Source organism: Amycolatopsis sp. WAC 01376 (assembly GCF_003947415.1).
In the GTDB taxonomy this organism is placed as follows: Bacteria; Actinomycetota; Actinomycetes; order Mycobacteriales; family Pseudonocardiaceae; genus Amycolatopsis.
The window spans coordinates 682,400-740,070 of record NZ_QHKL01000006.1 but is presented as its reverse complement, the minus strand read 5'-3'; the positions used below and the strand labels follow the sequence as shown (position 1 = coordinate 740,070).

53 protein-coding genes and 1 pseudogene (1 of these 54 cut by a window edge) are annotated in these 57,671 nt (G+C 67.5%); 34 read left to right on the top strand and 20 right to left on the bottom strand.

What is annotated here, in order from left to right:
• Nucleotides 1–34 precede the first annotated feature (34 nt).
• Both DMH03_RS30410 and DMH03_RS30405 read left to right on the top strand, forming a co-directional pair.
• On the top strand, nt 35–1,357 hold the full coding sequence (locus DMH03_RS30410) for a cation:dicarboxylate symporter family transporter (protein WP_125795493.1): 1,323 nt from the start codon (nt 35–37) through the stop codon (nt 1,355–1,357).
• A gap of 79 nt (nt 1,358–1,436) precedes the next feature.
• Nucleotides 1,437–2,018 carry a DUF6000 family protein gene (locus tag DMH03_RS30405; RefSeq protein ID WP_125795378.1) on the top strand — a complete coding sequence of 194 codons (582 nt, stop codon included), beginning with the start codon at nt 1,437–1,439 and terminating at the stop codon, nt 2,016–2,018.
• Here the strand turns inward: DMH03_RS30405 and DMH03_RS30400 are convergent.
• A complete protein-coding gene (locus tag DMH03_RS30400) occupies nt 2,008–2,409 on the bottom strand; it encodes a helix-turn-helix domain-containing protein (RefSeq protein WP_007028064.1) in 402 nt (133 codons plus the stop codon). The two genes, DMH03_RS30405 and DMH03_RS30400, sit on opposite strands and share 11 nt — an antisense overlap.
• Before the next feature lie 98 nt (nt 2,410–2,507).
• Here DMH03_RS30400 and DMH03_RS30395 point away from each other — a divergent pair, with 98 nt between their 5' ends.
• Nucleotides 2,508–3,917 (top strand): MFS transporter, encoded by a 1,410-nt coding sequence (locus DMH03_RS30395; RefSeq protein WP_125795377.1) that lies wholly within the window; start codon nt 2,508–2,510, stop codon nt 3,915–3,917.
• Here the strand turns inward: DMH03_RS30395 and DMH03_RS30390 are convergent.
• Genes DMH03_RS30390 through DMH03_RS30375 form a run of 4 tightly spaced genes read right to left on the bottom strand, consistent with a single transcriptional unit; the run spans nt 3,896 to nt 6,338 of the window.
• Nucleotides 3,896–4,600: a carbon-nitrogen hydrolase family protein gene (locus DMH03_RS30390; RefSeq protein WP_233611718.1), complete on the bottom strand. Its 705-nt coding sequence runs from the start codon at nt 4,598–4,600 to the stop codon at nt 3,896–3,898. The genes DMH03_RS30395 and DMH03_RS30390 overlap by 22 nt on opposite strands.
• 9 nt (nt 4,601–4,609) lie before the next feature.
• On the bottom strand, nt 4,610–5,083 hold the full coding sequence (locus DMH03_RS30385; RefSeq protein ID WP_125795376.1) for an SRPBCC family protein: 474 nt from the start codon (nt 5,081–5,083) through the stop codon (nt 4,610–4,612).
• On the bottom strand, nt 5,080–5,790 hold the full coding sequence (locus DMH03_RS30380; protein WP_125795375.1) for an anti-sigma factor: 711 nt from the start codon (nt 5,788–5,790) through the stop codon (nt 5,080–5,082). The genes DMH03_RS30385 and DMH03_RS30380 overlap by 4 nt, the downstream gene beginning before the upstream one ends.
• The gene (locus tag DMH03_RS30375) at nt 5,787–6,338 is read right to left on the bottom strand and encodes a sigma-70 family RNA polymerase sigma factor (protein WP_199749086.1); all 552 of its coding nucleotides are present in this window, start codon (nt 6,336–6,338) and stop codon (nt 5,787–5,789) included. The genes DMH03_RS30380 and DMH03_RS30375 overlap by 4 nt, the downstream gene beginning before the upstream one ends.
• A 261-nt stretch (nt 6,339–6,599) precedes the next feature.
• Here DMH03_RS30375 and DMH03_RS30370 point away from each other — a divergent pair, with 261 nt between their 5' ends.
• Complete coding sequence (locus DMH03_RS30370) at nt 6,600–7,235, top strand: fibronectin type III domain-containing protein (RefSeq protein WP_125795374.1); 636 nt, start codon at nt 6,600–6,602, stop codon at nt 7,233–7,235.
• 76 nt (nt 7,236–7,311) lie between these two features.
• Here the strand turns inward: DMH03_RS30370 and uvrA are convergent, their stop codons facing one another.
• Together uvrA and DMH03_RS30360 are read right to left on the bottom strand one after the other, a co-directional pair.
• Nucleotides 7,312–10,167: an excinuclease ABC subunit UvrA gene (gene uvrA, locus DMH03_RS30365; protein ID WP_125795373.1), complete on the bottom strand. Its 2,856-nt coding sequence runs from the start codon at nt 10,165–10,167 to the stop codon at nt 7,312–7,314.
• A 77-nt stretch (nt 10,168–10,244) separates the two neighbouring features.
• Nucleotides 10,245–11,468 carry an acyltransferase gene (locus DMH03_RS30360; protein ID WP_125795372.1) on the bottom strand — a complete coding sequence of 408 codons (1,224 nt, stop codon included), beginning with the start codon at nt 11,466–11,468 and terminating at the stop codon, nt 10,245–10,247.
• Between the two features lie 107 nt (nt 11,469–11,575).
• Here DMH03_RS30360 and DMH03_RS30355 point away from each other — a divergent pair, with 107 nt between their 5' ends.
• Nucleotides 11,576–12,253, top strand: coding sequence for an MBL fold metallo-hydrolase (locus tag DMH03_RS30355; RefSeq protein ID WP_125795371.1), 678 nt, complete (start codon nt 11,576–11,578; stop codon nt 12,251–12,253).
• A 161-nt stretch (nt 12,254–12,414) separates the two neighbouring features.
• Nucleotides 12,415–13,398 carry a TIGR02391 family protein gene (locus DMH03_RS30350; RefSeq protein ID WP_125795370.1) on the top strand — a complete coding sequence of 328 codons (984 nt, stop codon included), beginning with the start codon at nt 12,415–12,417 and terminating at the stop codon, nt 13,396–13,398.
• Nucleotides 13,399–13,575: 177 nt separating this feature from the next.
• Here DMH03_RS30350 and DMH03_RS30345 read toward each other — a convergent pair whose 3' ends face one another.
• Both DMH03_RS30345 and DMH03_RS30340 read right to left on the bottom strand, forming a co-directional pair.
• Nucleotides 13,576–13,980 carry a type II toxin-antitoxin system VapC family toxin gene (locus DMH03_RS30345; protein ID WP_125795369.1) on the bottom strand — a complete coding sequence of 135 codons (405 nt, stop codon included), beginning with the start codon at nt 13,978–13,980 and terminating at the stop codon, nt 13,576–13,578.
• A complete protein-coding gene (locus DMH03_RS30340) occupies nt 13,973–14,251 on the bottom strand; it encodes a type II toxin-antitoxin system Phd/YefM family antitoxin (RefSeq protein WP_125795368.1) in 279 nt (92 codons plus the stop codon). The genes DMH03_RS30345 and DMH03_RS30340 overlap by 8 nt, the downstream gene beginning before the upstream one ends.
• A gap of 36 nt (nt 14,252–14,287) precedes the next feature.
• Between DMH03_RS30340 and DMH03_RS42675 the strand changes: the two are divergent.
• Together DMH03_RS42675 and DMH03_RS43070 are read left to right on the top strand one after the other, a co-directional pair.
• A pseudogene (locus DMH03_RS42675) lies at nt 14,288–14,505 on the top strand (MBL fold metallo-hydrolase); the annotation flags it as partial.
• 746 nt (nt 14,506–15,251) lie between these two features.
• A complete protein-coding gene (locus DMH03_RS43070) occupies nt 15,252–15,788 on the top strand; it encodes a hypothetical protein (protein WP_370310953.1) in 537 nt (178 codons plus the stop codon).
• Nucleotides 15,789–15,937: 149 nt separating this feature from the next.
• On the opposite strand, the gene DMH03_RS30325 is transcribed toward DMH03_RS43070, so the two are convergent.
• On the bottom strand, nt 15,938–17,149 hold the full coding sequence (locus DMH03_RS30325) for a hypothetical protein (protein ID WP_233611717.1): 1,212 nt from the start codon (nt 17,147–17,149) through the stop codon (nt 15,938–15,940).
• Between the two features lie 443 nt (nt 17,150–17,592).
• Between DMH03_RS30325 and DMH03_RS30320 the strand changes: the two genes are divergently transcribed.
• From DMH03_RS30320 to DMH03_RS30295, 6 genes are all read left to right on the top strand, one after another.
• Entirely contained in the window at nt 17,593–18,078 is a 486-nt protein-coding gene (locus tag DMH03_RS30320) for a hypothetical protein (protein WP_125795367.1), read from the top strand.
• Between the two features lie 181 nt (nt 18,079–18,259).
• Nucleotides 18,260–18,985 (top strand): HEAT repeat domain-containing protein, encoded by a 726-nt coding sequence (locus DMH03_RS30315; RefSeq protein ID WP_125795366.1) that lies wholly within the window; start codon nt 18,260–18,262, stop codon nt 18,983–18,985.
• Nucleotides 18,986–19,022: 37 nt separating this feature from the next.
• Nucleotides 19,023–19,709, top strand: a complete 687-nt coding sequence (locus DMH03_RS30310; RefSeq protein WP_125795365.1) for a hypothetical protein — start codon at nt 19,023–19,025, stop codon at nt 19,707–19,709.
• A gap of 157 nt (nt 19,710–19,866) precedes the next feature.
• Nucleotides 19,867–22,773, top strand: coding sequence for an alpha-L-fucosidase (locus tag DMH03_RS30305; RefSeq protein WP_125795364.1), 2,907 nt, complete (start codon nt 19,867–19,869; stop codon nt 22,771–22,773).
• Between the two features lie 46 nt (nt 22,774–22,819).
• Nucleotides 22,820–23,623: a MerR family transcriptional regulator gene (locus tag DMH03_RS30300; RefSeq protein WP_125795363.1), complete on the top strand. Its 804-nt coding sequence runs from the start codon at nt 22,820–22,822 to the stop codon at nt 23,621–23,623.
• Nucleotides 23,620–24,615 (top strand): BtrH N-terminal domain-containing protein, encoded by a 996-nt coding sequence (locus DMH03_RS30295; protein ID WP_125795362.1) that lies wholly within the window; start codon nt 23,620–23,622, stop codon nt 24,613–24,615. Before DMH03_RS30300 ends, DMH03_RS30295 begins: the two co-directional genes overlap by 4 nt.
• Here the strand turns inward: DMH03_RS30295 and DMH03_RS30290 are convergent.
• Entirely contained in the window at nt 24,597–25,394 is a 798-nt protein-coding gene (locus DMH03_RS30290; RefSeq protein ID WP_199749068.1) for a DUF1684 domain-containing protein, read from the bottom strand. The two genes, DMH03_RS30295 and DMH03_RS30290, sit on opposite strands and share 19 nt — an antisense overlap.
• Nucleotides 25,395–25,475: 81 nt before the next feature.
• Entirely contained in the window at nt 25,476–25,772 is a 297-nt protein-coding gene (locus tag DMH03_RS30285) for an antibiotic biosynthesis monooxygenase (RefSeq protein WP_125795361.1), read from the bottom strand.
• A 204-nt stretch (nt 25,773–25,976) separates the two neighbouring features.
• Between DMH03_RS30285 and DMH03_RS30280 the strand changes: the two genes are divergently transcribed.
• From DMH03_RS30280 to DMH03_RS30235, 10 genes are all read left to right on the top strand, one after another.
• A complete protein-coding gene (locus DMH03_RS30280; RefSeq protein ID WP_125795360.1) occupies nt 25,977–27,230 on the top strand; it encodes an HNH endonuclease signature motif containing protein in 1,254 nt (417 codons plus the stop codon).
• 212 nt (nt 27,231–27,442) lie between these two features.
• Nucleotides 27,443–28,171, top strand: a complete 729-nt coding sequence (locus DMH03_RS42670; RefSeq protein ID WP_233611715.1) for a hypothetical protein — start codon at nt 27,443–27,445, stop codon at nt 28,169–28,171.
• Between the two features lie 59 nt (nt 28,172–28,230).
• Complete coding sequence (locus DMH03_RS30270) at nt 28,231–28,434, top strand: DNA-binding protein (protein WP_125795359.1); 204 nt, start codon at nt 28,231–28,233, stop codon at nt 28,432–28,434.
• A 73-nt stretch (nt 28,435–28,507) separates the two neighbouring features.
• The gene (locus DMH03_RS30265; protein WP_125795358.1) at nt 28,508–28,885 is read left to right on the top strand and encodes a DUF1801 domain-containing protein; all 378 of its coding nucleotides are present in this window, start codon (nt 28,508–28,510) and stop codon (nt 28,883–28,885) included.
• Nucleotides 28,886–28,904: 19 nt separating this feature from the next.
• Nucleotides 28,905–29,291 carry a YchJ family protein gene (locus DMH03_RS30260; RefSeq protein ID WP_125795486.1) on the top strand — a complete coding sequence of 129 codons (387 nt, stop codon included), beginning with the start codon at nt 28,905–28,907 and terminating at the stop codon, nt 29,289–29,291.
• A gap of 135 nt (nt 29,292–29,426) precedes the next feature.
• Complete coding sequence (locus tag DMH03_RS30255; RefSeq protein ID WP_199749067.1) at nt 29,427–32,519, top strand: CBM35 domain-containing protein; 3,093 nt, start codon at nt 29,427–29,429, stop codon at nt 32,517–32,519.
• Nucleotides 32,520–32,636: 117 nt separating this feature from the next.
• Complete coding sequence (locus DMH03_RS30250) at nt 32,637–33,041, top strand: helix-turn-helix transcriptional regulator (protein ID WP_199749084.1); 405 nt, start codon at nt 32,637–32,639, stop codon at nt 33,039–33,041.
• Nucleotides 33,042–33,046: 5 nt separating this feature from the next.
• Nucleotides 33,047–33,442, top strand: a complete 396-nt coding sequence (locus DMH03_RS30245; protein WP_125795357.1) for a VOC family protein — start codon at nt 33,047–33,049, stop codon at nt 33,440–33,442.
• A gap of 40 nt (nt 33,443–33,482) precedes the next feature.
• Nucleotides 33,483–35,351: a Na+/H+ antiporter gene (locus DMH03_RS30240; RefSeq protein ID WP_199749083.1), complete on the top strand. Its 1,869-nt coding sequence runs from the start codon at nt 33,483–33,485 to the stop codon at nt 35,349–35,351.
• Between the two features lie 18 nt (nt 35,352–35,369).
• On the top strand, nt 35,370–36,056 hold the full coding sequence (locus DMH03_RS30235; protein WP_125795356.1) for a histidine phosphatase family protein: 687 nt from the start codon (nt 35,370–35,372) through the stop codon (nt 36,054–36,056).
• On the opposite strand, the gene DMH03_RS30230 is transcribed toward DMH03_RS30235, so the two are convergent.
• From DMH03_RS30230 to DMH03_RS30220, 3 genes are all read right to left on the bottom strand, one after another.
• Nucleotides 36,019–36,786, bottom strand: a complete 768-nt coding sequence (locus DMH03_RS30230; protein ID WP_125795355.1) for an ABC transporter permease — start codon at nt 36,784–36,786, stop codon at nt 36,019–36,021. The genes DMH03_RS30235 and DMH03_RS30230 overlap by 38 nt on opposite strands.
• A gap of 27 nt (nt 36,787–36,813) precedes the next feature.
• Nucleotides 36,814–37,302, bottom strand: coding sequence for an MmpS family transport accessory protein (locus tag DMH03_RS30225; protein WP_125795354.1), 489 nt, complete (start codon nt 37,300–37,302; stop codon nt 36,814–36,816).
• A gap of 201 nt (nt 37,303–37,503) precedes the next feature.
• Complete coding sequence (locus DMH03_RS30220; protein ID WP_125795353.1) at nt 37,504–37,908, bottom strand: NUDIX domain-containing protein; 405 nt, start codon at nt 37,906–37,908, stop codon at nt 37,504–37,506.
• Between the two features lie 30 nt (nt 37,909–37,938).
• Here DMH03_RS30220 and DMH03_RS30215 point away from each other — a divergent pair, with 30 nt between their 5' ends.
• Nucleotides 37,939–38,631 carry a helix-turn-helix domain-containing protein gene (locus DMH03_RS30215; protein ID WP_125795352.1) on the top strand — a complete coding sequence of 231 codons (693 nt, stop codon included), beginning with the start codon at nt 37,939–37,941 and terminating at the stop codon, nt 38,629–38,631.
• On the opposite strand, the gene DMH03_RS30210 is transcribed toward DMH03_RS30215, so the two are convergent.
• A complete protein-coding gene (locus tag DMH03_RS30210) occupies nt 38,562–40,085 on the bottom strand; it encodes an FGGY-family carbohydrate kinase (RefSeq protein ID WP_125795351.1) in 1,524 nt (507 codons plus the stop codon). The genes DMH03_RS30215 and DMH03_RS30210 overlap by 70 nt on opposite strands.
• 114 nt (nt 40,086–40,199) lie before the next feature.
• Between DMH03_RS30210 and DMH03_RS30205 the strand changes: the two genes are divergently transcribed.
• From DMH03_RS30205 to DMH03_RS30195, 3 genes are all read left to right on the top strand, one after another.
• The gene (locus DMH03_RS30205) at nt 40,200–41,180 is read left to right on the top strand and encodes a LacI family DNA-binding transcriptional regulator (RefSeq protein WP_125795350.1); all 981 of its coding nucleotides are present in this window, start codon (nt 40,200–40,202) and stop codon (nt 41,178–41,180) included.
• Between the two features lie 333 nt (nt 41,181–41,513).
• Nucleotides 41,514–42,095 (top strand): DNA-binding protein, encoded by a 582-nt coding sequence (locus tag DMH03_RS30200; RefSeq protein WP_125795349.1) that lies wholly within the window; start codon nt 41,514–41,516, stop codon nt 42,093–42,095.
• A 114-nt stretch (nt 42,096–42,209) separates the two neighbouring features.
• On the top strand, nt 42,210–42,866 hold the full coding sequence (locus DMH03_RS30195) for an RES family NAD+ phosphorylase (RefSeq protein WP_007028108.1): 657 nt from the start codon (nt 42,210–42,212) through the stop codon (nt 42,864–42,866).
• A gap of 77 nt (nt 42,867–42,943) precedes the next feature.
• Here DMH03_RS30195 and DMH03_RS30190 read toward each other — a convergent pair whose 3' ends face one another.
• On the bottom strand, nt 42,944–44,905 hold the full coding sequence (locus tag DMH03_RS30190; RefSeq protein ID WP_125795348.1) for a S9 family peptidase: 1,962 nt from the start codon (nt 44,903–44,905) through the stop codon (nt 42,944–42,946).
• Between the two features lie 30 nt (nt 44,906–44,935).
• Nucleotides 44,936–45,910: a TerC family protein gene (locus tag DMH03_RS30185; protein ID WP_125795347.1), complete on the bottom strand. Its 975-nt coding sequence runs from the start codon at nt 45,908–45,910 to the stop codon at nt 44,936–44,938.
• Between the two features lie 320 nt (nt 45,911–46,230).
• Between DMH03_RS30185 and DMH03_RS30180 the strand changes: the two genes are divergently transcribed.
• The 5 genes from DMH03_RS30180 to DMH03_RS30160 all read left to right on the top strand — a co-directional run bounded on the left by DMH03_RS30180 (nt 46,231) and on the right by DMH03_RS30160 (nt 53,089).
• Nucleotides 46,231–49,140 carry an alpha/beta fold hydrolase gene (locus DMH03_RS30180; protein WP_199749066.1) on the top strand — a complete coding sequence of 970 codons (2,910 nt, stop codon included), beginning with the start codon at nt 46,231–46,233 and terminating at the stop codon, nt 49,138–49,140.
• The gene (locus DMH03_RS30175; RefSeq protein ID WP_199749065.1) at nt 49,133–50,092 is read left to right on the top strand and encodes an ABC transporter permease; all 960 of its coding nucleotides are present in this window, start codon (nt 49,133–49,135) and stop codon (nt 50,090–50,092) included. Before DMH03_RS30180 ends, DMH03_RS30175 begins: the two co-directional genes overlap by 8 nt.
• Before the next feature lie 258 nt (nt 50,093–50,350).
• Entirely contained in the window at nt 50,351–50,773 is a 423-nt protein-coding gene (locus DMH03_RS30170; RefSeq protein WP_125783180.1) for a hypothetical protein, read from the top strand.
• 45 nt (nt 50,774–50,818) lie between these two features.
• Nucleotides 50,819–51,589 carry an enoyl-CoA hydratase/isomerase family protein gene (locus tag DMH03_RS30165; protein ID WP_125795345.1) on the top strand — a complete coding sequence of 257 codons (771 nt, stop codon included), beginning with the start codon at nt 50,819–50,821 and terminating at the stop codon, nt 51,587–51,589.
• A 90-nt stretch (nt 51,590–51,679) separates the two neighbouring features.
• Complete coding sequence (locus tag DMH03_RS30160; RefSeq protein ID WP_125795344.1) at nt 51,680–53,089, top strand: S28 family serine protease; 1,410 nt, start codon at nt 51,680–51,682, stop codon at nt 53,087–53,089.
• A 479-nt stretch (nt 53,090–53,568) separates the two neighbouring features.
• On the opposite strand, the gene uvrB is transcribed toward DMH03_RS30160, so the two are convergent.
• Entirely contained in the window at nt 53,569–55,725 is a 2,157-nt protein-coding gene (gene uvrB / locus DMH03_RS30155; RefSeq protein ID WP_125795343.1) for an excinuclease ABC subunit UvrB, read from the bottom strand.
• A gap of 51 nt (nt 55,726–55,776) precedes the next feature.
• The gene (locus DMH03_RS30150) at nt 55,777–57,066 is read right to left on the bottom strand and encodes a DUF5685 family protein (protein ID WP_125795342.1); all 1,290 of its coding nucleotides are present in this window, start codon (nt 57,064–57,066) and stop codon (nt 55,777–55,779) included.
• 142 nt (nt 57,067–57,208) lie between these two features.
• Between DMH03_RS30150 and DMH03_RS30145 the strand changes: the two genes are divergently transcribed.
• Nucleotides 57,209–57,671, top strand: partial view of a DUF402 domain-containing protein gene (locus DMH03_RS30145; RefSeq protein ID WP_125795341.1) — the 5' portion only. The gene runs 53 nt beyond the window's last position; 463 of the gene's 516 nt are visible here — the first part of the coding sequence; its start codon is at nt 57,209–57,211; its stop codon lies off the right edge, out of view.

Here is a 57,671-nt window from a genome sequence, read left to right as displayed (position 1 = left end):
AACGCCCGAAGCGGCGCCGCGTCGCCGAGACAAGATGCACTACCTGTACCTGGCCGTGATCGCGGCGGTCGTCCTCGGCGTCATCGTCGGGTTCGCCGCGCCGGATCTGGCCAAGGAACTCAAGCCTCTCGGCACCGGTTTCGTCAACCTGATCAAGATGATGATCTCCCCCATCATCTTCTGCACCATCGTGCTCGGCATCGGATCGGTGGCGAAGGCCGCGAAGGTCGGCAAGGTCGGGTTGCTGTCGCTCGGCTACTTCCTGATGATGTCGACGTTCGCGCTCGCGATCGGCCTCGTCGTCGGCAACCTCCTGCACCCGGGCGAGGGCCTGCATCTCGACCCGGCCGCCGCCGCGAAAGCGCACACGCAGGCCGAGGGCGGCGAAGGCTCCGTCGACTTCCTGCTCGGCATCATCCCGACCAGCTTCGGTTCCGCGTTCACCGAAGGCCAGGTGCTGCAGACGCTGCTGGTCGCCCTGCTCGCCGGGTTCGCCGTGCAGAAACTGGGCACGAAGGGTGAGCCGATCCGCCGCGGCATCGAGCACATCCAGCGGCTCGTGTTCCGGATCCTGGCGATGATCATGTGGGCCGCCCCGGTCGGCGCGTTCGGCGCGATCGCCGCCGTGGTCGGAGAGACCGGCTGGGGCGCGCTGCGCAGCCTCGCCGTCATCATGATCGGCTTCTACCTGACCTGCCTGGTGTTCGTGTTCGGCGTGCTCGGTTCGGTGCTGTGGCTCGGCGCGCGAATCAACATCTTCACCCTGCTCCGCTATCTCGGCCGTGAATTCCTGCTGATCCTGTCGACCTCGTCGTCCGAGTCGGCCCTGCCGCGCCTGATCGCGAAGATGGAGCACCTCGGGGTCTCCAAGCCCGTCGTCGGCATCACCGTGCCCACCGGGTACTCGTTCAACCTCGACGGCACGGCCATCTACCTGACCATGGCGACGCTGTTCATCGCGACCGCGCAGGACCAGCCGCTGTCGCTCGGCGAGCAGATCTCCCTGCTGCTGTTCATGATCATCGCGTCGAAGGGCGCCGCGGGCGTCAGTGGCGCCGGGATCGCCACCCTCGCCGGCGGGCTCCAGTCGCACCGGCCGGAACTGGTCGACGGCGTCGGCTTCATCCTCGGCATCGACCGGTTCATGTCCGAGGCTCGCGCGCTGACCAACTTCGCGGGCAACGCCGTCGCGACCGTTCTGGTCGGAACCTGGACCAAGGAGTTCGACCGCGAACGCGCCAACCAGGTCTTCAGCGGGCAGGCACCGTTCGACGAAGCCACCCTGATCGACGATCACGTCTCGGATCCCCACGAGGACAGCGACGGAGACAGGGAGAAAGCCGTGGCGCGCGTGTAGCGCACGGCAAGAACGAAACCGCGGTGCGAGGGTCCCCCGTCCTCGCACCGCGGTTTCTTCGTTCCGGCAAACTGAACGCATGCCGGACGCCATCGACCGCTACGTGCTCACGCGGTACTCGAAGCTGCTGCACGGCAACTTCGCCGGGATGATGAGCGGACCCGAACGCGAGATATTCCTGCGCGACCTCGTCGAGGACGCCGCGCGGATCACCGACGACGAACTCGAAGAGCTGTTCGAGGCGGACTGGCGGCCACGGATCACCGCGGCGTGGCTCATCGGCGTCGACCGCCGCACCGCGTGGCGCGGGCGCATCCGGGAACTGTTCCTGGAAAGCGGTTTGGTGTTCGCCGGGCAGGGCTACTGCTTCGCGCTGGCGAGGTTCGGGACCATCGCCGACGCCGAGATCCTCGTGTCCTATCTGGACCATTACCTCGCCAGGCCGGACCTGCGTTACGACCAGGAGTGGGCGCTCGCGGCCCTGCACAACGTCGACGCCGACCTCACGACCGCGTACACGTCACGCTATCTGCGGCGTGGTGGCCTGTGGGAAAGCTGGTCCGCGAAGAACAGCACGGACCTGCCGTTCCAGAAGATGTACTTCGACCTGCTCTGTTCCCACGTCCAGCGCGCCGTGCACACGGCAGGCGTCAGGCGCTGACCTTCTCGTCGTAGACGACGCGGGACGCGGCGATCGAGTCGCGGTGGCGCTCGGCCCAGCTCAGCAAGCCGCTCAGCGACGCGTACAGCTCCTTCGCCATCGCCGTGGCCTCGTACTCCACCTTCGGCGGCACCGTCGGATACACGGTGCGCACGAGCAGCCCGTCGCGTTCGAGGTTCCGCAACGTCAGCGTGAGCATCCGCCTGCTGATCCCCTCCACCGACCGCTCCAGTTCGGTGAACCGCACCGGACCGCGCGTGGCCTCCAGCAGGATGCCGATCGCCCACTTCCCGCTGATCCGGTTGATCACCTCGAGCACGGTGCACACCTCGAGTTTTTCCGGATCGACGACCCTGGCCTGCGCGGTCACATCGGTGTTCCCCTGGGACATGAAAGTGCCTCCTTCCGGCAAGGAAGAGAGTCACACAAGATGGGCGCTGTTACAAGTGATGCACCAAGGCATCACCTGGGAATTTCAAGGGATTCTTCATGCCACAGCGCGCTCTCGCCCTCGCCGTCCTTTGCGCCGTCTCGCTGATGGTCGTCCTCGACGGCTCGATCGTCGCCGTCGCGCTACCCGCCATCCAGAACGACCTCGGTTTCACGCCGTCCACCCTGGCCTGGGTGGTCAACGCCTACCTGATCGCGTTCGCCGGGCTGCTCCTGTTGTCCGGCAGACTGGGCGACCTGCTCGGCCGGAAACGGGTCTTCCTGGCCGGACTCGGCGTGTTCACCCTCGCTTCGCTGCTCTGCGGAATCGCACAGGACCAAGCTCAGCTCATCGTGTTCCGCTTCCTGCAGGGCGCGGGCGGCGCGCTCGCGTCGGCCGTGGTGCTCGGCATGATCACCACCCTCTACCCGGAACCGCGGGCACGGGCGAAGGCCATCGGCGTCTACAGCTTCACCCAGGCCGCGGGCTCGTCGATCGGGCTCATCGCGGGCGGCACGCTGACCCAGCTGCTCGACTGGCACTGGACGTTCTTCGTCAACCTGCCGATCGGCGCGGTCGCGGTCGTGGTCGCCGTCCGGCTGCTCGCGGACGACCGAGGCCCCGGCCTGCGCGGCGGCACCGACGTCACCGGCGCCGGACTGGTCACCGGCGGACTGATGCTGCTGGTTTACACGATCGTCAAGGCCGAGGAGTACACCTGGGCCGACGCCCGCACGCTCGGGCTGCTCACGGCGTCGCTGCTGCTGCTCGCCGGATTCGTGCTCCGGCAAGCGAAGGCGCGTCAACCGTTGCTGCCGCTGCGGATCTTCCGGCTCCGGGCGGTGTCCGGGGCGAACACGGTGATGGTCCTGATGGTCGCCGGGCTGTTCGGCTTCCAGTTCATCACCGCGCTCTACTTGCAGCGCGTGCTCCGGCTCGACGCGCTGAGCACCGGATTCGCCTTCCTGCCCGCCCCGCTCGCGATCGCGGTGATGTCGCTGGTCTTCGCCGAGCGGTTGAATCACCGCTTCGGGGCGCGAACGGTGCTCGTCACCGGGCTTTCGCTGGTCGCGCTGGCGCTGGGCTTCCTCGCCACCGTCGAGGCGGACGGAAACTACGCGACGGACGTCCTGCCCGCGCTCGTCCTGATGGGCGTCGGCTTCGGCGCGGCGATGCCGGCGCTGATGGGGCAGGCGATGTCCGGCGTCACCGCCGCCGACACCGGGGTCGCTTCGGGGCTGATCAACACCACGCAGCAGATCGGCGCGGCGATCGGGACGGCGGTGCTCGCGACCGCCGCCGCGTCCCGTACCGGATCGCTACTGGCCGAAGGCACCGCGATGGCTGAGGCGCTCACAAGCGGCTACAGGACCGCGTACGCGTTGAGCGCCGGACTGCTCGCCCTCGCTGTCTTCGTCGCGGCCGTGGCTTTACGTGCTCGGAAGACTCAGGAACTGATCGTCGCGTAAGCCCATTCGGAGACCTCGCCGCCGAGCCGCACCTCGGCGGCGCCTCCGGGTTTCCAGACCCCGCTGCCGCCGAACGCGGCCATCCCGCCGGTCTTGCCGGAATACTGGGAAAGCACGACCCACATCCCATACCCGGCCGCGACGCCGACCTGGTCGAGCAGCCGCTGTTCCTGGCCCTCACTGAAGAGCGCGCTGAGCACGTAGACCTCGGCGCCGGCTTCGGCGAGTTCCCTGGCATGGTCCGGATTCGCGGCATCGAGACAGATCGCGAGACCGAGGCGCCTGCCGCCGACGTCGATGATCACCCGGCGATCGCCCGGTTCGAACAGCTCTTCCTCGCTGTTGTGCAGATTGCGTTTCGCATAGGTGGCAACGGTTTCCCCGGTCGGTCCGAGGACGAGCGAACCGATGTACCGCCGCCCGTCCTCCACGAGCGGGAGCCCGATGACGGCGTGGACACCACTGGCCCGGCACGCCTCCCGAAGCGGATCGAGGCGGGGGTCGTCCTGGGACAACCACAGGCCGGGGTCGGCGGCAAGCGCCTCGAACTCCAAACCGGTCAAGGAAAGTTCGGGGAAGACGCAAAGATCGGCTTCCGCGATCCGGAGGAGCCTCGCGTGTTCGGCGATGTTCGCGGAAAGGTCCGCGGGGACGGTGAACGGCTGCACAGTCGCGACACGCATGGCGCGAGCCTAACCTGTGGACGTCCTCAGATACCCCCGCAATCCGTTTTGCCCTCGTCGCATCATGAGCGCGTGGTTGATCCGGAAAACCGGCCTCGCGACACGGTCGAGCTTGCGCAGCAAGGGTTTCCGCGCCTCGACCTCCTGCGTGATGTCCAGCCTGGTGCCGCTTTCCACCGCGACGAGAGCGCCGGCCAGTGTCCCTTCCAGATCACCGCTGAGCAGGACCCGGACCCGGCCCTCCCGTTCGTCCTGCCGGTCTCGATGCATTCGCACGGTCAACGCGTACGGCAGCCTGGACCGGCAAACGAGCTCGGCGGTGTCCTCGTCGACCTGGCTGACCGACCGGACGTCACGCCACCACAGCGGATAAGCGGCCAGGTCGACGACGGCGTCGAACACCGCTTGGGGTGAGGCGGGGAGCAGCCACGTGTCGCGGAAGCGGTACCAACCGCCTCCGCGACCCGTGAGCGAACCCGTCATACCTCCGCCGACACCAGGTTCCGGCCGTCCATGGTCACGACCTCGACCGAGGCCACGTCGTCGGGGGCGACCAGTGCCGAACCGTCGACCCCGGTGCCCTCGCGCTGTCCCTTCTCCGAAACGAGCCAGCTGCCTGCGTTGACTCGCTCGCCGGTCCTGGTCACCACGACGAGCGCACATTTCTCGCCTTCGCGGACCCCTGTCGCCTTGGCGTGGAGCCGTACCCAGCCCGCGGCCGGAACCACCCGGACCGCCAGCTGCACTCCGGTGATCCGGTTGGTGGCCGCGAGATCGCGGGTGCCCGGCACCGGCGCGGTCACCGCGGGCACCGGCAAAGCCACTGTCGACGGCTCCGGCGTGCTCTGCCTGCCGACCAGCACCCCGGCGCCCAGCGCCACGACGGCCAGTACGGCCGCTCCGGCCACGGCGAGGAACCGGCGAGGCTTCCGCTCCTGCGCGCCTTCTTCGTCGCGGACCTGACGCAACGTGCGCTGCAGCAGCAGATCACCGCCGTCGGGAGGACCTTCGAGGAACGCCTCCGGCGGCACTTCGTCGAGGTCATACCGCAGCTCCGACAACTCGCGAACCTCACGACGGCACGTCGCGCAGTTCGCCAGATGCGTCTCGAAAGTGGCCGCTTCCGCCGGGGTGAGCCCACCGAGAACGTAGGCGGCGAGCTGGCCCTGGTCATGTCCGACCGCACTCATCGCGCCACCTCCTTCCCAGGTCCCGACATCACGGCTCTGAGCGCCCGTAACGCGTAATAAGATCTCGACTTAACGGTACCCGGGGCCACGCCCAGGGATCTCGCCGCTTCGGCCACCGTGCGGCCCCGGTAGTAGATCTCCACCAGTACCTCACGATGTTCCGTGGAGAGGCCGTCCATCGCCCCGAGCACGGCCATGGAGTCCACGACGCTCTGCGCGTGGTCCCGCTCCACCGCCGGGGTGGGCACGCCTTCCTCCGGCTCCGCCACTTCCGGTGGCCGTGCCGCCCTGGCCCGCGCGCGGTCGGTGATGATGTTCCGGGCGACCGTGAGCAGCCAGCCCCGCACCGATCCCTTCGCGTCGTTCTGCAGGTCTTCGGCGTGCTTCCAGGCCCGGACCAGGGTCTCCTGCACGACGCCCTCGCCGGCCGCGCGGTCCCCGGTCAGCCTCGTCGCGTACGCCAGCAGGCTTCGCCCGTGTTCGGCGTACAAGTGCCGGACCAAGTCCTCGCCTTTGGCCTTTTTGGGCCGCCAGCCTCCGATCGCCACTCGCGTCCTCCCGACGGTCTTCTGGGTCGGCGAGGACAGTACTGCAACCCGCATGGGCAGAGTGGATCGTTCGGCGCGCGCCGCGATCGAACTGTGCATCGGCACCGGCCTCTCCTCGGTTCTCCATGGCCGCCTCCTCTTGCCTCCCACACGGACGGCGTCGCGGAACGGTTCACCCGGGGCCTTGTCGATCACCGGACGCGCTCGTATGCTGACGCCTCCGGATTCCGCCGCCGCCTGATTCCCGGGAGGGTTCGAGGCGTGCCAAGGAAACTCGCGGCCGTTCTGCTGGCCGTCGCTTTCGTGTCGGGATGCGGCGGGGAACCCGGTTTCACCGCGACGCTCACCGATCCGGCGAACGTCGACCTGAGCTGGCCCGACGACGATCCGAACGTCGCGGGGCGGATCGTCGAATACACCACCGATCCGCACGGCGAGTACACGATCCTGCGGTTCGTGCCGCCGCGGCAGACGACCTACCGGCATCCGGACCTGATGCCGGAAACGCGGTTCTACTACCGGATCCGGCCGTTCTACGGCGCCGTGTCGGACGCCGTCACCGTCTCCGGCCCCGCTACTCCGGCCGCGTCCGGACCCGCCGTGTCACTGCGGACGGGCGACCGATCGGCCGCTCCGGCCTCGTTCCGGGCCGAACCCGCGCCGGAGGAGATGGTGCGGTTCAGCTGGACGGACCACTCCACCGACGAGGACGGTTTCCTCGTGGAGATCAAGAAACCCGGCGCGGCCGAGTTCGTGCCCGTCGAGGTCTCGGATCCGGGGACGACGTCGGCCGGGCTCGCTTCGATGTCGGGTGAGGAGGGCGCTTCGTACCGGCTGCGCACGTTCTACTACGGGCCCGCCTCGCCGGTGCTGGACCGGACCACGGGGAAGGGGTAGTTCTCCCTCCGGATGCTATGAACGGTCCGTTACTTGCAAATTTTGCAAGTAACGGACCGTTCATAGCATTGGCGACTCAGGCGAGAACGGTCTTCAAGAACTGCCCGGTGTAGCTCTCCTCGACCGAAGCGACGTACTCCGGCGTGCCCTCCGCGATCACGGTGCCACCGCCGGAACCACCCTCGGGACCCATGTCGATGATCCAGTCCGAGGTCTTGATGACGTCGAGGTTGTGCTCGATGACGATCACCGTGTTGCCCTTGTCCACCAGGCCGTTGATCACGCCGATCAGCTTGCTGATGTCCTCGAAGTGCAGACCGGTGGTCGGCTCGTCGAGGATGTACACCGTCTTGCCGGTGGACCGCTTCTGCAGCTCGCTGGCGAGCTTGACGCGCTGCGCCTCACCGCCCGACAGCGTCGGCGCGGGCTGCCCGAGCCGGACGTAGCCGAGGCCGACGTCGACGAGCGTCGCGAGGTGCCGGTGGATCGCCTTGATCGGCTCGAAGAACTCGGCCGCCTCCTCGATCGGCATGTTCAGCACGTCCGCGACGGTCTTGCCCTTGTAGTGCACCTCGAGGGTTTCGCGGTTGTACCGGTCGCCCTTGCAGACCTCACACGGGACGTAGACGTCCGGCAGGAAGTTCATCTCGATCTTGATCGTGCCGTCACCGGCGCAGGCCTCGCACCGGCCGCCCTTGACGTTGAAGGAGAACCGGCCCTGCTGGTAGCCGCGCACCTTCGCCTCGGTGGTCGCGGCGAACAGCTTGCGCACGTGGTCCCAGACGCCGGTGTACGTCGCCGGGTTGGACCGCGGGGTGCGGCCGATCGGCGACTGGTCGACGCGGACCAGCTTGTCGACGCCCGCAAGCCCGTTCACCCGGGTGTGACGGCCAGGGACCTGACGCGCGCCGTTGAGCTTGTTCGCCAGCACGGTCGCGAGGATGTCGTTCACCAGGGTGGACTTCCCGGAACCCGAGACACCGGTGACCGACACGAGGCAGCCGAGCGGGAACGACACGTCGAGACCGCGCAGGTTGTGCTCGCGCGCGCCGACGACGGTCAGCTGACGCTTCTTGTCGATCGGGCGCCGGATCGCCGGGATCTCGATCTTGCTGCGGCCCGAAAGGTACGCGCCGGTGATCGAGTCCTTGTTCCGCAAGAGCTTCTTGTACGGTCCACTGTGGACGATGTGACCGCCGTGCTCGCCGGCGCCGGGGCCGATGTCGACCACCCAGTCGCTGGAGCGGATGGTGTCCTCGTCGTGTTCGACGACGATCAGCGTGTTGCCGAGGTCACGCAGCCGGACCAGCGTCTCGATCAACCGGTGGTTGTCGCGCTGGTGCAGCCCGATCGACGGCTCATCCAGGACGTACAGCACGCCGACCAGACCGGAACCGATCTGCGTGGCGAGCCGGATGCGCTGTGCCTCGCCGCCGGACAGCGTCCCGGAAGCGCGGTCGAGCGAAAGGTAGTTGAGCCCGACGTCGAGGAGGAAGCGCAGCCGCGCCTGGATCTCCTTCAGCACCGCGCCGGCGATCACCGTCTCGCGTTTGCCGAGCTCCAGCTCGTCGAGGAACTGCGACGCCTCCGCGATCGAGAGGGCACAGACCTCGGCGATCGACCGATCGCCCTGTGTCTTGTGCTCCAGGGTGACGGCGAGGATCTCCGGCTTGAGCCGCGTGCCCTGACAGGCCGGGCACGGCACTTCGCGCATGTAGCCCTCGTACCGCTCACGCATGTACTCGGACTCTGTCTGCTCCTGGCGCCGCTCGAGGAACGGGATGACACCCTCGAAGGCCGCGTAGTACGAACGCTGGCGGCCGTAGCGGTTCTTGTAGCGGACGTGGACCTGCTCGTCGACGCCGTGCAGAACGGCCTTCTGCACCTTCGCCGGCAGCTTGCGCCACGGGGTGTCCATCCGGAAGCCGATGGTCTCCGAAAGCGATTCGAGCAGGCGGATGAAGTAGTCCGCGCTCTGGCCGCCCGCCCACGGCGCGATGGCGCCCTCACCGAGGGACATCTCGTCGTCCGGGACCACGAGCTCCGGGTCGACCTCCTTGCGGACGCCGATACCGCTGCACTCGGGGCAGGCGCCGTAGGGCGCGTTGAAGGAGAACGACCGCGGCTCGAGGTCCTCGATCGCCAGCGGGTGGCCGTTGGGGCAGGCCAGGTTCTCGGAGAACCCGCGCACGCGATGCGGGTCGTTCTCCGGCAGGTCGACGAAGTCGAGCTCGATCAGGCCGTCGGCCAGCCGGAGCGCCGTCTCGACCGAGTCGGTGAGCCGCTGCCGCGAGCCGGTCTTCACCGAGAGCCTGTCGATGATGACGGCGATCTGGTGCTTTTCCTGCTTCTTCAGCTTCGGCGGGTCGGTGAGCGGGTGGATCGTCCCGTCGACAACGACGCGTGCGTAGCCCTGCTGCTGCAGGTTCTCGAAGAGATCGAGGTACTCCCCCTTGCGCCCGCGCACGACCGGCGCGAGCACCTGGAAGCGAGTGCCCTCTTCCATCGCGAGCACCTGGTCGACGATCTGCTGCGGGGTCTGCTTGCTGATCGCCTCGCCGCATTGCGGGCAGTGCGCCTTGCCGGCGCGGGCGTAGAGCAGACGCAGGTAGTCGTAGACCTCGGTGATGGTGCCGACGGTCGAACGCGGGTTGCGCGAGGTGGACTTCTGGTCGATCGACACCGCGGGCGACAGGCCCTCGATGAAGTCGACGTCCGGCTTGTCCATCTGGCCGAGGAACTGGCGCGCGTACGCCGACAGCGACTCGACGTACCGGCGCTGCCCTTCGGCGAAGATGGTGTCGAAGGCGAGGCTCGACTTTCCGGACCCGGACAGACCGGTGAACACGATCAGGCTGTCGCGGGGCAGGTCGAGATCCACACCGCGGAGGTTGTGCTCGCGGGCGCCGCGAACAACGAGGCGATCAGCCACGCCAGGGTCCCTTCAGGTTTCATTCTCAGCTGCGGTCGCCGTCCCGGTCGATAGCTGCACGGGCGGCCGCCTCCATGCTACGAGGCACCACCGACAGAAACTGGTTCCGAGTCTTTGACCTGCGGTTTTCCAGGCTTATCGCGTCGATCCCGGCGAGCGGTGAGCCACCGGTGAACCGGTCGTTCCACGCCCGCGGTGATCGCCCAGCCCCCGAATACGGCGGCGGCCAGCACGATGGGGAGACGCAGCCAGCCGGGGACGCCGACGTTCAGCAGGGCACGGGCCAGGATGTAACCGAGTTCCTGGTGCACCAGATAAAGACCATACGAGATGCCCGCGAGCCAGGTGACAGCCGGGGCGATCCGGGACAGACCGGGGAACCGCCAGTCCGGCCCGCGCGCGGCCAGGCACACCAGCAGCAGCGTGATCGCGAACCCGACCGCCGACGGCCAGCGCTCGGGATCGTTCGGCAGGGCCTGATGGAACGGGAAGACCTGCAGATCCTGCGCCGCGCAGGCGGCTAGCACGAACAGAGCGAGATGCCAGTGCGCCAGCCGTCGTTTCGCCCACAGCCAGATCGCGATCCCGATCGCGAAGACATGCACACGATGCAGGCCGAGCCCGTAATAGAAGGTCTCGACGAGCTTCGGCGTGGAAACCGGGTCGAATACGACGAACCGGAGGATCAGCGGCACCAGGATCAGCGCCCACAGCAGCCCGACGGTGAGCCGATGGGTGCGCCACCGGCGCGGCCACAGCAGCGCCGCGGCGGTGAACGCGACGAGCTGGACCGGCAGCGTCCAATAGGCGCCGTCGAGGTAGTAGAAGAGTTCGTACCGCCAGCCCCATTCCTGGACCATGCCCAGGTTGGCGAGCAGATCGGCGCCGGTGGGGACGTACCAGGGCGACGGATCGGACGGCGGACCGTGCGGAACGCCGAACAGGAATCCGGTGAGGCCCGGCGGGAACGACAGGCCGCTGAAGCGGATCGTCGCGTACCGGGCGACCACGTAAGTGACGAGCACCGCCACCAGGTACGCGGGCACCAGCCGTGCGACCCGGTTCCACAGCCACCGCCCCGGCCGCCCCTTGCGGAGGCTCGCGCAGACGAAGAACGCGGAAATCACCAAAAGGATGGCCGCACCGAACTGAGCGGTTACCCGAAAGGGGTACCCCACCAGTTCCGGGTGCAGAAGTGCCCCCTGATGGGTGACGTGCCCGAGCATGACCGCGAAGACGGCCACAACGCGCAGGACGTCCCAGCTGATCTTGCGCGGGGCGCGTGGCGAGGCGTCGGGCACGAGCGTCCTGTGGTTCGGCTGGCGGGGCGACGCGAGCCTACGTCGTGCCCCTGTGCGTCACCTGTGCGGGTGGAACCGATTGCAGGCGAACGACTACCGTGTGCGGTGTGAACATCGTCGAGACCTACACCGGGCATGTCGACCCCGGCGGCGACGCCGTCCGCCGCACCCTGGACGCGCTCACCATCACGAAGCTGTCGGTCGGCCCGATGGACAACAACGCGTATCTGCTCGTCTGCCGCGCCGAGAACGAGGCGCTGCTGATCGACGCCGCGAACGACCCGGAGCGGATCTCCGACCTCATCGGCCACGGCCCCGACCGGCCCGCGCTGAAGACCGTCGTGACCACCCACCAGCACCAGGACCACTGGCAGGCCCTCGGCGCCGTCGCCGGCGCGCACGGCACGAACACCGCCGCCCACCCGCTGGACGCCGAGCCGCTGCCGATCCCGCCGGACTTCCTCGTCGAACACGGCGACACGGTCAAGGTCGGACAGGTCACCCTCGAGGTGATCCACCTGCGCGGCCACACCCCCGGCTCCATCGCGCTGCTGTACCGCGACCCGGCCGGGCACCCGCACCTGTTCACCGGCGACTCGCTGTTCCCCGGCGGCGTCGGCAAGACGAACTCGCCGGAGGACTTCAAGTCGCTGCTCGACGACGTCGAGTCGCGGATCTTCGGTGAACTGCCGGACGAGACGTGGTTCTACCCGGGACACGGGGACGACTCGACGCTGGGTGAGCAGCGTCCGCAGGTCGCGGAGTGGCGCGAACGCGGCTGGTGAACCTATGCCGTTCCCGAACGAGCGCCTACCTACTTGTGAACGTAACGGCCCGGACGACCCTAGAGCCGCACTGGCTGGCGGCATCGGTGACAACTCACGACACAGCCGTATGCTCTCGTAGCGAGATCGCAACAGTTGCAGGCTGACCATGGGGCGAGTGGATGAGCGAGGAGAAGAAGGAGTCTGGCGACATCACGGAGCACCCAGGGTGGTTCGGGTTGGGTTACGGCACCAGAGGCACCAACTCCATGATCCTGGGCATCCATGCAGACTGGCCAGCTTATCCGTGCGCACCAGGTGGAAATCATGGTTTGTTCGACCTGGCACAGTTTCCCGCAGGCACCCGCTTCTTTCCAATCGACGATATCGACCGCTGCGTACTCTTCAGTGCTTACAACTACGACCCGAAGAAACCCGAGCGCGCAAAGGATCCGCTGTCACCCGACGCATTCCAGGTCGCGATCTGGCATGAAGACTTAATGCCTCTCCAAGAGCAAGGTTTAATCAGCGGGATTACGCCCATCAGCAGGCGAGAGTTCGAGATTCGCCGACGAGCCGAGTGGGAATGGCCGAAGAGACAGCTCTTTATCGAACAGAAGGACGGCAGCAAGACAAGGGTAATCCTTCCACCGCTGCCGCCTGCACCAGATGAAGAAGACTTCTGGGCCGGATCGTACAGTTACCCCGCCTTCGACGATGACGCAGATGGCACTGAGGGTGCCATCACGATCACCCCGGCTGGCTGGAAGGTGGTTACCCAGCAACTCGCCGAGCAACTGGAGCTTCCTGACAGCATGCCCGACCTGAAGAAACTCCTAGACAACGAGTTGTACGACCACGCTGTCCGGGAAGTCAGCATCGCTATCGAAGAGGAACTGAGGCTTGCCGTGGGCAATGATGACGACTTCGGACAGCGGCTTGTTGACAAATTCATCAAGCACCTGGATTCAGAGCTCTTCGCTTACAACACCATCCTCCGGATCTATCGGCTACGGCTCCGCACGTTTTTCAAGTTCACCCGAAACCCGCACGCTCACCGCAAAATTACTCTCACGTCTCCCAACGCGCTTGCTCTGACGACCCATGCACTGGAACTGCTGGATGATATTCAGCAGTTCCGCAAGAAAAACGCCGTCACCACCTGACATTGTCAGCCTGATCACGGCACTCTCCAAACCGAATGCGCAGGCTCGTCCAGGGCCCACCCAATGAGCCACACTCAGCGACCGCTGATGGATCGATCTTCTCTCTGAGCCCCGATGAGTCTCTTCGCCGAAGTAACGCCGACCAACAGTCCGATCAACAAGCAAGAAGGCACCTGCTCAGACACCGATGACGTCGAGCATGCCGCCCAGACCCTTGAAGTCGCCTTCATTCCGGGTATACAACGGCAATCCTCTCGACGATGCAATGGCGGCGATCATCAGATCCGTTCGCCGAGGTCGCGGATCCCGGTTCGCCGCGAGGACCAGCGCAACCAACGTGCCATACCGGGCAGCGGCATCACCGTCGAACGGAAGCGGCGCGAAATCGACGATCGCAGCACCGAGCTTTTCAGTGCGCGCGGCGCGGACCGCGGCATCCTTCGCCATAGCCACCCCTTGATGGAGCTCTGCCATGGTTACAGCTGTGAGCTCCGGAATCTTCGGCAGTGCCGCAGACTCGAGCAGCCCGAGATCGATGTAGGTGCAAGTGTCGAGCACTCCTGCCTCGTGACGCTCAGCCACGACCGTGCTCCCACGCGTCGTCAGAAGCAACACGGTCCTCAGTGCCGAAGAACTCATCGGCTTCCTGCCGCATCTGAGCCGCCTCGACCTTGGGCAACCCTCGATGCCGTTGGACCAGTTCCTCGGCAGTCAGGCGGCGCCTACGCGGTATCGGCCGCAGCTCAGCCACTTCGACACCATTGCGGGTGACGTGGTAGATCTCGCCGGCCTCGACAGCGTCCATGACGGCAGCAGAGTTGTTACGGAACTCGCGCTGAGTGATCACCTTCACGAGGCTCAGTGTAGCCATGCGTAGCTCACCAAGCTACATCCGTCTGATCTGTTGACATCTGACGCGATACGCTCTTCCAGCTGCGTCGGCAAGACGAACTCGCCGGCGGGCTTTTCGTCGGTGATCGACACGTCTCGTCGCGGATCTTCGACGAACTACCGGACGAGACTTGGTTCTACCCCGGTCATGGGGACGACTCGACGCTGAGTGAGCAGCGGGCACACCTTGCAGAGTGGCGCGAACGCGGCTGGTGATCTGAAAGCTTCACGGAACGGCGCCGCACCCGTTCACTTATCAGTGGCGTCGCCCGAGTCGGCAAACCTCCGGATCGCGGACACCGAACTACTTCCGCGGACCTCTTGTTCACCGCGATAGAAACGTTTGTTTTCGAGGTCCGATAGGGACCGGACCAACGCCACAGGCCGCGCATTACGCCGTAGACTGTTTGACTGGCCGCGGACTACGGCCGGTCCTTATGGCTCGACACCACTTGACCAGCAGCCGACAGCCCGCTCGCACGGCAGCCGATCGGAGTATTCGAGTTCCTCGACAGCGCCATCGATTCCGCAGCACTGCGTGAGGACGATTTGTTCACACCTGAAATGGCTTGCTTGGTTCCCGTGCTCTCGGTCGACGCCACTTCGGACAACCTACGCAGAGCGCGGGTCCTGTTCGAACCACAAGGATCGCGACATCGCCGGCCGGGCCCCCATCAGCAAAGGCCATTACACGAAAGACTCGATCGGATAGACACAATCATGAGGTTGATAGCGTCCGCTCAGGCAAACCGCAGCAGCCACGGCAACCACTTCGGCGGTGTCGGACCTGCTCGCTCCTGAATGGTCATGCTTCTAGCCGAATCGACCCCGGCCACACGAACCACCTACGCGACGATCACGTGTGACCGTCCGGAAGTCACCCTCTGGAACGAGGTATGACACGCTCACGGAGCGACCCTCAACTACGGTAACCATGGCGCGACACATCCGAAATCGTCGAAGTGCGGGGCAACACTAGAACTCCTTTCCCGTATCCCTGCTACAGGGTGCCGCGAAACACGGTCATACTGCACCGTAAAGCAGAAAAGGACGACGTTCCCGCCGAGCGGTTCACTGATCTGATCGACGAACTGGTCACAAGAAACGAATTCGCCGGACCTGACTACGCGTGGGCGATCACGAATTGGCGCGGTGCCGACGTGCAGGCGGGTCCCGCCGGATCGGTGCCGCGTTGGGTCGCCATGGCCACTTCGCACCACCTCGAAACACGTGGCACGGAGGACAGTCGCCGATCTCCGACATGTCATGTCAGACGACATCCGGCCCCTCACGTCGTGAAACCAGGAGCGCATATCCAGCAAACCTCCCCGGTCTCAGGCAACTCACCGAGAGCCTTGAGTTCACAGGCCAGCCTCGCGAGAACCTACCCACCTCCCATGATCGGCAGGTCTCTCGCGGAAAGTCGCTGTCAAGTTAGCGCGAGCGACACCGTATGCCACACACAACCCGTCACCAACCATCACCCTGTGCGCATGTAGCTTCGCCGGGCCCCGATCGGCGATCCTAAGGAGGTTCTCGATGGCGATTCACGGCGACGACGGCAAGGGCAGCGGCGGCGGCAACACCGGCAACTAGCCCCAGGCGACCGAAGCGAGCCACGTCGAGCTCGGACGTGGCTTCGCTTCACTCAGGGTCGCGGCCACCGAAAAGCAATCCCGTACTCCTCCCGCGGATGACAGGGCTCGAGAAACGTGTGCTCAACGACGCCTCGCCGGATCTCGAGCAGACGCCGATCACCGGCGGGCGGCCGGACCATGCGCTCGTACTCGGTCTGTTCCGCGTACCACCAGCACGCCTCAGGGACGCAGTCGTCGAAGGTGATGCTGACGCTTAGCCCTCCGGTCACCTTGCCTTCGCCGTCCATCTCGCGCGTCGCGATTCCGTGATGGTCGACATCAACATTGACCCAGCACCGCTCCTCGTCGAGGTCGTCATCGCAGGCGAGGGAAATGAACTCGTGACGCTCGCCTTTGCGCAGCGGTTTCGGGAAACGCAGGTCCACGACCATCGGATCCCCTGGTTGCGCACCCGGCCAAGTCTCGACACGGCAACCGAAGATCCCTTTGACAGGGAGGGACGCCAGACCGCCGGCCCACCCTGTCAGAGCTCTCGCCACATAACCGTCGACGCCGTCCTCACAGGCGACGACGTTCCTCACCGTCAGTCGGCGATACACGGTTTTGCGCCGCATCTCCACGGCCACCAGCTGGCGTTCCAGAAAAACGGCCTGCAGGCCGCCCGCGGGCGCCCGGCGGCCGGACGCCCGCGGCTCTGGGAACGAAGCCCTGGCGATTTCCACATAAAATCGCCAGGCTTCGCCATCCCGCACGAGCGCCTCTAAATTCCTTGCCAGGCAAGGAGCAAGATCGACAATCACTGCGCGCCGCCAGGCTAGGTGCATTGGCGTCGTCGTACTCGGTGGCGAAATTTCGAACGCGCCAGGAAGGTTCCTCAACTGTCCGAAACGCTCGTCGAGGGTCGACTCCCACTCCACCCCGCCGAGCCGGAACGCGGCGTTCAGAATGTCACACCCTGCCGATCCCCTGATCGACCCTATCCGGCTGATCTCATCGAGGATCAGTCCCCAGGCCGCGAGCGCCCGGACCTCCGGAGTCGCCGTGGTCATCGACTCTGTCGGCCGGACCAGCGCACCGAGGACGGCGGCCGGTTCACTTGCCGGGTCTTCGATCGCGTAGCGCAGGAACCTGAGCGGCCTGCCGTCCTTGCGTACCGCGAGCCAGCGCAGCGCGGCCTCGACCGCGGCAGCAGAACAGGAAACACGCTTCCTCACCACCTGGATTGACACGACGCCCTCCCGTTTCGCGGCGATGATCGACAATTCGCGGCGCGACAGGACAACTGTCGGCGATCAGAGAGACTGCCCTCGACGACAAGAAACTCCTCCTGACCGTGAAAGATCAGAACCAGCGAGGGGCTTCGCCGTCGTCGCGCCCTAAGGTGTACTAGTACACCACTCGCGACGGGTTCGGCAATGACCGAAGACACCTCCAGAAGAGATCAGGAGAGGCTGACGAGACGTCCTCGGCACGGTAACCGCGGTCTCCGTGCACCTCCTGAGCGGAATCCGTCGCCGACCTGCAGCATTCATTCGATCTCCACTGCGCGAATCTTACCCCGCACGGCAATCAGAAACCGTACTTCTGCAGACTTCGAGATCGTTCGACGCGAATTCGGCGATCAGTAACGATAACGCGAAGAATACAACCTCCTCCGCGTCCGGACGTCTTCAAGGAATCAACTCTCCGGCAGGAGGTCATCGCCATGACCATCACCCTACGACGCGCACTCGTCGCCACCGCACTGATGTTGACCGGCGCCCTCGCCGCGGTCGCACCGGTTTCCGCGGCGGCACAACAGATCCCCACGATGACGAACATCCGCACCGGCCAGAACCCCGGGTTCGACCGGATCGTGCTCGACCTGACCGCGGGGCAGGCTCCCGCCGTCCGGTACGACCTCGTCGACGAGTTGATCGCCGACGGATCGGGCGAAATCGTCTGGCTGACCGGGGAATACTTCATCGCGGTCACCGCGACTCCGGCGGCCGCGCACGACGACGCCGGTAATCCGACCTATCCCGGGCCGCAGAAGTTCCGGACCCGTGCCCTGCGCAACGTCATGGCGGTCGCGGTCACCGGCGACTACGAAGGCACCTTGTCGATCGGTCTCGGCGTCCGGTCGAGGACACCGGTCACGGTGTTCACCTTGACGTCGCCGAACCGGGTCGTCATCGACGTCCGCCATTGATCACGGGCGGGAATCCGTGAATGCTTTTCGCCGGTCGCGTGCTTTCCGGTGATCAAAGTCCTTTTCGGATTCCCGCGGTGAAAAACCCGGACGGGCGATTTTTCGGAAAAACAGGTATCTGGCGTCCGGTATCGCGTTCCTTCCTTCCGTCAGCATCAACGCCGCTGCGAAGGAGAACCTCATGCCGACCCCACGCAATCCCGATACCCCGTCTTTGGGTTCGGGTGGCGACAATCTCGAAGCGGGCCCGGGCAGTTCGGGCCTGGGAAGCTTCTCGAACAGCGAAATCGGCGAACTGGTCACCCAGGCCGCCGAAACCATGGCCGCGTCCGGCGAGGACGCCGAACGCAATTACCAGCGCAGCCTCGACAGGCTTCGCGAGCGGGCGGACGACGTCGTCCCCGCGCTCGGCGCGCAGTACGACGCCCTGTCGGAGGAGCAGTACCTGGAGCGCTGGGGCCTGGTCCAGTTGCTCACCGACCTGCGGCACACGGCCGCCGTGCCGGCGCTCGAAAACGTGCTGCGGCAGCCGATCCCGCCGGAGCGTTCCGACGACCCGGCACACGGGATCAGCACCGTCGGCGAAGAGGTGATCATCCGCACCACCGCCGTGGAAGCGTTGGCACGGCTGGCATCCGCCGGCGACGACGCGGCCAAGGAGCTGCTGCTGCGGCAGGTCCGGCACGAAGTGTTCACGGTACGGCGCGCGGCGGTCCAGGCCATCGCCGAGACCGGTGACACCGACCTCACCGCCCGGGTGCGCGAGGCGCTCAGCGGCACCGAGGACGAGCGGTTGCTGAACATCCGGCGGGTCGACGTCCGCGGTGTCCCGCAGGCCGTCGGCGGACGGTACGTGAAGGACTCGCGGACCGACGACGTGCCACCGCCGGAGCCCCCGCGCTCCTGAATCAGAACGAATTCCTTCTACGGACAGGTGATCTCCGATGGCCACTTGCAGTTACACCGTGCCGGACAAGAACGTGACCGGGGACAATTTCTACGGCGCCTCGATCTGCAATCAGACCTACATCGACTATTTCTGGAACACCTACGGCTTCGCCGGCAACAAGGACTACTGGGACGACGGCTTCGGCTGGGAAGACGCGTGCAACACCGACAAGCCGCTCGCCCGGACGTTCAACGCGTGCTACCTGCTGACCTATTCGGCACAGGACTACGCGAACGACGCCTATTCCGGGGCGATGCTGAACTGGGCGCGCCGCTACGTCCGCGACAACTGCGACGACCTCCGTTCGCTGTGCGGCGACGGCAGTGCCATCGCGCGCTCGTTCAGCGGGGCGTTCGTCGACGACCGGATCGAGGTGTACCTGGGTTTCTGGTACTCCAAGGACGTTCCCGGCCGGGCCGAGACGCTGATCCACGAATCTCGGCACCAGGGCGGGAAGCCGCACAACGCGAACTTCCCGGCGGGTTCGGTGTTCGGCGCCGGCAAGAGCGGCGCCGACTCCACCTGGGGTTACGAGGGCGCTTGGATGTACGGCGCGCTCTACCTGTGGTGGTTCTACGCCCAGGGCGCCCGCACGACGACGGCACTGCGTGAACGGGCCCGCCAGCGCGGGAATCTCGTGATCGACAACGCCTTCGCGACCCACCCCGGCTTCAACATCTGAAGCACGACCGGCAGGCCCTCTCGTACTGCAGACGAGAGGGCCTGGTCCCGCGATACCTCCGACGACTTGGACTGCGTCCCACTCAACGGGGCTTGACCACTGGCATATCTGGCGCAATCATCGGATCTCTCGGTTACCACGCCCTGGATGAGAGCGGATGGTCATGAGAGTTCGAGCGCACCGCACCGCCTGGCTCGCCGTTGTCCTCGCCCTGGTGGCGGGCCTGCTCACCACGACGGCGGCGAGCGCGGAGGTGCACCATCCCCGTCAGCAGTGGCTGCGCGAGGCCACCGCGGGACTCTTCCTCCACTGGGGCATGTTCACCGCGCCACGCCAGACCGACTGCGCCGCTTGGGAACGCGCCGTCACCGACGGCGGCTGGAGCGCGGACTACTGGGTGGACGAGGCCCGCAAGCTCGGCGCCTCCTACATCGTGCTCGCCACCTTCCACAGCAGGCTGGGTTACGCGCGGCCGTGGCCGTCGGCGATCCCCGGCAGCTGCGCCACACGGCGCGACCTCCTCGGCGAACTCGTCAAGGCCGGCAACGCCAAGGGTGTCCGGACGATCCTCTACATGACCGACGATCCCCAGTGGCACAAGGAAACCGGTGTGGAGTCGCTGGATTCCGCCGCGTACTCCGCCTACAAGGGCAAGCAGGTCGACCTGACCACCCGTCCAGGCTTCGGCGAATACAGCTACGACCTCTTCCACGAGGTCATGGATCGTTACGCGGACCTCTCCGGGTTCTGGATCGACAACGACAACGACTACTGGGAGAAGAACAAGCTCTACGAACAGATCCGGCAGAAGCGGCCGTCCTGGTTACTGAGCAACAACAACGAGGACACCCCGATCATGGACACGGTCAGCAACGAGCAGAAGACCGGCATCACCCCGCCGTACGACTACCCGCAGGCGGCGTTCACCCCGATGCCACGGCTGACCGAAGCCGACTACAAACTGCCGACCAACGGTGCCTGGTGGTACGACGGCACCGATCAGGCCGTCGACTTCCGGCTGTCCACCGGGCGCTACATCGCCAACGCGGGTTCGTCGATGAAGTCCTTGATGGCCGAGACCCCGATGGTGAACGGGAAGTTCCCGCCGCGGCAGGAGGCGTACAACAACTTCATGGCGAGCTGGGTGCCGCCGATCAAGTCGTCCCTGCAAGGCAAAGAGGGCGGCGGGTACATGTACGGCGGTATGCAGCCCGGGGTCTGGAACGACGGCGCGCACGGCGTCATCACCGTCGAGCCCGGCGCCCGCACGCAGTACCTCCACGTGGTCACCCGGCCGAGCACCGACCTGCTCCGCTTGCGCGACAACGGCTACAAGGTGACCGGAGTGTCCGACGTACGCACCGGAAAATCTCTGCGCTTCAGTCAATCCGGCGGCTATCTGACCATTGTGGACATCAAGGACTGGGACACCTACGACACGGTGTTCAAGGTGGAGACGGCCGGGCAGCGGTACTTTCACGACTCCGGCACGATCAAGGCGACCGCTTCGTCTTCACGCGCCGGACATCCGGCGTCGAATCTCGTCGACGGGAACTTCGAGAACTACTGGGACGCCGACGGCGAGCAGCCGGTCTCGCTGACCTTGGACCTCGGCAAGCGGCGGTCGGCGACCTACCTCGCGGTGAATCAGCGCGAGATGTCGCCGACGCACGCACGCGAATCGTTCGGCAGGCCGGAGGATTCGTCGCGGATCAAGGACTATCGCGTCTACGTCAGCGACGACGGGCTGAACTGGGGCAAGCCGGTCCGCACCGGCGCGATGCCGAGCACCCGCGGTGTGCAGTTCATCGACTTCGGCGAACGGCAGACCCGGTTCATCAAACTCGAGGTGCTGAACACCTGGTCCGGGCCGCAGGCGAAACCCTTCTACCGGCAATTGGCGATCGACGAGATCAAGGTGGCCTACGGCTACCCGAATTCGATCTTGGGCGCGCAGGTTCCGCTGGAGGCCGAGTCCTTCCGCAACGACCACACCGGCCGCGCCCGCCTCGGCCGGTGTTCGTCCTGCTCCGGATCGTTCCAGGTCACCGGACTCGGTGGCGGCGTACGCAACTCGGTCACCTACCCAGGCGTGACGGTCGCGGAAGACGGCGACTACCGGCTCCAGCTCGACACCACAGGCGGTCCCGCCACTTCGGCGGCGGTGAGCGTCAACGGCGGGGCTCCCATCGAGACCGCGATCGACGCCGGCACACCGGGAGTCGTGACCTCGGCGGCGATCCCCGTCGCACTAAAGGCCGGCGCCAACACCGTCAAGGTGTTCAGCAACGCCCCCGCAGGGCCGGGCCTCGACCGGATCGCGGTCGCTCCCCTGCCTCCGCCGTCCTACACGCCGAAGACGACCATGACCGTCGAACCCGGTGGTGTCCAATGGCTTTCACCGGGACGGCAGTCCCTGCGCGTGACCGCGAAATTGCGGCTGGACGCCGACGACACGATCGGGAAGGTCACCATGGCGCCGGTCGTTCCGGCGGGCTGGACCCTTCAAGGCGCTCCGGCCGCGGCGGCGTCCATGCGGGTCGGAGACGAGCTCGAAGCCTCCTGGACCTTGGTCTCCCCCGAAGGCGTCACCGCGGCCGACATCCCGGTCACCGCGTCGTTCGACCTGCTCGGACGGGCGAAAACGGTGAGCAAGCCGGTGCGGGTGAGCCCACGACCCGCGGATCGGGTCTTCATGCGGGAGGCCGAAGATTCGGCGAACGACGTCGGTGACGCGGGCGTCACGAACTGCGGGGTGTGCTCGGGCGGGCAGAAGGTCCGCAACATCGGCGGCGATCCGGACTCGTCCGTGCGGTTCGACGACGTCAACGTACCCGAGACCAGGCGCTACACCCTGTACATCGACTTCACCGTCAACGGGCCGCGCTCGTACTTCGTCACGGTCAACGGCGGTACGCCGATCGAAGTGAAGGTCGACGGCGCGGGCAACAACACCCGGCTCACGACGTCGGTGCCGGTCGAGCTGCGAGCGGGGGCGAACACGATCAAGCTGCACAACGACCACGCGTCCGCCCCGGATCTCGATCGGCTGTCACTGGGGTGAGGTACCGGCTTGACCCTCTCCCCGGGAGAGGGTTCAGGCTGGTCCCATGACGACCTTGATGCCGATCGGCGTGTTCGCGCACGCCACGAGGCTGTCGGTCCGCGCGCTGCGGAACTACGACCGGATCGGGCTGCTGGTGCCCGCGGAGATCGACCCTGGCACCGGATACCGCCGGTATTCGCTCGACCAGTTCGCCCGCGCGGGCCTGATCCGGCGGCTGCGGGAGCTGGAGGTTCCGCTGGCCGGGATCGCCGAGATCCTCGACGCGGGTACGCCGGACGAGGTGAAGGCCGCGATCAAACGGCATCACGACCGGGTGGCGGCGCGGGCCGCGGAACTCGCGGCGATCAGCGGCAGACTCGACTCCGTCCTCGCCGAACCGGCACGGTGGCTGCATGTCTACGAACGCGTGCGCACGCCGCAGCCGATCGCCCGCCTGTCGATCCGGACGCCGCTGAGCGGCCTGGCCGAACTGATCGGCCCCGCGTACGGGCGGCTGTTCGCGGCGCTCGCCGCGCAAGGGATCGCGCCGTCCGGCCCGCCAGGGACCCGCTACCTCACCGATGATCCCGACGAGTTGACCGTCGAACTGTTCGTCCCGGTGGACGGGCCGGTGCGGGATGACGGCGAGATCGGCGCGGGCGAGCTTCCCGGTGGTCTGCTCGTCGCGACGATCCACGAGGGTGATTACGACGACGTAGAGACCGCGTACCGATCACTCGGCCGCTGGATCGCCGAACGCGACCTCGTCCCGGCCGGGGCCGCCGAGGAGCTGTACCTCGTGGCGCCCGGGCCGTCGGTCGCACCCGAGTCCTACCGCACCGAGATCGCCTGGCCGGTGACCTCGTGATCCTCGACGGCATCGACACCGCGGGCGGAGAGCACTGCGAGACCAGCACGCTCCACGTCCTCCTGCGGCACGCCGGGGTCGAACTGTCCGAACCGATGCTGTTCGGACTCGGCGAAGGCCTCGGCTTCATCTACTGGGACGGGAAGAACCTGCCGTTCCCTTTCCTCGGAGGGCGCAGCAAACCCTTCGAGATCACCCGAAGGCTGACCGACCGTCTCGGCTTGACCTTGCGGGTCAAGGAAACGACGTCGGCGCGCACGGCGTGGCGGAACGTGGCCGAGGAGATCGACGCCGGTGCGCCGGTCGGCCTGCAACTCGACTCGTACCACCTGGAGTACTTCACGTCGAAAGTCCACTTCGGCGGGCACTTCGCCGCTTTATACGGCTACGACGAGGAAAGAGCCTTCCTTGTCGACACGGCACAGCAGGGTGGCTCCGTATCGGCCTCACTGGAGAGCCTGGAAGGCGCCCGCGGGGAGAAAGGCCCCATGACGGCGAAGAACCGCTCGTTCACTCTTCGCGCCGACGAGCCGCTTAAGCCGCTTTCGGGCGTCGTCCGGGATGCTGTGCGGGCCAACGCGGCGGAATTCCTCGACCCGCCCATCGCGAACCTCGGGTATCGCGGGATCGGCAAAGCCGCCACCCAGGTGCGGAAGTGGCTGGACCGCAGCAGTGATCCGGCACGCGACCTGCCGCAGGCCGCCGTCCTGATGGAACGGGCGGGGACCGGCGGCGCGCTCTTCCGCCGGATCTACCGCGACTTCCTCGAAGAATGCACGGCCTTCGTCGACGACGCCGGTCTCCGGACCGCGTATGAGAAGTACCGCGAGATCACTCCACTGTGGACCGAAGTCGCGCACTTGTTCGCCCAGGCAGGGGAAACCGGCGACGCCCGGCACCTGGCCGACGCGTCCGCCGTCCTGTCCGAGCTGGCTCAGCGCGAACAGGAGGCGATGACGGCGCTCGCGACGGTTCAGTTTTGCCGCTCGTAAGGCAGCTTCTCCCCCGCCTCCACCGCGAAGGGCAGATCGTTGCCCGCCGGCGGCAACGGGCAGGTGGCGAAGTCGGTGAACGCGCACGGCAGATTCGTCGCGCGGGTGAAGTCGAGGACGACGGTTCCGTCCTCGGCGGGCGGCGGCACCGCGAGCGACCGGTTCGCCGCGTACGTGGTGACGCCGCTCGTGGCGTCGGTGAACAGGATGAGCAGGCCGTCCTTCTTGCCGTTGAACGCGGTGAGCGTGTGCTCCACGCCGTCGTGCTCGAAACGCACGATGCCCGGCGAGACGTAGACGTGGCTGAGCCCTTCGACGACCGCGCCGACCGTGGTCGGCCGCGGTTCGTCGAAGGGCTCGAAGGTCCCGGACAGCACCCAGGCCGCGTCGGGCTCGTACGCCGGGACACCGCGGAAAGCGTTCAGCACCGGCGCCTTCGGGTCATGCGTCCGGATCAGGTATCCGCCGCGACGCGCCACCTCGATCTCGATGTCACCGGCGACGACCCGGGTGGTCGCACCACTGTTGACCAGCTCGAAGCGACGAACTCCGGTGACCCGTTCGCCGTCGTGCGAGAGATCCGCGCCCTGCGGATCGAGGTACGCCGCGTCGGCGTCCTGCCACCACACGCCGGGCAGCCCCTCGTACGCGCGCGGCTTGTCCTCGAGCCAGTCGAGCGAGACCAGAGCGAGCCAGCCGAGCGGATCGGCGAGATCGCGCTCGCGCTCGGTCTTCCAGCCCTGCCAGTCCCGCGTGAACGTGTCCAGGCTTGTGCTCATCGCCGATCCCTTCCGTAACCTTGCTCGTTCTCCCAGGTCAACGGCTCGACGGCGACGATATTTCCCGTCCCGGCATGTGGGCTAGGCGTGATAATCGCCGGTGGTGCCCTCCTCGGCCGAGACCAGCTCGGCGATCGGCGCGAAGAAGGCCTTGATCCCCGGCAGATTCGCCCCCTTCTCCCGCGACGCGGCGAAGTCCTCGGAGGAACGCCACCACACGACGTCGAGCCACGTCTCGTCGTCGACCCGGATCAGCTGGGCATCAAGGAACCCCTCCCGGTCGGCCCGGAAGTCGGCGAGCATCGCGGGGCGGGCCTGGAGCAGTTCGTCCGCGCGGTCGGCCGGGACCTTGAAGCGGGTCAGTTCCACTGTCGTCATGGGGCCGATGCTAAACGATCACCTTTCGCGAGGGGTCGACTACTCGCTTTGCGGACGGAGCCGCATTTAGTCGACTAATTGCACCCCCCTTTCTTTGCGTGGTCGCCGCGCGAGGCAAAATCACACTTCAGTGTTGTTCGCGCGTTTCGCTTGTTGCTTAAAATTACGAACGCTTGTTCGATTGTTTTGCGGTATTCTTGAGGGGTGTCCGAGACCTTTCTTCCCGAGTTGCCGCAGGACTTGTGGCGTGCTGGCAAGCTGGAGCTTGCCCAGGGCGTGCAGCAGTCCTTGCAGGTGATTCGGATGGCGGCCGCCGGGTTGGGGCGGTACTTGGCGGAGGTCGAGTCTCGTGGCGTCAAAGACTTGTACGGCTATGGCCGCACGGCGAACTGGTTCGCTGATGTGGCGGGATTGTCGGTTGGTGAGGCGGGTGCGGTGGTGAATCGGGCCATCGCCCTGAACCCCACGCGTGCCCTGGACGGCACGGAGGTTCCGGCTGTCGCGCCCGCTACGGCCGCGGTCGCTGCCGAGGGGCTGGTCGGGGATGAGCGGATCGACCAGATCCTGGACATCTTGAAGAAGCTCCCCGCCGATACCTCGACGGAGGATCGGGCTAGTGCGGAGAAGATCCTCGCCGACCTCGCCCGCGACGCCGGACCCCGCCAACTCTCCGACGCCGAAGCGAACCTCCTCGCCTGGCTCGACCCCGACGGGAACGAGCCGAAAGATCCCGAACCCGCCGAGCCGCGCCGCGAGATCACCCTGGAGCGCCGCAAAGACGGCTACTGGAAGCTCACCGGCTTGCTCGACGACGAGACCGGTGCCCGCACCGCGGCCGCGCTCGAGGCGTACGCGCAACCACGCCCGGTGGACGAGTTCGGCCAGGCCGATCTGCGGATGAAATGCGAACGCATGGGAGACGCCTGGGTCGACATCCTCGACCTGGCGATCGCCTGCCCGGACCAGCCCGGAACCAGCGGCTACCGCACCCTGCTGCATGTCACCATCGGACTCGACGAGTTGAAGTCCGGCCTCGGGACCGCGTGCCTCGACTTTGTCGGGACGATGACCGCCCGCGAGGCCCGGCTCGCGGCCTGCGACTGCCTGATGCTGCCGGTCGTGATGAGCGCCGCCGGAGAACCCCTCGATGTGGGACGGCTGCGACGGTTCGTCACCCCCGGCCAACGCCGCGCCTTGAACATCCGGGATGGCGGCTGTGCGTTCCCCGGATGTCATCGGCGGCCCAAGAACTGTCACGCTCACCATATTCATCACTGGGCAGACGGAGGGCCTACGGATCTCCGGAATCTCGTGCTGCTGTGCGGCTTTCATCACCGCTTGATCCACCACGGCGACTGGCAAGTCCATATGGCCGCCGATGGATTACCGGAATTCATCCCGCCCCAATACCGAGATCCACTCCGAAAACCCCGCCGCAACACCCTCCACCACGTGTAACCCGAGGAGCCCGCCCGCCACACCGGCGACGGGCCCTTCGGCATGCCCGCACCTCGATGCTCTGTGAAGGCCTCCTTGCCTACCCTGAGGGTAGTGAAGGAGGCCCTCACTACCTGCCGATCCCAGCGGGCTGAAGTACATGCAAGCCCCTTCCTTGCGCCCAGGTATCGCTTCTGAAAACTGTTCAGTACCGGCGGAAACCCGAAGACCGATTGCGCCGTTCGGGCGTATTGACGAAAGAATCCTCGATTCCTCCGCAAAACCCGGAGCAAGATCGGCCGTTCCGGACTTGGGAGGGGACGGAGTACGTCATGGTGAATCAACCACGTGGCCCGGACGGTCGCTGGATCAAATACAAGTACGGTGCGGGCGCGCTGGCCACCGCGGGTGTGGTCGTGGCAGCCACCAACGGAATAGGCGGAGGCACAGCCGCCTCCCTGGATTCCGCCGCGAGCCAGGCTCTCAAAGGCAAGGGCTCCAGCAAGAAGTCCGCGCAAAAAGGCCGTCACTCCGAAGCTTGGCAGCGCCTGGGCTGGCGCCTGCTCAAGAAAACCGCGAAACGGGAACTGAAATGCGGACCGCATTCCTTCGGTGAGGTGCAGCGTTTCTTCCTGCGCCACCCTTGCGTCGATCTCGATCGCATGGCGGTCACCGTCGACGACGGCGCCGGGAACACCATCATCGTGTCCGTCGCGTGGGTGAAGATGCCGGTGGCGAGCGAGGCGAGCGATCTGAAAAGGCTCGTCGACAGGGACGACACCGGCAACGTCGCGCTTTTCGGCGAGGTGCGGCACGGTAGCCGCTTCACCGGCAAGAACTACGACTCCCGTCTGGCCAGGAAGCTGGTCGTGATCGCCGAGTCCGCTCCCGAGGCCGGTCGGCCGAGCGAGGCGACGCTGGAGACCGCTGTCGAAGTCGCCGTCCAGTTTCCCGCACCTTGACCCCGCATCAGCGGTCCACAATGGAGGCGACCACGACAGCCACTGACCGAAGAGGCCCCATGGACGACCAGAGCGAACTGCCGCCCGGCATCGGCAAACCGGCGACGCGGGCCTTCACCGGCGCCGGTTACACGCGCCTGGAGGACTTCACCCGCGCCACCGAGGCCGAGCTCGCGTGCCTGCACGGCGTCGGCCCCAAAGCACTCCGCATCATCCGCGAAGCCCTGGAAACGCGAGGTCAGACATACAAACCCACCGAATAATTTTTTTGTCTTGACAACTTGAACCATCGGACGGTTAGCTGAACGCAGCACACCGACCGAGGGAGATCCAGTCATGACCAAGTTCGCGAACGTCGACGACTACATCGCCGCTCTGCCCGAGAACCTGCGGGAAGTCGCCACCACGCTGCGCCCGATCGTCAACGCGGCCCTGCCGGGTTCCGTCGAGGCGATGTACCACGCCTCCCCGACCTGGAGCGCGGGCGAAGCCGCCGGCAAGAACCTCGTCTGCCTGATGAAGGCGTACTCGTCGTACGTCACCTTCGCCCTCTGGAAGGGGCAGCTCATCGACGACGGGTCCGGCAGGCTGGAGGCGAGCGCGCGGGAGATGGCGCACGTCAAGCTGCGCTCCGTCGAGGATATCGACGCCGACCTGTTCACCGGCTGGCTCAAGCAGGCGCGAGACCTCGAAGTCACCGCGACGGCGCGATGACACAATCGGCGGCGTGCCTGTGATCACCGACGAATCCCGCTGCCCGTGCGGCCTTGGCGAGCCGTACGGCGTTTGCTGCGGCCGCTTCCACCGAGGAGCCGCGACCGCGCCGACCGCCGAACTCCTGATGCGGTCGCGGTTCAGCGCGTTCGCCGTCGGCGACACCGCGTATCTCACGAAGACCTGGCATCCGAAGACCCTGCCCGAGGGCCTCGAGCTCGATCCGGGACAGCGCTGGACGTTCCTGGAGATCCTCGGCAAGACCGGCGGCGGGCTGCTGGAGAACGAGGGCACCGTGGAGTTCCGGGCCCACTACCGGCAGGATCGCCGTCCCGGCAGCATGCACGAGAACAGCCGCTTCGTCCGCATCGACGGGCAGTGGATCTACGTGGCGCCCGTCAGCTGAGCAAGCGCTGACGAACCCGGCGCAAGGGTCTGTTCCCGGCGCGGAGTGGCGGCTACTATCTCCCCCAACATTGTTAGGGAACTTTCTTAACGATTTCGCCCAGGTCCGCCGCCGTGTGCCCAAGGAGGCGCGCTCGTGAGTTTTCGGCAGAAGAAAACCCGGATCCCGTTACTGGCCTTGACCGTCACCGCGCTGGCCGCCGCGGTCTGCGGGGTGACCACCGCTCCCGCCGCCACCGGCGCGGAGGTGGCCGTGCCGCTGTCCGTCGGCGCCGAGGCGGGCAACGCCACCCCGATCCCCGGCTACGTGATCCAGTCCTCGGCACAGGTCAACGACGACTCGGCGGTCTCGAAGCCGGGCTTCCCTGCCACCGGCTGGTACCCGGTGTCGTCGCGCTCGACGGTCTACGCCGGATTGCTGCAGAACGGCAAGTACGCCGACCCGTTCTACTCGACGAACATGAAGAACGTCCCGACGGCGCAGTTCGCCGTGCCGTGGTGGTATCGCACGGATCTGAACGTCGAGGACACGTCGTCGCGCACCTACCTCGACTTCAGCGGCGTGCTCTCCAAGGCCGACGTCTGGGTCAACGGCATCAAGATCGCGACGAAGGACCAGGTCAACGGCGCCTACACCCGCCACGACCTGGACATCACCGCGCACGTGCGCCAGGGCGTCAACAGCGTCGCGTTCAAGGTTTACCCCAACGACCCCAACAACGATCTCTCGATGGGCTGGATCGACTGGGCGCAGACCCCGCCGGACCAGAACATGGGCATCGTGCGGGACGTCCTCGTGCGGCGCAGCGGCCCGGTCGCGCTGCGCAGCGCGCACGTGGTCCAGAAGCTGAACTCCTCGCTCGACCACGCCGACCTCACGGTGAAGGCCGACGTCCGCAACGACTCGGCGAACGCGGTGCAGGCCACCGTCGCCGGCACGGTCGCGGGCAAGCCGATCACCCAGACGGTCTCGCTGGCCGCGAAGGAACGCAAGACGGTCACCTTCGGCCTGGTCGGCCTCGACAAGCCGAATCTCTGGTGGCCGGCCGGGATGGGCGGCCAGCACCGGTACGAACTCGACCTGACCGCGAGTGTCGGCGGCACGCCGTCGGACACCTCGAAGTCGAAGTTCGGCGTCCGTGACGTCAAGGCGCCGCTGAACTCCAGCGGCGGACGGCAGTACAGCGTCAACGGCAAACCGCTGCTGATCCGCGGCGGCGGTTACACCCCGGACCTCTTCCTGCGCTGGAGCGAGACCGCGGCGGCCGACAAGCTCAAGTACGTCCTGAACCTGGGGCTCAACACGGTCCGGCTGGAAGGCCACATCGAGCCGGACGAGTTCTTCGACATCGCCGACGACCTCGGTGTGCTGACCATGCCCGGCTGGGAATGCTGCGACAAATGGGAAGGGCACGTCAACGGCGAGGAGAAGGGCGAGCCCTGGGTCGAATCGGACTACCCGATCGCCAAGGCTTCGATGTTCTCTGAGGCCGAGCGCCTGCGTGACCACCCGAGCGTCATCTCGTTCCACATCGGCAGCGACTTCGCGCCGGACAGGCGGATCGAGCAGGGCTACCTCGACGCGATGAAGGCCGCCGACTTCCAGCTTCCCGTGATCCCGTCGGCGTCGAAGAGGCCGTCCCCGATCACGGGCGCTTCAGGTATGAAGATGAACGGCCCGTACGACTACGTGCCGCCCGTCTACTGGTACGACAAGTCGCAGAAGGACCGCGGCGGCGCGTGGAGCTTCAACTCCGAGACCAGCGCGGGCGTCGACATCCCGACGATGGACACGTTGAAGCGGATGATGTCGGCGAGCGAACTGGAAACGATGTGGAAGGACCCGTCGGCACCCCAGTATCACCGCTCTTCGTCGACGACGTTCGCGAATCTGAAGCTGTTCGGCAACGCGCTCAGCAAGCGCTACGGCGCGCCGGCCGATCTGGACGACTTCGTGCGGAAGGCGCAGCTCGCCCAGTACGAGAACGTCCGCGCGGAGTTCGAGTCGCACTCGCGCAACTACACCGACTCGACCAACCCGTCGACCGGGTTGATCTACTGGATGCTCAACAGCCCATGGACTTCGCTGCACTGGCAGCTGTTCGACGCCTACATGGACCAGAACGGCGCCTACTACGGGGCGAAGAAGGCCAACGAGCCACTGCACATCCAGTACTCGCATGACAATCGCTCGGTCGTGGTGATCAACCAGACGTCGAACGCGGCGAGCGGGCTGACGGCGACCACGAAGCTGTACAACCTCGACGGCACCGAGAAGTACAGCAACACCAAGACCGGCCTGTCGGTCGGCGCGCTGGGCGCCAAGGCCACCGCGGTCACCGTCCCGGCGGTGAGCGGCCTTTCGACGACCTACCTGGCGAAGCTGGTGCTCACCGACTCCTCCGGCAAGGAGGTCAGCCGGAACGTGTACTGGCTCTCCACCAAGGCCGACACGCTGAACTGGGCCGGCAGCGACTGGTACTACACGCCCCAGTCGGCCTACGCCGATCTGTCCGGGCTGAAGAACCTCGGGCAGTCCGCGGTCAGCGCGACGGCGAAGTCGGTCGCCGGTGGCGACGGCACCACCACGACCACCGTGACGCTGAAGAACACCTCGGGCGGCAAGCTCCCGGCGTTCTACGTCGACTCGAAGGTCGTGGACGCCGCGGGCAAGCCGGTGCTCCCGGTGGAGTGGAACGACAACGCGGTGAGCCTGTGGCCGGGTGAAACGACCACGCTGACCGCGAAGTACCGCACCGCCGACCTCAAGGGCTCCAAGCCTTCGGTGCGGGTTTCGGGCTGGAACACCGGCACGCAGACCGTTCCGGCCGACGGCTCCGGACCCGGCAACCCGGTCGACTACCAGGCCGAGGACGCCACGATCGCCCAGGGCGCGGTGGAGTCCAACCACGCCGGGTTCACCGGCACCGGGTTCGTCAACTACGACAACGTCGCGGGCAGCTCGGTCGAGTGGACGGTCAACGCCCCGGCGGCGGGCACCTACGACGTCGTCGTCCGGTACGCCAACGGCACCACGGCGAACCGGCCGCTCGACTTCTCGGTCAACGGCACGATCAGCGCGTCCGGTGTCGGCTTCGGCGGCACCGGGGCCTGGCCGAACTGGACGACCAGAACCGTCAAGGTGACACTGGCGGCGGGTGTGAACAAGATCAGGGCAGTCGCCACCACGGCGAACGGCGGTCCCAACGTCGACAAGATCACCCTCTAGCCCGGGAGTCGCCTGAGGCCCCCTTCGCCGCCTGGCGAAGGGGGCCTTTCCCGTACTCGCGTGGGTTACGCTTTCCGGGTGACCGGCAAACCCGACCCGCGCCTGCGGGACCTCGCGATGCTGCGCCGCGTCCGCGACCGGATCGATCGCGACTACGCGCAGCCTTTGGACGTCGAGGCGCTGGCCCGCGGCGTGCACGTCTCCGCCGGGCACCTGAGCCGCGAATTCCGGGCCGCGTACGGCGAATCGCCCTACAGCTATCTGATGACCCGCCGGATCGAGCGGGCCATGATGCTGCTGCGGCGCGGGGACATGTCGGTCACCGAGGTCTGCTTCGACGTCGGTTTCTCGTCGCTGGGCACGTTCAGCACGCGGTTCTCCGAACTGGTCGGCGTCTCGCCGAGTGTGTATCGCAAGCAGGCGGCGGAAGACGGCCGCGGCATGCCCGGCTGCGTCGTCAAACAGGTCATGCGACCGATCAGGAATCGAGAAGCGACGCCGCCGCGCGCCGACCTACCTTGAGCCGCATGACCCTCTCGATTCGAGCGTCCTACCTCCCCGCGGACGATCTCGAGGCTTCACTTTCCTTCTATCGCGACATCCTGGGTTTCGAAGTGCGTGCCGATAGCCCGCTCCAGGCCACGGTCGGCCCGCCAGGGCAGCCGGAGACGTCGCTCGTGCTCCATCCCCCGGCTGACGGCCCGGAGGTCACCGGCGAGGAACGCGCCACGATCGCCGAACTGATGGCCAAGGGCGTCCACGGGATCATCGTGCTGTCCACCCCGGATCTGATCGGGACCTTCGATCGGGTCCAGGCGGCGGGCGCGGACGTCGTCCAAGAGCCGAAGAAGCAGTCCTACGGCGCCTTCGACTGCGCTTTCCGCGACCCGGCTGGCAACCTGGTGCGGTTCGAGGAGCGGTAGCCCGGCCTCGGTGCGCGCGCACCGACGCTCCCGGGTGATGATGAGCGGCGTGGAGATCGCGGTAGAACTCGTGGCACTGGTCGTGGCCGTCCTCCTGGTCACCGCCGCGGCGCGGAAACTCGACTGGTCGGCGCCCCTGTGCCTGATCGCGGTCGGGGTCGTCGCCTCGTACGTGCCGGGCGTCCCGGAGTACGAACTGGATCCGGAGGTCGTGCTGCTGGGGCTGCTGCCCCCGCTGCTGTACGCCACCGCGATCCGCACGTCGCTGATCGACTTCCGCCGCAACCGCGGGCCGATCCTGCTGCTCTCGGTGGGGCTCGTCATCTTCACCACGGCCGCGGTCGGCGTCGTGGCGTGGCTGGTGATCCCCGGTCTGCCGCTGGCCGCCGGGCTCGCGATCGGCGCGGTGGTCGCACCGCCCGACGCGGTCGCCGCCACCGCCGTCGCCCGCAAGGTCGGGATGCCGCGCAAGCTCACCAGGCTGCTGGAAGGCGAAAGCCTGTTCAACGACGCGGCCGCGCTGGTCGCCTTGCGGACCGCCATCGCGGCCATCGCGGGCTCGGTGAGCCTGCTGCAGGTCGGCGGGGATTTCCTGCTGGCCGCCGGTGGCGGGCTGGTGATCGGGTTCGCCGTCGGCGCGCTCGCCGCGCTGATCCGCACCCGGCTCGAAGATCCGGTCACCGACACCGCACTTTCGCTGGTGGTCCCGTTCGTCGCCTATCTGGCCGCCGAGGCGATCCACGGTTCCGGCGTGATCGCCGTGGTCGTCGCGGGGCTGATCCTCGGGCACAAGGCGCCGAGCATGCTTTCGGGCCGCTCCCGGCTGGCCAGCAGGCTGAACTGGCAGACCATCCAGTTCCTGCTGGAGAACATCGTCTTCCTGCTGATCGGGCTCCAGGTCCGCCGGATCATGTCCGAGGTCGGCGACAGCGGGCTGACCGCGCTGGAACTGGTCCTGATCTGCGCCGCCACCCTCGCCGCGACCATCGTCACCCGGATCATCTGGATGGCGGGCATCGGCCTGGCACGGCGGCTGTTACGCCGTCACGCCTGGCCGTGGCGGTACTCGGCCGTGATCGCCTGGGCGGGGATGCGCGGGGTCGTCACGCTCGCGGCGGCGTTCGTGCTGCCCGCGGACACCCCGCAACGGGCCGTGCTGGTGCTGGTCGCGTTCGTCGTGGTGGCGGGAACGCTGCTGCTGCACGGGACGACGCTGCCGGTGCTGGTCCGCCGCCTGAAACTGCCGCCGCCCGATCCGGCCGAGGACGCGTTGCAGGAGGCGGCCGTGCTCCACGACATGACCAGGGCCGCGCTCGAAGAGCTGGAGAAGATCCGGACTCCCGAAGACCCGGAAGACATCGTCGAACGCCTGCGCAGCCGTCTCCAGCACCGCTCGGACTCGGCTTGGGAAGAGCTCGGCAGGCAGAGCGCGCTGACCGAAACCCCGAGCGACGCCTATCGGCGGCTGCGGTTGCGGCTGCTCGAGGTCGAACGGGAGAAGTTCCTGGAGGCGCGTGACTCCGGGATGGCCGACGATGATGTCCTGCGCCGGATCCTCGAACGCCTCGACATCGAGGAATCCATGCTGGACAGGGAGGAGGAGGCCGTGCCGGACTCCGATCGCGAACTGCGCACCCCCGCCGCGACGGCGGGATCCTGCAAACACCTGACCAAGGAGTGGCCCGCGGTCGAACCCAGCTCACCGGACGAGTGCGCCGTCTGCGTCGAGAAGGGGATGACCTGGGTGCATCTGCGCGAATGCGTCAAATGCGGGAACGTCGCCTGCTGTGACTCCTCACCGGGCAAGCACGCGACCGAGCACTTCCACGACAGCCTGCATCCGGTGATGCGCAGCCACGAACCCGGCGAGACCTGGCGCTGGTGCTTCGTGGACAAACAGCTGGGCTAGCTCGGTAGGGTCCGAGGTATGAGCACGCCTGAGCAGGAAGTCGAATACCGCCAGCACCGGTTCTCACCCCCGCCCGGCGCGACCGAGATCTTCCTTGTCCGCCACGGAGAATCGGCCCCCGCGAAGGGCAGCACGCCGTTCGACCTCGTCGACGGGCAGGCCGATCCGGACCTCGCGCCGGAGGGCAGGGACCACGCCGAGCGGGTGGGCCGCCGTCTGGCGGACGAGCGGATCTCCGCGTTGTACGTGACGACACTCCGCCGGACGCCGCAGACCGCGGCGCCGCTGGCGGCGAAGCTCGGGCTCACCCCGGAGGTCGAAGCCGACCTGCGGGAGATCCACCTCGGCGACTGGGAGAACGGGCTTTTCCGGCGCTACACCCACGAAGGCCACCCGATCGTCGAGCAGCTGTGGCGTGAGCAGCGCTGGGACGTCATCCCCGGCGCGGAGACGATGGAGTCGTTCGGCGGCCGGATCAGGGGCGCGATCGGCAGGCTCGCGGCGGCCAACCCGGACCGGAGGATCGCCGTGTTCACCCACGGCGGCGTCATCGGCGAGGTCTTCGCGCAGGCCAGCGCCGCGAAGAACCGGTTCGCGTTCCTCGGCGCGGACAACGGCTCGATCTCCCATCTGGTGGTGTCGGGCGACGACTGGATGGTGCGGCGATTCAACGACACGTCGCATCTTCAGTCGCCTTTCGGCTGATCCGGCCGGCCGCGACGACGTGCACGACGACCAGCACCGCGACGGCCTCCGCGGCCAGCAGCCCGATGAGCACGAGCACCTGGGTCACCCCGGCCTGTACCGGCCCGGCGCCACCGAGGAGGACACCGACGTAGGCGCCGGGCAAGGTCACCAGGCCGACCGTCCGGGTCTGGTCGAGGGCGGGGATCAGCGCCTGCCCCGCCGAGGGGCGGCAGATCTCCAGCGCGGCCGGGCGGCGCAGGAATCCCAGTGCCAGCGCGGCTTCGTACTCGCCGTGCCGGGACACGAGTTCGTCAAGGGCGCGCCGGGCCGCCTGGGAGGTCGCGGACATCGCGCCGCCGATGACGATGCCGGCGATCGGCACGACCGCGATGGGCCGCCACGGGACCACCCCGGTCGCGAGGACGAGCGTCAGCACCGGCACCACACCGGAGGCGATGGCGAGCGCGACCCACGCCAGATCCTTCGCCACCCCGATCCGGCGTGCCGAGGTGACCGCCGCGATCGCGAACATCAGCAGCACGAAACCGCCGGTCAGCCAGCCCGATTCCAAGATCCCGACGATCACCAGCGACACGGCTGCGAGCTGCACGACGGCGCGCGCGGCCGCGAACAACACCGCCTTGCCCTGTCCCAATCGGCCGAACTGCACCACGGCCGCGCCGAAGATCGCCAGCACGGCCAAGACCACGGCGAGCACCGGGCCGAACGCGATCGCACCATCCGTCATGCGGATGATCCTGCCGCAGGACCGGGGTCAGGCCGTGCAGGTCACCGAAGCGCCCGCGGCGGGGGCGGTGCGGTCGCTGACGACCTCACCGTCGACGAGGATCCGGCATCGCAGCGCGCCGCTGCCCGACCCCTGCGCGGAGACGCTGTAGAACTCGTCGCGGCCTTCCCGGCTCTCGCGCTCGAAGGTGGTGCTCCACGGCGCCGTCACCTCGGTCTTCTGCATGAGTTCCGAGCCCTGCGCGACGTAGGTGACGTTCTGGGCGCCCTTCGCGCCGGAAAGTTCGTAGACGACCGAATGAAGCACGGTGCGCACGGCGGCCGCGGCCTGTTCGACCTGCGGCGCGGGCGGGCTCTCCACCGGCCGCGACGAGGCCTTCGGCAGCACGTAACCGGTCAGCGTGACGGCGACGGCCATCACCCCCAGCACGACCACGACCGTCCCCAGCGGCTTCAGCCTGCCGGGGGCACCCTGCCCCGGCGCCGATGCCGGAGGGGTCACGGTGGGAACACCCATGGAGAGGTCTTCTCTCGTCCGAGCGCACTCCCGTCGAGTGCGTCGACTACTTCTCGTTCGAAGGTGACTCCGCGTTAGCCGTTATCAGGAAGAAACCCGATATTCACCCTATTGGGTGTCCCAATGAGTGGACAGTGCCTGGTCATGGGGCGATCAGCGTAAACGCAGTGAGCCGAACAGCTCACTTTGAGTGATCCGGCCTCAGTCGACGAGGCCCGCGTCGGCGAGCAGACCGAGCACCCGCCTGCCCGCCGGCGGGCAGCGGTGCGCGTCGGCCGAGGACAGCCAGGCGGACTCCGCGATCTCACGGCCGGGCGCGGGCTCCCCGCGATGGTCGGCGGTGTAACAGGTCATGCGGACGCGGCGGCCGTCCGCGTAGCCGTCGGCCTGCTCGTTCAGGACCGCGAAGAAGCGGAAGCTCTGTGGATCGAGCTCGACGCCGAGCTCCTCCCTGATCTCCCGGCAGAGCCCGGCGACGTCGCCCTCTCCCGGCTCACGTTTGCCTCCTGGCAGGTAGAACTTGACCTTTCCCTCGGTCCGCACCGACAGCAGGCGGCGGTCGCGGACGTGGATCCAGGCCAGTGAATCGATCTCTCCTTCGGACACGTCCTGATTCTGTCGTAGCCCGGGTGCATCATGGCAACCGTGTATCGGGAGACGACGGCACCCGGCGAGCTCGGCGACGTAGTGCGCTGCCGGTGGGAGGACGCGGGCGAGGCGCCGAAGCGGATCGTGCCCGACGGCTGTGTGGACCTGGTGGAATGCGGCGGCGAGGTCTTCGTCGCCGGACCGGACACCACGGCCTGGACCTGGGAGACGCCGCCCGGCGCCAAGGCTCGCGGCGTGCGGTTCGCGCCCGGCAGGGCGAGCGACGTCCTGGGGCTGGGCGCCGACGAACTGCGCGATCAGCGTGTCCCCCTCGGTGACATGTGGGGCGGAGAAGGCGAACTGCTGGCCGAGCGAGTGCTCTCCGGCGCCGCTTCGCTGACCGACGTCGTCAGGGAACGCCGGACCGACCGAGCCGACCGGGAGATCGCGGCGTTGATCGCCAGGCTGGACAGCGGCGTTCCCCGCGTTTCGGCCGCGCTGGAGCGCTTCACGACCGGGGAACGGCAGTTGCGGCGACGGTTCACCCTCGCGGTCGGCTACGGCCCGGCGACGTACCTGCGCGTCAGCCGGTTCCAACGCGCCATCGGCCTCGCGGAAACGGCGCCGGATCTCGCCTCGCTGGCGTTCTCGGCGGGCTACGCCGATCAAGCTCATTTGAGCCGGGATTGCCGGGAGTTCTCCGGGGTGAAGGCGAGCGAATTCTTCCGCGCCAGGAAGTGAGCGGTGTCCACTGTGGACTGGTACAACATTCGGTAGTGCGGGTAGAACTCGTCGTAGACATCGGCGTCCGCGCTCGGGCGGACGATCTCGGCAACGGGGTTCCAGGCTTCGATATCCGGCTCGCGCCCGATGGCGAAGGACGCGAGGACGGCGTCACCGAACGCGGCGCCGATGGTCTCGGCGGGGATCTCCTGCTCGATCCGCGCGACGTCGCTGACGATCCGCGTCCACACGCCGCCCCGCGTCCCACCGCCGACGGCGACGAACCGGCGCGTGCCGCCACCGGCTTCCCGCATGACTTCGAGGTTGTGCCGCACCCCGTACGCGGTGCCTTCCAGCGCCGCGCGATACAGATCGGCACGATCGTGGGAAGTCGTGAGCCCGGCGATGATGCCCCTCGCGTCCGGATCCGGCACGGGTGTCCGTTCTCCCGCGAAGTACGGCAGCAACAGCAAACCGCGGCTGCCCGCCGGGACCTCGCCCGCCGCCGCGGCCAGTTCCCCGAAGCCGCCGCCGACGAGATCCCGCAACCAGTCGGTGATCGCACCGGACGTGGCCATCCCCGCCGCGAGCGAATAGGTGCCGGGGAAAGCACCGCGGGTCGCCCACAACCCCGGCGCAGGGCGGGGATCGGCGAGCGTCTGGATCAGGAACATCGTGGTGCCGTACATGAGCATCGTGTCCCCGGGCGCGGTGACACCGACGCTGGTGGCTTCGGCCCAGGCGTCCACCGTGCCCGCCGTCACCGGGATTCCTTGCGGCAGGCCGGTTTCCGCGGCCGCTTCGGCGGTGACCGAGCCGACCACCTCGGTCGGCCACGCGAGCCGGGGCAGCTCGATGCCGGGGGCGATCGCGGCGACCCGGTCCGGCGCCCAGCGGGCCTCGCGCAGGTCGTACATCGGGTCGCATTGGCTCGCGGAATGGTGGTCGAGGACGTATTCACCGGTCAGCCGCAGCACGAGGAACGAACTCGCCATCAGGAAGAGTTCCGCCCGTTCGAACACCTCCGGCTCGTTCTTGGCGAGCCAGCGCCATTTCGGCCCGACGGCCTGTGAGCCGAGTGCGCTCCCGCCGCGTTCCACAATGGATTCTTCGCCGAATTCCCGGTTCAGTTCGCGGATTTCGTCGAATGCGCGGGTGTCGACGCCGTAAAGGATCGCCGGGCGCAACGGTTTCCCCGAAGCGTCGGCAGGCAACAGCACCGGCCCGATCCCGCTGACCGACACTCCGATGATGGGATGATCCCCGGCGCCCGCGGAAAGTTCTCTCGTCAGCGTCAGGAAGTCCTGCCACCACACGGTTTCGGCGTCGTGTTCGTACCAGCCTGGTCGGGGCCGGGAAGTGTCGTGCGACTGGGAAGCCCGTGCCACCACGGTGCCCCGGGAATCGACGAGGACGCCTTTGGAGCTCGAAGTGCCGATGTCGATGCCGAGCACCAGGCCCGGATCCCCCACGGCACGTCCTCACTCCTCCGCGCGAGTAGCGCGATCAGCGGATGGTAACGATTGTCGGCCAAGCTATTCTTCCCGTGCGAAGGTGTCAAGACACCTGCAGAAGGGGAGGTCACGGTGGCCACCATCAACGACGTGGCGGCGAAGGCCGGGGTTTCGACGGCGACCGTGTCGAGAACACTCAACGGGAAGTCCACTGTGGACCCGGTACTCGCGGCACGGGTGCAGGCGGCCGCCGCGGAATTGGGCTATCACCCGAACGGGCTCGCGAGGAATCTGCGCCGTCAGGAGACCGCGGTGCTCGCGCTCATCATCTCCGACGTGGAGAACCCGTTCTTCACCGCGATCGCCCGCGGCGTGGAGGACATCGCGCAGACCGCGGGCTATTCGGTGGTGCTGTGCAACGCCGACGACAACGAGGAGAAGGAACGGCGCTACATCGACGTCGCCCTCCAGGAGCGGGTCGCCGGCGTGGTGCTCTCCCCCACCGGCCGGGCCACCAACGTCGACCGGCTGACCGAGCGCGGCACGCCCGTGGTCGCCGTCGACCGGCCGCTGCTGAAGAACACCGGCGACCAGGTGCTGGTCGACACCCGGCTGGCCGCCCGCGACGCCACGCGGCATCTGATCGACGGCGGGTACCGGCGCGTCGCCTGTGTCAGCGGACCCGCCGGGGTGCGCACGGCGGAAGACCGGCTGGCGGGCTACACCGACGCCGTCGGCGAGGAGAACACGCTCACCCGGCGGGCCGAATTCCGCGCCGAGGGCGGCAGGCTCGCCGCGCTCAGCCTGCTCGACGAACCCGAGCCGCCGGACGCGCTGCTGGTCGGCAACAGCACGATGGCGATCGGCGTCCTGGAGGCCCTGGCGGCACGCGGCCTGCGATCGGGGCAGGACGTGGGAATCGTGTCATTCGACGACGCGCCGTGGACGACACTGATCGACCCGCCGCTGACGGTGGTCGCCCAGCCCGCGAACGAGGTGGGCAGGGTCGCCGCCGAACTACTGCTCGCCCGGATCGGCGACAGCACGCGCAAGGCCACGACGACCACGCTGCAGGCGAACCTGATCGTGCGCCGGAGTTCACGGCGCGGCTGAAACCGGAGATCCCGGTGCACGACGTGCCTGGGCGACCGGTTCGCACCGGCCGCCCAGGAACGCCCCACCCCCTTGTTCCCCCAAGCCGGCCCCACACCAGCCGGGTTCTCCGAAGCGGTGGGAAGAAATCGTTTACCTTCCGGACGGTAAATTCCTACTTACGACCTGTCAAGCCGAAGCCCTGGACAAGGTCGCCCGACCCGGGCAGACTATGGCGACATTGCCTACTGCGCGTGTTTGATTCCGTGCACTCTGTGTTCATCTCTGGTGAATTCCCCCACGAAACCGAGATGAGACCGCACGAACCCGCACAGACGCGTTACCCTAGGCGCTATGTCGATAGCGCTCGAGAACGTTCTCGCCAAGGCGGGCCTCAAGGTCGACGCCAACGAGTTCCTGAACCTCGTCGAGGACGCGGCGCGGAGGCTGACCCCACCGAACCCCGATCCGTCGCATTATTTCTCGGCGGACCAGCGCGCCGCGCTCACCGACGTCGGCCTGGACCTCTCCCCGCGCGACGAGGACGAGCCGGACTTCCGCGCCCGCACGGTCGCCGCGCACGCCGTACTCGCCGATTCGGCGCTGAGCGTGCTGGAGGCGGCGAAAGCACTGGGCGTGGACGACAGCCGCATCAGACACCGCCTGAAGGAGGGCAGGCTCACCGGCTGGAAGGACCAAGGCTGGCGGCTACCCGCCTGGCAGTTCGCCGGATCCGGGGTGCTGCCCGGCCTGGAGGTCGTGCTGCGCGCCGTCCCCGAGGACCAGCCCGCGCTCGTCGTCGCCGCGTTCATGAGCACCCCGCAGGCCGATCTGGTGATCAACGACCATCCCGCCACCCCGCGCCAATGGCTCCTCTCCGGTGGCGATCCCGAGCACGTCGCCAAGTTGGTGGCCATGCTGGGTTCGCCGTTCTGAGGATCACAGACGCTAAGGTGCCTTGCCCGACGACGGAAAATTTCAGTCGGGGGTAGGCCGTAGGCTGACCCTACCGAGCAAGATCACCCGACAAGGACGGACGACTCCCGAGGTATGGCCCGGCTCCCCCTGCCGCCCGCACGCTCTGTCCTGGTCAAGGAGCTGCACCGCACCAACGACGTGGTGACGGTGCACCCCGGCACCAGGCTGGTCAGGATCTTCACCGCGCACGGCAACCACCCCCAGCAGTGGAACTCGTTCCGCTACAGCGGCCCGCTCCCGCACGGCCGTTTCGACCCGCAGACCCCCGGTCGCGGCGGTCGCCCGGTCACCGACCCCGGGAACGGTGTCCTGTACTTCGGCCTCACCGTGCGCACGAGCATCGCGGAGGTCTTCCAGACCACGTCGACGGTCGACCGCAAATCCCGCGGCCCGCGCCTGGTCGTCGTCCGGCCGACCCGCACGCTGCGGCTGCTCGACCTCGCCGGCCTGTGGCCGACCCGCGTCGGCGCCTCGCAGGAGATCTCCAGCGGCCCGAAGAAGATCACCCAAGCCTGGGCACGCGCCATCCGCGCCGCCTTCGGCGACCTCGACGGTGTCTGGTACCGGTCGTCCATGGACTCCGGCGGCCCCGCGCTCGCGCTGTGGGACCCGCCCGCCGGGAACTCGCTGCCGGTCGCGCCGGACGTGCTGCTCCCGCTGGACCATCCGGGGCTCGACGTCCCGCTGGGCCGGGTGTGCGAAGAGCTGAACTACACGCTTCTCAGCTGATCCAATGCCATGAACGGTCCGTTCCTTGCAAAATTTGCAAGGAACGGACCGTTCATGGCGCGCCAGGGACCGAAAGATCAGAGGTGCCGCCCCCACCACTCCAGTACGGCGTCGAACCGCTGCACCCGGTGCCGCGGCAGCCCCGAACGCGTGAGTTCGTGCCCCTCGCCGGGGAACAGCAGGAACTCCGCCGGGACGCCGTTCTGCCGCAGTGCCACGTACATCCGCTGCGCCTGCTCCAGCGGGCATCGCCAGTCCTGTTCGGAGTGCGCGACCATGAACGGGATGTCGATCTTCCCCGCGTAGGTCAGTGGGCTGCGCTTGCGTTGCTCGTCGAGGTCGTCGCCGACGTAACCCCCGGCGAAGAACCAGCCGATGTCGGAACTGCCGACGAACGAGTCCCAGGCGTTGACGGCGCGCTCGCTCCACGCGGCGCGGAACCGGCCACCGTGGTGCGCGGCGAGCCAGCTGGTCATGAAGCCGCCGTACGAGCCGCCCATGACGCCGACGCGATCACTGTCCAAATTGGACATCTTCAGCGCTTCGTCCAGCAGTGCCAGCAGATCGTCCGCGTCCACGGTGCCGAAGCCGTGGACGATGCTCCGGCCGTGGCTTTCGCCGTAGCCCGCGGAACCGCGCGGGTTCCCCAGGATGACGGCGTAACCCGCTTCCGCGAGCACCTGGGCCTCGTCGAAGACCTTCCATTCGTACGGCGCGAACGGTCCACCGTGGATCATCAGGACCACGGGATGCGGCCCCTCGCCCTCGGGCCGGACGACCCAGCCGTGCACCGGGTAGCCGTCGGGCGCTGTCGTGTCCAGCTCCTCCAGCGGCAGGATCTCGTTGTCCCGCAACACCTTCGAGTAGTCGGTGAGCACGCGGGGACCCTCGCCCGACAGCAGCACGACGTCACCGGAGCTCTCGGGCGTCCCGATCACCGCGACGATCCGCGTGCCGTCGACGGCGAACGACTTCACCGCGGCGCGCTCGCCTGCCAGGTAGCGCAACGACTTCAGCTCGGCGAGCTCGGCGTCGAGGGGAACGGCGTGCAGTTCGGCGGCGCCCCGGGTGCGGACCACGACGAGGACCTCGTCGCCGAGGACGACCGGCGAGCTTGCCGCGCTGTCGCAGTCCACCGTTTCGACGTCGGTCAGCCGTCGCGCGGGCGAAGGCTCGTCACCGGAAGGCCACGGCGCGTGCCAGAGCCCGGTGTTGCGGGCGACGTCCTCCAGGCCGGGGAATTCGGTGCCGTAGAACAGGATCGAACCGTCCGGGGCGGCGACCGGCCGGTCCGCGGTGCCCGGGGTCCGGACCAGCAGCCGGGGTCCGCCACCACCGGCGGGCACGGCGTAGACGTCCGTGCGAACGGTGTCTTCGGCGGCCCAGTCACGCGGCGCGGTGATGAGGACGTGCTCGCCGTCGGCCGTCCACGAGGGATGGTCGACGTCGGCACGGTCGTCGGTCAGCGGGGTGAGCTCGGCGGGCGCGTCCTCGTCCAACGCGGCGACCGCGTCCACGACGAACAGACGCTGTGGACGGTCGTTGAGGAAGCCGGCGTCGTCGACCCGGTAGAAGAGATTCGTGATGTGCCGCGGCGCTTCTTCGCCCGGCTCCGGCGTTTCGCCGTCCGCGTTCTCCGTGCCGTAGCGGCCCGGCTCTGGCACGCGGGCAACGAAGGCGATCCGGCGGGAATCAGGAGCCCAGACCGGGGCGCTCGCGCCGAGGGGAAGGTCGGTGATCCGCTTCGCGTCACCCCCGGCCGCGGGGATCACGTGCACCTGCGGCTTGGCCGCGCGCCCGGACCCCTCCCCCGCGCGGAGGAAGGCGACCCACCGGCCGTCCGGGGAGATGGCGGGTGCGGAGTCCTTGGTCCCGTGGGTCCAAGGCCCTTCCCCGCCGCCGCCCTGGTCGACCCTGCGCAGGCCGCCGCGGTAGCTGTTCGTCTTCAGATCAGGCCTGCTCACCGCGGTGAGCAGCAGGTCGCCGCGCAACGCGGGGATGCCGGGGACCGTCAGGGCTTCGATGTCAACGGGACGCACGGCCCCGACGGTACCCGATCCTTAGCAGCTCTAACTACTGATTGAAGAGTCCTGCTCAGCGGCTTCCAGCTTCTTCGCCTTCGAGAGGCTGGCCACCGTCGTCACCGTCAGGACCACGACGATGACACCCAGGGAGACCCAGTTGTTGATGTCCAGCCAGTCCGGCACCACGTGGTACTCGTGCAGCGCGTGCAGGAACAGCTTGGCGCCGATGAAGGCGAGGATCACCGCGAGGCCGTAGGACAGGTACACCAGCTTGGTGACCAGGCCACCGAGCAGGAAGTACAGCTGACGCAGGCCCATCAGCGCGAACGCGTTGGCGGTGAAGACCAGGAAGGCCTCCTGCGTGATGCCGAAGATCGCCGGGATCGAGTCGACGGCGAACAGCAGGTCCGCGCTGCCGATCGCGACGATCACCAGGAACATCGGGGTGATCCAGCGCTTGCCGTCCTTCTTCACGAAGGACTTGTGCCCGTGCCACTCGTTGGTGACCGGGAAGAGCTTGCGTACCCAGCGGGTGAGCGCGTTCTCCTCGTATTCCTCTTCTTCGTCCTTGTTGCGGACCATGCTGATCGCGGTCCAGATGAGGATGGCGCCGAAGAGGAAGAAGACCCAGACGAACTGCGCGATCAGCGCGGCGCCCACGGCGATGAACACGCTGCGCATGGCGAGCGCGAGCAGGATGCCGATCAGCAGCACCCGGTGCTGGTGGATCGCGGGCACCTTGAACGACGTCATGATGATCATGAAGATGAACAGGTTGTCGACACTCAGCGAGTACTCGGTGATGTACCCGGTGAAGAACTCGACACCCGAGTCGTGTCCCGCGAAGACCCAGACACCGATGCCGAACGCGACGGCGACGGCGATGTAGAAGATGACCCACCGGGCGGCTTCGCCCGTGGTGACCTCATGCGGCTTGCGATCGACGATGACCAGGTCGAGTGCGATCAGCGCGAGCAGACCGCCGACCGTGGCGATCCATAGCCACAGGGGAACAGACATGTAACCAACCCTCCGGAAAGTGCACAGCAGCAACTAACCGGAGGTCTCTTCCGCCGGTTGCGAAAACCGGCCGACGGTGCCGGGGGCCTATGAAGACCACCGTGCTGACGACACCGCCGCGAAGGAATACTCCCCTCACAGCCGGTCTAGTTTGACCTGTCTGTACGCATGACGCCAGTTAAGGTTGCCCTTGTCACCAAGATGATGGCGTAACTCCCGTCACATCCACCTCTTCTCCCACGTCGGATACCCGTTCTGGTGACGACCTAACGTCACGCTTGTGTGGTCCGTGTGTGCCGGGGAAGCGACTCTCAGGTTCGGTGAAATACGGTCATTCCGTGCCCCGAATCCCGCTCCCTCGTACGCGAGGCGCGAAGCTCATCGCGCTCGCCGCGGTCGTGGTGGTCCTGGCCGCCGCGGCCGTCGTGTGGACGAACAGCGAACCCGCCCCGTCCGCGGTCAAAACCCAGGAAGCGACCCTCGACCTGCCCGAAACCCCGGGTTCGTCCGAAGTCGTCAAGATCGACACGACCACGTATCTCCCCGAGCAGACCCCCGCTCCCGCCGTCCTGCTCGCCCACGGTTTCGGCGGTGACAAGAACAGTGTCGCCACCGAGGCCCGCGAACTCGCCGAAAAGGGCTTCGTCGTGCTCGCCTGGTCCGCGCGCGGCTTCGGCCGCAGCACCGGGAAGATCGCGCTGAACGACCCCGACCGTGAGGTCGCCGACGCCAGGAAGCTGATCGACAACCTGGCCGCGCGGCCCGAGGTCCTCAGCGAGAACGGCGACCCGAAGGTGGCCGTGTCCGGCGCTTCGTACGGCGGCGCGCTTTCGCTGCTGCTCGCCGGGACCGACAAGCGGGTCGACGCGATCGCGCCGGTGATCACCTACAACGATCTCGCGCAGGGACTCTTCCCGAACGCCGCCTCGGCCTCGCCGTCGGCGGCCACCACCCCGGCCGCCGGCGCGTTCACCGCCGACGGTGTCTTCAAGAAGTCATGGGCGGGCATCTTCTTCTCCGCCGGTTCCGGCGCGGCGCAGAGCGGCTCCCCCGCGAACGACGCCCCGGAAGCCGGTGACGAGACGAGTGAGTCCGGCGCGGCGCAGGGCACAGGCGCGGCGGCCGCCGCGGCGCAGTCCCTGCCGCTCGGCGGCCCGAACGGACAGCGGCCGCCGTCCGGCCCCGCCGACCCTTGTGGACGGTTCACCTCCGACGTCTGCCAGGCCTACACCGAGCTCGCCACCACCGGCAAAGCCAGCCAGAAGACCGTCGACCTGCTTCGCCGCGTCTCCCCCGCGTCCGTGACGGACAAGATCACCGTGCCGACCCTGCTGGTGCAGGGCGAAAGCGACACCCTGTTCGGGTTGGACCAGTCCGACGCGACCGCCCGGCAGATCAGCGCGGCAGGCGGCAAGGTCCGCACCATCTGGTACACCGGCGGCCACGACGGCGGGAAACCGGGACAGAAGCTGCGCGGGCAGATCGCCGACTTCCTCAAGTTCTCGCTCACCGGCCAGGGCACCGACCCCGGCACCGGGTTCAGCTACGACATCCAGGGGACGCTGCGGGCCAACGGCGCGCCTTCGGTCCGGACCGTCACCGCCCCGGCGTACCCGGGTGCAACGGGGGACGCCACCGAACGGCGGCCGTTCACCTTGGCGGGCCCGGCCCAGCCGGTCGTCCGGCCTGCCGGCGGCAATCCCGCCGCGGTGAGCGGGATCCCCGGACTGAACGGGGCGGTGGCGGGTTCGTCCCGGCTGTCCGGACTGTTCAGTCTTGACCCGCCGGGGCAGGCCGCGCAGTTCGCGACGCCGCCGCTCGACGCGCAGACGATCGTGGCCGGTTCGTCCACGGTCCGGCTGCGGGTCTCCGCGGATCCGTCCGCCGCGGCACCGCAGAAGGAAGCCGTCCTGTTCGCGAAGCTCTACGACGTCAACTCGGAAGGTGTCCGCACGCTTCCGGCGAACGCCGTCGCGCCCTTCCGCGTTTCCGGGCTGCCCGCCGACGGCAGCCCGGTCGAGGTGACGGTGACCCTGCCGGGCATCGTGCGGCCACTGGAGGCCGGGCACACGCTCCGGCTGGTCGTCGGCACGACGGATCAGGCGTTCTCGACCCCGGTCGAGCCTGCCGTGTTCCGCATCGAACTGGCGGACGGCGGGCAGCTCGGTGTCCCGGTCGTCCCCGGCAACTCGGTCGGTGCGGGCGCGCCCATCGCGCAGCTGCTCGGGATCGCCGGAACACTGCTCGCGGGCATCGTGATCACGGTGATCGCCGCGTTCCGCCGCCGCCGTGCCCACGACGTCGACGAGAACCTGGCGAAGACGCCGCTGGTGATCGAAGGTCTCCACAAGGCCTACGCGGGCGGTTTCGTCGCGGTGAAGGATCTGTCCTTCCGGGTCGAACCCGGTCAGGTGCTCGGCCTGCTCGGGCCGAACGGCGCGGGCAAGACGACGACCCTGCGCATGCTGATGGGCCTCATCACGCCGACCGCGGGCACCATCCGCGTCTTCGGCCACCTGATCGCGCCCGGCGCGCCGGTGCTCTCCCGGATCGGGTCCTTTGTGGAGGGTTCGGGCTTCCTGCCGCATCTGTCCGGCAAGGAGAACCTGGAGCTGTACTGGGCGAGCACGGGCAGGCCGAGGGAGAAGGCGCATTTCGCCGAGGCACTGGAGATCGCCGGGCTCGGCGACGCGGTGAACCGGCGGGTCCGCACCTACAGCCAGGGCATGCGGCAGCGGCTCGCGATCGCGCAGGCGATGCTCGGCCTGCCGGAGCTCATGGTGCTCGACGAACCGACCAACGGACTCGACCCGCCACAGATCCACCAGATGCGCGAGGTGCTCCAGCGCTACGCGGCGACCGGACGCACCGTGGTGGTCTCCAGCCACCTGCTGGCCGAGGTCGAGCAGACCTGTACGCACGTGGTCGTGATGCACCGCGGCATGCTGGTCGCCTCGGGTGAGGTCGGCGAACTGGCCGCGTCCAGCGGTGAAGCGACGTTCCGCGTCGACAAGCCCGCCGACGAGGCCGAAGCGCTGCGGAAGGTCGGCGGTGTTTCCGGCGTCGACGTCGACGGCGAACTCGTCCACGCGGATCTCGACGGTCTCGCCCGCGCCGACGCGGTCGCCGCCCTGGTGCGGGCCGGGGTCGCGGTCGAGCAGGCCGGACCGCTGCGCCGTCTGGAAGACGCGTTCCTGCAGCTGGTCGGAGAGGACTCGAAGGGTGAGTAAGACCAATGGTTCCGGCCCGGCGACCCGGGTGGATCACGGCGTGCACACCGATCCGGCGGCACTGCTGGAGCTGACCGAGGTCGCGTCGCACGAACCGGCCGAGGTCGGCCCGGACGGGGCGGTGGCGGGTTACCGCGCCGACCGGACGCTGCGGCTCGGCGTCGAACTGAAACGGCAGCTCAAACGCCGCCGGACCCAGTTCATGCTCGGGTTCGTCGCGTTGCTGCCGTTCATCCTGGTGATCGCGTTCGAGATCGGGCAGGCCAACCCGAACCGCCGCAGCGGCGGCTTCGTCGACCTCGCCACCGCGAGCGCGCCGAACTTCGTGGTGCTCGCGCTGTTCGTCTCGGGGACGTTCCTGCTCCCGATGATCGTGGCGTTGTTCTACGGCGACACGATCGCGAGCGAGGCGTCGTGGTCGAGCCTGAAGTACCTGCTCGCGATGCCGGTCCCCCGGCATCGGGTGCTGCGGCAGAAGGCGATCGTCTCCGGCATCCTCTCCGCGGTCGCGCTGATCCTGTTGCCGCTGGTGTCGCTGGTGGTCGGCGTCGTCTGGTACGACGCGGGCGACGCGATCAGCCCGACCGGGGACGCGGTGTCGTTCGGCGACAGCCTCGTGGCCATGGGGCTGGCGACGATCTACATCATCCTGCAGCTGGCGTGGGTGGCCGGGCTGGCGATGCTGCTCTCGGTCGCCACCGACGCCCCGCTGGGCGCCGTCGGCGGCGCGGTGATCGTCGCGATCGTTTCGCAGATCCTCGACCAGATCACCGCCCTCGAAGGGCTGCGGGACTATCTGCCGACGCATTTCGCGTTCTCGTGGATGGACCTGATCTCCACCGACATCGACTGGACGAACATGGCCAACGGCATGTTGTCGGCGGCGTTGTACGGCACGGTGTTCTTCCTCCTGGCCGGTCGCCGGTTCGCGACGAAGGACATCACCAGCTGAGAGCGTTTCCGCACCGGAAAAGCACCGGGGTCCACCTGGGAAGACGAAAACCTCTTCCCAGGTGGGCCCCGGTTTTCACTGGCCGTGGCGACCTTCACCCATTAGCGCCGGTAACCGGTGTTTCATGCGCATGAGAACATCGATTTTCCGATCATCGACTCATTGGGTGAAAACCTCGCTTTCATCTTCGGAGACCTCCGGGAAATCCTTATCTTCAGTGAAAGGTGCCGACGCGAGAAGAAAGCGGGGACTCACGCCATGACCCAGTCGATCGAGATCCCGGTCCAGGAATTCTCTCTTGATTGGACGATGAGCTCCGGCAAGGGCGGCCGGGTCGGCTTCGCCGTCTCGGGTCAGGTGACGCTCCTCGACAACAAGCGGTTCTACAAGATCGACGGGGTCCTCTACATCTCCGAGGGCAGCGCCTACTGCCGCGACATCGGCAACCCGCATCTGTTCGTGCGCCGCAACGGCGTCGAGGAGAGCGGCAGGCAGTGGGGCTGGGAGACCATCTGCAATCGCAAGTCGAGCAGCAGGCTCTGCGCGATGGACGCGTACTTCGTCCGCACCGGCTACTGGGCGCCCGCCGATCGGGCCATCCAGCTGAGCATCGGCGCCGAGACCGGCTGGAACCGCAAGCGGTCCTACAGCCCGACGATCACCGTGCGCCTCGCGGACTAGGCTCGGTCCACTGTAGATCTCCGCCTGCTCCGGTACGGTCGGCCTATGGCCACCTCCTCGATCCAAGTGGACGACGAAGGCGGGATCGCCGTCGTCACCCTGCGGCACGGCAAGGCGAACACCCTCGACACCGAGTTCTGCCAGGAACTGGCCCTCCGGCTCGAAGACGTACAGCTCGGCGGATACCGCGGTGTCGTCTTGACCGGTACCGGCGGCATCTTCTCGGCGGGGGTCGACCTGCGGCGGGTGCACGACGGCGGCGCGGACTACCTCGAAGACTTCCTGCCCGCGCTGTCGGACGCGTTCCTCTCGGTGTTCGGCTTCCCCGGCCCGGTGGTCGCGGCCGTCAACGGCCACGCGATCGCCGGCGGGGCGGTGCTCGCCGCCGCCTGCGACCGCCGGATCCTCGCCGACGGTCCGAGCCGGGTCGGGATCACCGAACTTCTCGTCGGTGTGCCGTTCCCGTTGGCGGCGCTGGAGATCCTGCGCTCCGGGTTCGGCGCGGACGTCCTCGCCGAACTCGCGTTCCTCGGCGAAACCCGCCTTCCCGAGGACGCGCTCCGGCTCGGCCTGGTGAACGAGGTGATCGCGCCCGAGAACGTCGTCGAGCGGGCGGTGGAGGTGGCCAAGAAGCTCGCCGAGATCCCCGCGGCCGCGTACGCGCACACGAAGGCGCAGCTGCACCGGCCGTTCCACGAGCGGATCGCCGAACACCGCACCGGCGACGACGCCCACGTCCTCGAACTGTGGAGCTCTCCCGAAGCGCTCGCGGCCATCAAGGCCTACGTGGACCGCGTGCTCGGCGGCCGGGCCTGATCTTCAGGCTCGACCGGATAGGCGATTGCCCACCGGCGGCGACTCTGTGAGTATCCGACCGCTCAACAGGTCCCGATGGGGAGGGCATGGATGCGGAAGCTCACGGCCGCGTGGTCGGTTCTGGCGATCACCGTTCTCGCACTGGCCGGGCTCGCCCCGGCCGCGCAGGCGGCACCCGAGGACGTCAAAGACGCGTTGGGCCGGATCCCCGGCCTGACCGTCGTCTCGGAGAATCCGGCGCCGACCGGGTACCGGTTCTTCAAACTCACCTACACCCAGCCGGTCGACCACCGCAGGCCGGACCGCGGCAGCTTCCAGCAGCGATTCACCTTGCTGCACAAGGAATTCCACTCGCCGACCGTGGTGTACACGAGCGGGTACAACGTCTCGCAATCGCCCAACCGCTCGGAGCCGACACAGCTCGTCGACGGCAACCAGCTGTCGATGGAGTACCGGTTCTTCACCCCCTCCCGGCCGGAACATCCCGACTGGGGCAAGCAGCTGACGATCTGGCAGGCCGCCGCCGATCAGCACCGCGCCGTCGAGGCGTTCAAGCGGATCTATCCGGGCAAGTGGCTCGCGACCGGCGGCAGCAAGGGCGGCATGACGGCGACCTACTTCCGTAGGTTTTTCCCGGACGACGTCGACGCGACGATCCCGTACGTCGCGCCCAACGACGTCATCAACTCGCACGACCGCTACAACCGGTTCCTGGCGAACGTCGGCGACGATCCGGCCTGCCGTTCGGCGCTGAAGGCGATCCAGCGTGACGTGCTGACCCGGCGTCCTGAATTCGCGGCACTCGCCGCCGCCGACGCGGCCAAGAACGGCTACACGTTCAAGACCGTCGGCTCGGCCGATGTGTCGCTGGAGATCTCGGTGATCGACTCGTACTTCGCCTTCTGGCAGTACCAGAGGCAGGCGGACTGCGCGACCATCCCGAAGGCCGGGTCTCCGGCGGCCGAGGTCTACGCCTGGTTCGAACGCGTCGAGAGTCTCAACACCTACTCCGACCAGAACCTCGAAATCTATATCCCGTACTACTTCCAGGCTTCCTACCAGCTCGGCGCCCCCGAATCCTATGAAGGCTATCTCCGGGATCTGCTGCGCTACCCGGGCGCCAACGTGTCGCGGACGTTCGTGCCGAAGTCCGTCGACATCCCGCGGTTCGACCACCTGGCGATGCCGGACATCGACTTCTGGGTGAAGTCGCAGGGGAAGCGGCTGATGTTCGTCTACGGCGGGAACGACCCGTGGGGTGCCGAACCGTTCCGGCTCGGCTTCGGCACGAAGGATTCCTACAGCTACACGGTGGAGGGAGGGAACCACGGCGCCCGGATCTCGCAGCTTCCCGCGGCTCAGGCCGCGGAGGCGACGAACACCGTACGGCGCTGGGCCGGGCTGCCTCCGGTTACGCCCGGCGTGACCACCCGTTCGGCGCCCGCCGGCTTCCCGGACTTCGACGCCGACCTGACCATGCTGGAACGCCGCCGCCTCTGACCGGCCGTCGTGAGTGGTGAGGACGATTAGAGACAAGGGTGGCTTAGGTACGTGCTGCCGGTGCGCGGATGGCGGTTTCGCGTGATTGGACGGACGACACACGTGTCGGGAGGGACGACACGCGTGATTGGACGGACGGCTCGTGGTGGACCCCGGCCGCGGTCGTGTCGTCCATCCCGTCACGCGTGTCGTCCGCCGGATCACGTGTGTCGTCCGGTCAATCACGTGATATCGCCGGTACTGGACCTCGTGAGTGGTGAGGACGTTAAAGACAAGGGTGGCTTAGGTATCTACATGGGTTCCGGCTGCGGCTGGTGCCAGGGCCGAGTCCGTGAAGGCCCCCTTCCCTCGGCTCAGCCGAGGAAACTCGACCTTCACACCTTCCCCAGTACATGAAGGACCCCTTCCTTGCGGTTGGCGCAAGGAAGGGGTCCTTCATGTACTCAGGCGGGCAAGGTCACCGGTGCCGAGCCGTGCGGCTACTTGATGCCGGCCGCGTCCATCCCGCGCAGTTCCTTCTTGAGGTCGGAGACCTCGTCACGCAGCCGGGCCGCCAGTTCGAACTGCAGGTCGCGTGCGGCCTGCATCATCTGGTCGGTCATCTGCTGGATGAGGTCGGCGAGTTCGGCGCGCGGCATCCCGGCGACGTTCTTGTCGGCGAGCATCCCGGAGCTGCGCACGCGATCGCCCTGCTCGGGCTTCTTGCCGCGTGAGGAGTTCCGGCCCGAACCGCCGACGGCGACGGATTCCGTGTCCTCGGCTTCGCTGTAGACGCGGTCCAGGATGTCGGCGATCTTCTTCCGCAGCGGCTGCGGATCGACGCCGCGCTCCTCGTTGTAGGCGACCTGCTTGGCGCGGCGGCGATCGGTCTCGTCGATGGCGTGCCGCATCGAGTCGGTGATCTTGTCCGCGTACATGTGCACCTCGCCCGACACGTTTCGCGCCGCGCGGCCGATCGTCTGGATCAGTGACGTGCCGCTCCGGAGGAAGCCCTCCTTGTCCGCGTCGAGGATCGCGACCAGCGAGACCTCGGGCAGGTCGAGACCCTCACGGAGCAGGTTGATACCGACCAGCACGTCGTAATCGCCCGCGCGCAGCTGCCGCAGCAGCTCGATCCGGCGCAACGTGTCGACCTCGGAGTGCAGGTACCGCACCCGGATCCCCAGTTCGAGCAGGTAGTCGGTGAGGTCCTCGGACATCTTCTTGGTGAGCGTGGTGACCAGGACGCGCTCGTCCTTCTCCGCGCGGTCGCGGATCTCGTGCACCAGGTCGTCGATCTGGCCTTCGGTGGGCTTCACGACCACCTTGGGGTCGATCAGGCCGGTGGGCCGGATGACCTGCTCGACGAACTCGCCGCCCGCCTGCCCCATCTCGTACGGCCCCGGCGTCGCCGACAGGTACACCGTCTGCCCGATCCGGTCGCTGAACTCCTCCCAGGTCAGCGGCCGGTTGTCGACCGCGCTAGGCAGCCGGAAACCGAACTCGACCAGGTTCCGCTTCCGCGACATGTCGCCTTCGTACATGCCGCCGATCTGCGGGACGGTCTGGTGCGACTCGTCGATGACCAGCAGGAAGTCGTCCGGGAAGTAGTCGATCAGGGTGGCGGGCGCGGTTCCCGCGCCGCGGCCGTCGATATGCCGCGAATAGTTCTCGATCCCGGAGCAGAAGCCGACCTGGCGCATCATCTCGATGTCGTACGCGGTGCGCATCCGCAGCCGCTGGGCCTCGAGCAGCTTGCCCTGCTTCTCCAGCTCGGCCAGCCGCTGCTCCAGCTCGGCTTCGATGCCGTGGATGGCCTTCTCCATCCGCTCCGGACCCGCGACGTAGTGCGTGGCCGGGAAGATGCGGACCTCGTCGACCTCTTTCACGATGTCGCCGGTGAGCGGGTGCAGGTAGTACAGCTTCTCGATCTCGTCGCCGAAGAACTCGACGCGGATCGCCAGCTCCTCGTACGCCGGGATGATCTCGACCGTGTCGCCGCGGGCGCGGAAGGTGCCGCGCGCGAAGGCGATGTCGTTGCGGGTGTACTGCACGTCCACCAGCGCGCGGAGGAAGACGTCCCGGTCGAGCTGCTCGCCGACCTTCAGCTTCGAAGACCGGTCCAGATACGACTGGGGCGTGCCGAGGCCGTAGATGCACGAGACACTCGCGACCACGATGACGTCGCGCCGCGACAGCAGGTTCATCGTCGCCGAGTGCCGCAGCCGCTCGACGTCGTCGTTGATCGACGAGTCCTTCTCGATGTAGGTGTCCGTCTGCGCGATGTACGCCTCGGGCTGGTAGTAGTCGTAATAGCTGACGAAGTATTCGACCGCGTTGTGCGGAAACAGCTCCCTCAGCTCGTTCGCCAGCTGCGCGGCCAGTGTCTTGTTCGGCGCCATCACCAGCGTCGGACGCTGGACGCGCTCGATCAGCCAGGCCGTCGTCGCCGACTTGCCGGTACCCGTGGCGCCGAGCAGCACGACGTCCTTCTCACCCGCGTTGACCCGGCGTTCGAGCTCGTCGATGGCCGCCGGCTGGTCACCGGCGGGCTTGTAGTCACTGACGACCTCGAACCGGCCGCCGGTCCGGGGGATGTCGGTGACGGGCCGGTGGTCCGAGTGGGCGAGTACGGGGTGTTCGGTTGCGAAAGCCACGTCCTCAAGAGTAAGCGCTGGGTCCGACAGTTTCCGTTTCGCCTGGTCGGATCAGCAGGAACAGTCACAGCAGTTACAGCAGTCACAACCGTCACAGTTGTTGCACCAGGCCTCGTGTGGCTTCCCGCTCCACGCCCCGGGGAACGGGTCCCGGCAGCAGAACTGGCACGAACAGCACATGTAGGTCGCCACCGCGCAACCGAAGAAGAACCCCCTCGACTGAGCGGGCACCCGGAACTTCGGCGTCCAGCAGCAACCGCCCTGACCGTCGGTCGGCGCGCCGCCGTGCTTCCGTTTCTTCTTCGGCGGTTCCTGCGGCGGGCCTCCGCCACCGGGAGCGCCCGGCGGCGGAGGCGGCGGCTGATAGCCGCCCTGCGGGTACTGCTGGGGCGGATAGGGCTGGTGGGGATGCTGCTGCGGCTGGGGGCCGGGCCCGATCCAGCCCGGCGGCGGCTGCTGCGGACCGTGGCCGTGGCCGTGGCCGGTGAGGTTGTGCCCGAAAGCGCGCCGCACCGCCTGCCGCAGTTCGTGGACCAGCAGCGCGTGCACCAGCTTGGGCTGATCGAACCTCACCTCGCGGAGGGCGAGTTCGACGCCGAGCACGGCGTCGTCGCACAGCCGTCGTGCCTCGGCGAGCCCGGTCCCGGTGGCCGTCAGCGGGTTCCACGCGCCGGCGGCCTCGTCCTCGGCGAGGTCCTCGACGGCGTCGAGCAGATGCGCGGCTCTGCCGAACAGGCGTCCGGCCTCGGCCAGCGGCGCGGCGTTCTCCGGACGGCCCGCCAGCACGGCGGTGTGGGCGAACGCGGCGGCCGTCGCCAGTTCGGCGGGCTCGGTGGCGAGGACGGCCGAATCGCCGAGGCGGACGGCGTTTTCGATCTCGGACTGCCGGTCGACGGCCTCGGTCAGGACCGCCGTGTCGAATCCGACCCGGATGCCCGTGCGGCTCCCCTGATCCGCCCATCGCGTCGCGACCCGCCTCGCGGCGAGAGCGACGGAACGCCGCGCGAAGGCACCGTCACGGTCTTCGACGTGGTCACTGATTTTGGCCGACGCCAGCACCAGGGAGACCGCCGCCGCGAGCTGGGCTCCGCCGCCCTTTGCGACTGACGTTCCCTTCATCGCGCGAAGCGGGCAAGGGCCGGCGTCGCGCCGTCCCTCCGCACGCGGCGACTGGGCTTCGACGAGCGCCGAGATGATCAAGCCGTCGTAATTCGTCACCATTCGGGCGAGTTGTCCGTGTTCGTCGCGCAACGCCAGGCAAAGGCCGCACAGGTGGGCGAGCCAGTCCGCGTGCAGCCCCGCGGAAAGCCGGTGGCGGCACGGCCTGATGATCCCGAACATACTTTGACTCCCACTCACCCTTATGGCCGAACCAGCGCACCTTATCCGGCCCTGCGGCGCTACTCCCCCGGAACCGCGAAACCGTGATCGTCCACCCGGTTGGGCGGTGTTCGCGGGCGTCGGCGCCTTCCAAGATGGGCGCATGACCGCGCTGCACCCGCCCAAGGTCGAGTACTTCGACCCGGCCGCGAAGACCAACACCGATCCGAAGGGCGTCGTGAGGGACGTCGACGAGTACCGCGAAGAGCCCTTTGGCCTCTACATGGCGCGGCCTGCCCCTGGGCGGCGACAGTTCCACTACATCGAGTCCTGGCTGCTGCCGGAACTCGGCCTCCGGATCACCGATTTCTGGTTCAACCCCGGCCACGAACGCGATCAGGACTTCTATCTCGACGTCGTCGACGTCCGCCGAGAGGACGGCGTCTGGGTCGCCACCGATCTCTATCTGGACCTCGTCCTGCGAGACAAGAAATCCGTCCAGGTGATCGACACCGACGAACTCCTCGCCGCGGTCACCGGCGGGCTGCTCTCCCCCGCCGACGGCGAACGGGCGCTCGGGGTCAGCCACACGACCGTCGACGGGCTGGCCTCCCACGGCCACGACC

What these genes read in the sequence shown, in the direction of transcription:
- DMH03_RS30410 (WP_125795493.1), top strand. Translation starts at nt 35, where the DNA reads ATGCACTACCTGTACCTGGCCGTGATCGCGGCGGTCGTCCTCGGCGTC.
- DMH03_RS30405 (WP_125795378.1), top strand. Translation starts at nt 1,437, where the DNA reads ATGCCGGACGCCATCGACCGCTACGTGCTCACGCGGTACTCGAAGCTG.
- DMH03_RS30400 (WP_007028064.1), bottom strand. Translation starts at nt 2,409, where the DNA reads ATGTCCCAGGGGAACACCGATGTGACCGCGCAGGCCAGGGTCGTCGAT.
- DMH03_RS30395 (WP_125795377.1), top strand. Translation starts at nt 2,508, where the DNA reads ATGCCACAGCGCGCTCTCGCCCTCGCCGTCCTTTGCGCCGTCTCGCTG.
- DMH03_RS30390 (WP_233611718.1), bottom strand. Translation starts at nt 4,600, where the DNA reads ATGCGTGTCGCGACTGTGCAGCCGTTCACCGTCCCCGCGGACCTTTCC.
- DMH03_RS30385 (WP_125795376.1), bottom strand. Translation starts at nt 5,083, where the DNA reads ATGACGGGTTCGCTCACGGGTCGCGGAGGCGGTTGGTACCGCTTCCGC.
- DMH03_RS30380 (WP_125795375.1), bottom strand. Translation starts at nt 5,790, where the DNA reads ATGAGTGCGGTCGGACATGACCAGGGCCAGCTCGCCGCCTACGTTCTC.
- DMH03_RS30350 (WP_125795370.1), top strand. Translation starts at nt 12,415, where the DNA reads ATGAGCGAGGAGAAGAAGGAGTCTGGCGACATCACGGAGCACCCAGGG.
- DMH03_RS30320 (WP_125795367.1), top strand. Translation starts at nt 17,593, where the DNA reads ATGACCATCACCCTACGACGCGCACTCGTCGCCACCGCACTGATGTTG.
- DMH03_RS30315 (WP_125795366.1), top strand. Translation starts at nt 18,260, where the DNA reads ATGCCGACCCCACGCAATCCCGATACCCCGTCTTTGGGTTCGGGTGGC.
- DMH03_RS30310 (WP_125795365.1), top strand. Translation starts at nt 19,023, where the DNA reads ATGGCCACTTGCAGTTACACCGTGCCGGACAAGAACGTGACCGGGGAC.
- DMH03_RS30305 (WP_125795364.1), top strand. Translation starts at nt 19,867, where the DNA reads ATGGTCATGAGAGTTCGAGCGCACCGCACCGCCTGGCTCGCCGTTGTC.
- DMH03_RS30300 (WP_125795363.1), top strand. Translation starts at nt 22,820, where the DNA reads ATGACGACCTTGATGCCGATCGGCGTGTTCGCGCACGCCACGAGGCTG.
- DMH03_RS30290 (WP_199749068.1), bottom strand. Translation starts at nt 25,394, where the DNA reads ATGAGCACAAGCCTGGACACGTTCACGCGGGACTGGCAGGGCTGGAAG.
- DMH03_RS30285 (WP_125795361.1), bottom strand. Translation starts at nt 25,772, where the DNA reads ATGACGACAGTGGAACTGACCCGCTTCAAGGTCCCGGCCGACCGCGCG.
- DMH03_RS30270 (WP_125795359.1), top strand. Translation starts at nt 28,231, where the DNA reads ATGGACGACCAGAGCGAACTGCCGCCCGGCATCGGCAAACCGGCGACG.
- DMH03_RS30265 (WP_125795358.1), top strand. Translation starts at nt 28,508, where the DNA reads ATGACCAAGTTCGCGAACGTCGACGACTACATCGCCGCTCTGCCCGAG.
- DMH03_RS30250 (WP_199749084.1), top strand. Translation starts at nt 32,637, where the DNA reads ATGCTGCGCCGCGTCCGCGACCGGATCGATCGCGACTACGCGCAGCCT.
- DMH03_RS30245 (WP_125795357.1), top strand. Translation starts at nt 33,047, where the DNA reads ATGACCCTCTCGATTCGAGCGTCCTACCTCCCCGCGGACGATCTCGAG.
- DMH03_RS30240 (WP_199749083.1), top strand. Translation starts at nt 33,483, where the DNA reads ATGAGCGGCGTGGAGATCGCGGTAGAACTCGTGGCACTGGTCGTGGCC.
- DMH03_RS30235 (WP_125795356.1), top strand. Translation starts at nt 35,370, where the DNA reads ATGAGCACGCCTGAGCAGGAAGTCGAATACCGCCAGCACCGGTTCTCA.
- DMH03_RS30230 (WP_125795355.1), bottom strand. Translation starts at nt 36,786, where the DNA reads ATGACGGATGGTGCGATCGCGTTCGGCCCGGTGCTCGCCGTGGTCTTG.
- DMH03_RS30225 (WP_125795354.1), bottom strand. Translation starts at nt 37,302, where the DNA reads ATGGGTGTTCCCACCGTGACCCCTCCGGCATCGGCGCCGGGGCAGGGT.
- DMH03_RS30215 (WP_125795352.1), top strand. Translation starts at nt 37,939, where the DNA reads ATGGCAACCGTGTATCGGGAGACGACGGCACCCGGCGAGCTCGGCGAC.
- DMH03_RS30200 (WP_125795349.1), top strand. Translation starts at nt 41,514, where the DNA reads ATGTCGATAGCGCTCGAGAACGTTCTCGCCAAGGCGGGCCTCAAGGTC.
- DMH03_RS30195 (WP_007028108.1), top strand. Translation starts at nt 42,210, where the DNA reads ATGGCCCGGCTCCCCCTGCCGCCCGCACGCTCTGTCCTGGTCAAGGAG.
- DMH03_RS30185 (WP_125795347.1), bottom strand. Translation starts at nt 45,910, where the DNA reads ATGTCTGTTCCCCTGTGGCTATGGATCGCCACGGTCGGCGGTCTGCTC.
- DMH03_RS30170 (WP_125783180.1), top strand. Translation starts at nt 50,351, where the DNA reads ATGACCCAGTCGATCGAGATCCCGGTCCAGGAATTCTCTCTTGATTGG.
- DMH03_RS30165 (WP_125795345.1), top strand. Translation starts at nt 50,819, where the DNA reads ATGGCCACCTCCTCGATCCAAGTGGACGACGAAGGCGGGATCGCCGTC.
- DMH03_RS30160 (WP_125795344.1), top strand. Translation starts at nt 51,680, where the DNA reads ATGCGGAAGCTCACGGCCGCGTGGTCGGTTCTGGCGATCACCGTTCTC.
- DMH03_RS30150 (WP_125795342.1), bottom strand. Translation starts at nt 57,066, where the DNA reads ATGTTCGGGATCATCAGGCCGTGCCGCCACCGGCTTTCCGCGGGGCTG.